The sequence below is a fragment of the Micromonospora sp. NPDC049048 genome, from assembly GCF_043197615.1.
Classification (GTDB): domain Bacteria; phylum Actinomycetota; class Actinomycetes; order Mycobacteriales; family Micromonosporaceae; genus Micromonospora.
The window spans coordinates 1-57,671 of sequence record NZ_JBICTM010000011.1 but is presented as its reverse complement, the minus strand read 5'-3'; the positions used below and the strand labels follow the sequence as shown (position 1 = coordinate 57,671).

Genomic DNA, 57,671 nt, shown 5'->3' with positions numbered 1-57,671 from the left:
GGCGCCGGGCCCGGCCGTCAACGGGTCGTCGGCGGCCACGACCACGGTGACCGGCACCGGCAGCGGCTCCCCCAGCCGGTCCCGCAGGTAACGGTGCGAGCCGACGGCGTCGTGGCGGAAGGCGGCGACCAGTGCCTCGACGTGCCCGGCGTCCAGGCCGTCGAGTTCGGTGAATCCGGTCTGCTCCACCAGCCAGCCCACCACGTCCGCCGGCGCCATCCCGGTGACCTCCGCGATGCTGGCGTCGATCTCCTCCGCCGCGCGCAGCAGCTTGCCGCCGAGGAACAGCCGCTCCGGTGCCCGGCCGGCGGCGGCGAGCAGCCGGGTGACCTCGATGGCCGCCGCCGCGCCGACGCAGTGGCCCCACACCAGCACCGGCCCGCCGCCCAGTTCCCCGATCTCGGCGACCACCCGGCGGGTCAGCTCCGCCAGCTCCAGCAGCGGCTCGGGACGGCTGACGTCGTGCCCGGGCAGCGCCACGGCGTGCACCGCGATCCGGTGCGGGGCCAGCGCCTCGGCCAGCGGCCGGAAGGCGAGCGGGCTGCCCGCCGCGTACGGGAAGCAGACCAGGACCCGGTCGTACGCGCCGTCCGGCGGGGACAGCGGTTGCAGCAGCCGGTCCGGCGGCGCGGCGTCCGCCTCGACGACCCGGGCCAGCGGGCCCAGCGTGGAGGTCGTCATCAGCTGCCGCAGCGTGACCAGGGGCCGCAGCGCGGCGATCACCCGCATCGCGGCGAGCGAGGTGCCGCCCAGGTCGAAGAAGTTGTCCTCCTCGGCGATCCCGGCCACCGGCACGTCGAGCGCCGCCGCCCACGCCTCGGCGATCCGCCGGGCGACGGGCGTGCCCGGCGCGGTCCGCCCGGCCGGCTGCTCCGGCCGCCGCGTCGCCGGGGCGGCCCGGTCGAAGCGGCGCCGAGCCGGCGTGACCCGGGGCTCGGGCAGGCCGGGCCGCAGCCCGGCGTGGGCGCTCTCCGGGTCGGCCGCCAGTTCCGCCAGCACCCGCCGGTACACCTGGCCGATCCCCGCCGCCTGCTCGGGCGTGAAGGCCGCCGAGTGGTAGTGCAGGCTCAGCCGGACCCGGTCGGTGAAGAAGTCCCGCATGAACTCGGCGCGCAGCGCGAACTCCGTCTCCGTGCTCACCCGCACGTCGAGCAGGTCGAAGCCGGGCAGCTCGCGCAGCTGCTTGAGCAGGTAGAAGTGGGTGTAGTTGAAGACCGTCTCGAAGAGCAGGTCGGTGGTGGCGGCGTCCGCCTTCATCTGCGCCATCGGGTAGCGCCGGTGGGGCAGCAGGTCCGCCTCCGCGCGGTACACCGCCCGGACCAGGTCGGCCCAGGAGCCGTCGCCGAGGTCCACCCGCATCGGTACGGTGTTGAGGAAGAGTCCCAGCGCCCCGGTGGCGCCCTCGGCCTCGGGCCGTCCGCTCTGCTCGTACCCGGTGAGCACCTCGGTGTCCCCGGCGAGCGCGCCGACCACCTTGACGTGCGCGGCCAGCAGCACGGTCTTCAGCGGCACCGCCAACCGGTCGGCCACGCGCAGCAGCCGCTCGGAGAGCGCGTCGTCGATCTCCACCTCGTGGAACACCACCGGCCGCTCGGCCGGGACCTCCGGCGGCTGCCACCGGGGCAGCTCGGTCACCCCGCCGGCGGCGAGGACGCCGCGCCAGAAGTCGCGGTCCGCCGCCGACTCCAACGCCCGGCGTTCCAGGCCGATGTAGTCGCGGAAGTGGTTCTCGGCCGGCTCCTCGTCCGGCCGGTCCCCGGCCAGCAGCCGGTAGTAGGTGTCGAAGAGCTGGGTGTGCAGCAGCGTGATGCTCCAGCCGTCCAGCGCCGAGTTGTGCTGACTGACGCTGTAGCGGTACAGCTCGTCGCCGAGGACGTGCACGTGGATGCGGACCAGGCCCGGCTCCTGCCAGCGGAACCGGTACGACTGCTCGCGGGCGTGCCAGTCGGCGTACCAGTGTTCCTGCCCGGCCGGGTCGCGGTCGCGCAGGTCCACCACCCACAGCGGACTCGGCGCGTCGGCGTGCACGAGTTGCAGGTACTCACCGAAGCCGGTCAGGTGGTAGCTGGTCCGGAAGATCGGATGGCGCGCGACGAGGATCCGCACCGCCTCGGCGAAGGTCGCCTCGTCGAACGGCGCGTTGATCAGGAAGCTGATGATGTCGTGGTACTGGGCGGCGCCCCGGGACAGCTCGTTCTCGTAGATCAGCCCCGCCTGGAGCTGCCCGAGCGGGTACGCGTCGACCACCCCGGCGGGCAGCCGGGCCCGGTCTGCCGCGTCGAGCAGGGCGAACGGCGGGTGCGCCACCGCCCGTTGCGCGTCCGGCGGACCGGCCGCGAGCAGCGCGGCGATCGTCGGGTGGCGGAACATCTGCTGGAAGGTGAGCTCCACCCCGGCGGCGTGCGCGCGGGCCAGCACGGTGACGAAGTGGATCGAGTTGCCGCCGATGGCGAAGAAGTTGTCCTCCACGCCGACCCGGTCGACGCCCAGCACGTCGGCCCAGATGTCGGCGAGGATCCGCTCGGGCCCGGTGCGCGGCGCCACGTACGGCCGCTCGGGCGCGGCCGGCTCGGGCAGCGCCCGCCGGTCCAGCTTGCCGCTGCCGGACAGCGGGAACTCCGCCAGCTCGACCACCCGGGCGGGGACGAGGTAGCTCGGCAGCAGGGTGCCCAGGTGGGCGGTGAGCGTCGCCTCGCCCACCGGCTCGTCGGCGACCACGTAGCCAATCAGGTTGCCGTCGCGGGCCACCACCACGGCGTCCTTCACGCCCGGGTGCCCGCGCAGCGCCTCCTCCACCTCGCCCAGCTCGACGCGGTAGCCGCGTACCTTCACCTGGTGGTCGAGGCGGCCGAGGTAGTCGAGCGTGCCGTCGGGAAGCAGCCGGGCCAGGTCACCGGTGCGGTACACCCGCTCCTCGTCGACCTCCGGCGCGGCGACGAAGCGGTCCCGGGTCAGCTCCGGCCGGTTCAGGTAGCCGCGGGCGAGCTGCACCCCGGCGATGCACAGCTCCCCCGGCACCCCCACCGGCTGGGGGCGCAGCCGCTCGTCGAGCACGTACAGGCGGGTGTTGTCCACGGGCCGGCCGATCGGCACCCGCTCCCGGCCCGGCTCGCAGCGGTGATGGGAGACGTCGACGGTGGCCTCGGTGGGCCCGTACAGGTTGACCAGCGTCGCGCCGGGCAGCAGCTCCGCGAGGCGGTCCACCTGCCGGGGGCTCAGCGCCTCGCCGCTGGCGAAGACCTGCCGCAGGCTCGCCAGCCGGCCGGTGTCGACGGTGCCGAGGTAGTCGAGGAAGGCGCCCAGCATCGACGGTACGAAGTGCACGGTGGTGACGCCGTGCGCCTCGACCGCCCCGATGATGGCCTCCGGGTCGCGCTCCGCGCCGGGCGGCAGCAGGCAGACGGAGGCGCCCTCGCGGGCCCACCAGAACAGCTCCCACACCGACACGTCGAAGGTGGTGGGGGTCTTGTGCAGGATCACGTCGGCGAAGCCGATCGGGTACCGCCGCTGCATCCAGGCCAGCCGGTTGGCCAGCGAACGGTGCTCGATCATCGCGCCCTTCGGGGCGCCGGTCGAGCCGGAGGTGTAGATGACGTACGCGAGGTCCCGCCCGTCGCGCGTCACCTCGGGTCCGGGCGATGCGGCGGCGGGTGACGCGGCGGCGGGGACCGGGCCGGTGCTCGGCAGCGGGAGCGCCGGCACACCGTCCGGGACCCGCGCCGGGTCGGCGGCGAGCACCAGGGCCGCGCCGCTGTCCTCCAGCAGGTAGGCGACGCGCGCAGCCGGATAGCCGGGGTCGACCGGCAGGTACGCCCCGCCGGCCCGCAGGGTCGCCAGGATCGCCACCAGCTGTTCGCGGGAGCGGTCGGCGAGCACACCGACGATCGACTCCGCGCCCACCCCGGCGTCGCGCAGCCGCTCGGCGTACGCGGCCACCCGCGCCTCCAGTTCGGCGTACGTCCAACTGCCCGCGCCGGTGCCGACGGCGACGGCGTCCGGCCGGGCGGCGGCCCACCGGGCGACCCACTCGTCCGGCCGGCCGGCCGGGTCCGCCTCGACGCCGGTGTCGTTGACCTCCCGGAGCACCGCCCGGTCGCCGTCGGTCAGCAGGCTCAGCTCCGCCACCGGCGCGTCCGGCTCCGCCAGCGCCCGGCCCAGCAGCAGCGCCAGGTGGGCGCCGAGGCGCTCGACCGTGGCGCGGTCGTAGCGGCGGGCGTCGTGGTGGACCGTCACCTCGGCGGCGCCGAGGGCGAAGAACACCCCGGCCCCGGCCCCGTCGGGCGCACCGCCGCCCACCGCCACGTCGACGAGCGGGTGCGGGCCCGCACCACCGTCCGCCGCCAGTTCCTCGGCCAGCAACTCGACCGGGTAGTCGGCGTGGCGGGCCGCTTCGGGCACCGCCGTGCGCAACTGCCCGACCAGGTCGCGGTAGCTGGTCTCCGCCGCGCAGCGCACCCGCAACGGCAGCGTCCCGGCCAGCTGCCCCGGCTCGCCCGGGCGGCCGATGAGCATGTCGTCGGCGCCGGTGTAGCGGCGCAGCAGGGCGGCGACCGCGGCCGTCAGCAGGACCTGGCGGGCGTCCTCGCCGCCCCGGCCGGCCCGGGCGAGCCGGTCCACCACCGCCTCGTCGAGCGGCACGGTGACAGCGGCCGGCTCGGGCGGGGCGCCGGGCGCCGGCGTGCGGTCGGCGGGGAACCCGACCGGGTCGGCGCCGGAGCCGAGCACGGCACGCCAGTGGCGGGCGTGCTCCGGGCGGCGCGCCGCGGCGATCTTGAGCTGGCCCCGCGTCATCAGCGACTGCATGATCTCTCCGGCTCACAACTCGATGTCGATGGTGGCGGGCGCGGCGGCGGCCACCGGGCGGGCCCCGGTCAGCTCGCCGACCGGCACCCCGGGATCGGCCAGGACGGCGTCGGCGATCTCCAGCCAGAGGTCGGCGAAGGCCCGCACCGTCGCGGGCAGGAACAGCCCGGCGTCGTACGCCCAGTGCACGCGCAGCGAGTCGGCGCGCTCGTAGACCTGCATGTCCAGGTCGAACATGGCCTGGCCGGTGGGCGCGACGGCCAACTCGACCCGCCGCCCCAGGAAGTCGGCCGCCGCCACCTCGGCGTGCTGCATCGCGAACAGCGTGTCGAAGAGCGGATGCCGGTCCTCGTCGCGCACGGGCAGCACCTCGGCGACCAGCGTGTCGAACGGGTAGTCCTGGTGCGCGAAGGCGTCGACCACGTCGTGCGCCACCTCGGTGAGCAACTCCCGGAAGGTGGCCTCCGGTCGGACCCGGTGCCGCAGGCAGACGGTGTTGACGAGCATCCCCATGGTCGCCTCCAGGCCCGGGGCGCCGCGCCCCGCGACCGGGGTGCCCACCGTGACGTCCGTGCCGCCGGTCGCCGAGGCGAGGAAGGTCGCGTAGACGGCGAGCAGGACCTGGAACAGGGTGACCCCCTCGCGCCGCGCCAGGGCCCGCAGCGCGGCGGTCCGCTGCGCCCCCACGTCGAACTCGACGGTGCCGGCCCGGGCCGTCGCCGGCCGGTCGGCCAGCCGCGCCGCGTCGGTGGGCAACCGCAGGGGCGTCGGCGGGTCGGCGAAACGCCGCCGCCAGTAGTCGCCCCCGGGCGGCTGGCCGGTCGTGGCCCACACGGCGAAGTCGGCGTACTGGGCGGGGACCGGCGGGGGTTCGCCGCCGGCGTAGACGGTGTCGACCTCGCGCAGCAGCAACGCCAGGGAGAGGCCGTCGGTGACGATGTGGTGCAGGTCCAGCGCCAGCACCGGGCCGTCGCCGGTACGCCGCAGGCCGGCCCGCAGCAGCGGCGGGGCGGCCAGGTCGAACGGCTCGACCGGGAGCGTCCCGGTGCCCTCGACCTCCGGCAGGTCGAACGGGACGGCCGGCAGCACCCGCTGCACCGGTCGACCCGCCTCGGTGCCGAAGGCGGTGCGGAGGATGTCGTGCCGGGCGATGACGGCGCGGAACGCGTCCGCCAGCCGGGCGCGGTCGACGTCCGCCGGCAGCGGCACCAGCAGCGGCAGGTTGTACGCCACCGAGGCGGGGTCGCGGGACTGGGCGAGGAAGACGCGGCGCTGCTGCGGGGAGAGCGGGTAGGCGTCCGCCGCCTCCGCGCGGGGCAGCGGCACGGCCGCCCGGGCCCGGCCGATCTCCTCGGCGAGGCCTGCCAGCGTCGGGTTGCGCAGCACCGCGACGAGGGAGACGCCCACCCCGAGGGCCCGCTGCGCCTCGACGGCCAGCCCGGTCGCGGCGAGCGAGTCGCCGCCGACGGCGTAGAAGTCGTCGAGCACGCCCAGCTTCGGCACGCCGAGCAGGCGCTCCGCGATCCGTACCAGGACACGCTCGGTCTCGTCGCGCGGCGGCAGGTACGCCCCGAACCGGTCGTCCGGCTCGACGAGGTCGGCGGGGTCGAGGGAGTCGACCTGCACGATGTGCCGGGGCAGGTCGGCGTCGGGCAGTTCCCGGGCGAGCAGGCCGCGCAGGTGCAGCGGATCGAGATAGTCGTCGGCCACCACGTACGCGCAGCCGCCCTTGACGGCCACCTCGCGTACCTGGGGCCAGAGGCGGGTCAGCGTGTCGACGTCTGTCATCACCGCTCCGTCGCGCCGGCGCCGACCAGGGCGCGCACCGTGGGGTGCACGTACAGGTGGCGGGGGGTGAACTCGCCGAGGCCCTGCGCGCGCAGTTCACGCAGCAGCCGCAACGCGAGCAGGGAGTTGCCGCCGAGGTCGAAGAAGTTGTCCTCCGGCCCCACCTCGGCGCCGAGCACCCGCTCCCAGATCTCCCGCATCCGCTCGGCGCGGCTGTCTCCCGCCACCGTGTCGGCGGGCTCCCGCGCCGCGGGCAGGGGCCGGGCGGCCGGCGCGGGCAGGCGGGCGGCGTCGAGCTTGCCGTTGGCGGTGAGCGGCAGCGCCGGCAGCGGCGTCACCGTGGCCGGCACCATGTGCTCGGGCAGGATCCTCGCCGCGCGGCGGCGCAGGTCGGCAGCCGGGCCGGCCCCGTCGGCGAGCACCACGTACGCGTGCAGCCGGACGTCGGCGGCCTCCGCGCCCGTGTCCACGGTGACCGCCACCGCGAGCACGTCCGGGTCGTCGAGCAGCACCTGGCGGATCTCGTCCAGCTCGATCCGGTAGCCACGGATCTTGACCTGGTCGTCGAGCCGGCCCAGGTGCTCCAGCCGCCCGTCCGGGAGCAGCCGGCCCCGGTCGCCGCTGCGGTACATCCGCCCGCCCCGCCAGGGGTCGGGCAGGAAACGCTGGGCGGTCAGCTCGTCGCGGTGCAGGTAGCCGTCGGCCACCCCGGCGCCGCCGACGTGGATCTCCCCGGCGGCGCCGGGCGGCAGCAGCCGCCCCGCCGGGTCGAGCACGTGGACGTACCAGCCGGGCAGCGGGGGCCCCACGGAGCGGGTGCCGGCCAGGGCCAGACCCCGGTCGATGGTCTGCGCGGTGACGTGCACGGTGGTCTCGGTGATGCCGAACATGTTGACCGTCCGGCACTCGTGCTCCGGATACCGGTCGAACCAGCCGGTCAACATGCCGGCGTCCAGCGGCTCGCCGCCGAACACCACCAGGCGCAACCCCAGCCGGTCGGCGGCCCGCCGGTCGGCGTCGACGAGCTGCGCGAACGCCGACGGGGTCTGGTTGAGCACGGTCACCCGCGCCGCGCGCAGCAGCGCGTGGAACTCGGCCGGGTCGCGGACCACCAGGTGCGGGACGACGACCAGGTGCCCGCCGGTGAGCAGGCACCCCCAGATCTCCCAGACCGAGAAGTCGAACGCGCTGGAGTGGAACATCGTCCAGGTGTCCGCCGGGCCGAGCCCGAGGTCGTCCCGGGTCGCCGCGAGCAGGGCCAGCACGTTGCGGTGCGGGACCTGGACCCCCTTCGGCCGGCCGGTGGAGCCGGACGTGTAGATGACGTACGCGGGGTCGTCCGGGCCGACCGTCACGGCCGGGGCACCGGTCACGTCGCCGGTGTCGTCGGCGAGCAGCTCGTCGACCTCCACGCCGTCGGCGCCGACGAGCAGGCTCACCCGGGAGTCCTCGACCGTGTACCGGATGCGCTCGGCCGGGTAGGTGGGGTCGATCGGGACGTAGGCGGCACCGCACCTGAGCACCCCGAGCAGCGCCGCCACCAGGTCCACCGAGCGTTCCAGGCAGACGCCGACCCGCGTGTCCGGGCCGCAGCCCCGCGCCCGCAGGGCCGCCGCGATCCGCCCGGCACGGGCGTCGAGCTGGGCGTACGTGAGCCGGTCGTCCCCGTAGGACACCGCCGGGGCGTCCGGGGTGTCCCGCGCCCAGCCGGCCACCCGGTCGTGGATGCCGCCGGTCGGCTCCGGCAGCTCGACGGCCGCCCCGCCGAGCGCCGCGATCCGGTCCCGTTCGGCGTCGTCGAACAGGTCGCAGTCGGCCAGCGCGCGCTCGCCGTCGGCGAGGAGCTGGTCGAGGACGCGGGTGACGTACCGGGCCACCGTGGCGACCACCTCGGCGGACCACACGCCGGTGCGGAAGTCGCAGGTGACGGTGGTGCCGCGCAGCGTCAGGGTGAGCGGCCACGGCGGCGTCAGGCTGGGCAGGTAGGTGTCGGCGGGGCTGTCGGCGGCCAGCACGCCGACCACGACCTCCGGCGGCCCGGGGGCGGGCAGCGGCGCCGGGTCGGCGGGCCGGGCCGCGAGGTCGCGCAGGCTGCCCTCCACCGCCACGGGCACGACCGCCGGCTCCTCGTCGCGCAGTGTGCCCACCCGCACCCGGCGTACGCCGCCGAAGCGGGCCAGCACCGCGCCGACCGCGCCGGTCAGCGCCAGCCGGTCGGTCCCGGCGGGCACGGCGAAGGCGTACGCCGCGCTGCGGTCGGCGCGGGGGTTCCCGCCCCGCCAGGCGGTGTCCTCCTCGGGCCCCGGATCTTCCCCGGCGACGGTCCCGGCGGACTCCCCGACGAGGGTCCCGGCGGCGGTCCCGGTCCGGTCCCCGGCGGCGCCGGCTGTCGGCTCCGGTCGGCCGACCGGCTCCAGGACGGCACCGGCGGGGCGGTCCCCGCACCCTGCCTCGACGGGCGGCGCGGCCCCGGCCGCCTCGACGGCCAGCTCGCCCAGCGCGCGGCCGGTGAGCGGGCCACGCCGGGCGACGAGCACCAGGTCGGCGCCGCCGTCGTGGCGCAGCAGCACCGCCCGCACCGGCGGACCGTCGGCGGGCAGCGGTCGCGCCAGTTCGGCGGCGCGGCGCGCGGCGGCCGCCGACGCGGGCACCCGGTCCACCCAGAGCCGGGCGGCGTCGAGGCCCCGCCGCGCCAGCGCGGCGGCGAACCGGGCGGCGACCTCGGCGGGGTCGCCGGCGACGGCCACCGCCGCCGCGTGGCAGGAGCGGCCCGGGTCGGACTGCTGTCGGGTGGGCTGTGGACGGCTGCTCATCGGGTGGTGAATCCTCCGTCGACGGTGATGACCGAGCCGGTGACCTGCGACGACTCGTCGGAGGCCAGCCAGAGGGCGGCCTGGGCCACCGAGTCGGGCTCGATCAGGGCGTTCATCGGCTGGGCCTGCACGAACGTCTCCTCGTGCTCGGCGACCGGCACCTCCAGCGACCGGGCGATCTCGGCCAGCATCCGGCCCTCGACGTACGGGTCGTCGCGCACCGAGCCCGGGCACAGGGCGTTGACCCGTACCTTCAGCGGCGCGTAGTCCAGCGCCGCGGCCCGGGTCAGGCCGACCAGTCCGTGCTTGGCGGCGACGTACCCGGCGAAGTGCCGGTAGCCGACCAGGCCGGCGGTCGACGCCACGTTGACGATGCTGCCGGCGCGCTGCCGGCACATCACCGCGCCGACCGCGCTGAGCATCCGCCACGGGCCGGAGAGGTCCACGTCGAGCATGAGCTGCCACTCCGGCTCGCTGATCTCGTGCACCGGCTTGCCGCTCGGCGCCGCGATCCCGGCGTTGTTGACCAGGACGTCGATCCGGCCAAACCGGTCCAGGCAGAGCGCGACGGCGGACCGGACGGCGTCGAGGTCCCGCACGTCGGCCTCGACGGGGTACGCGGCCGCACCCAGCTGCGCGCAGAGCTTGGCGGTGTGCGCGAGCTGGCTGGCCGAGCCGAGCGGGTACGGCACGTCGGGCAGGTCGTGGGCTACGTCCACCAGGACCAGGTCGGCGCCCTGCGCCGCGAACGCGGTCGCGCAGGCCCTGCCCAGCCCCCGGGCGGCGCCCGTGATGATCGCGGTCCGGCCGGCCAGCCGGCCCGGCGTCGGCTCAGGCACCGGCCAGCCTCCGTCGTACCAGCGCCAGCAGCTCGGCAGGGTCGTCGGCGAGGTACATGTGTCCACCGGCGACGGTCAGGGAGGCGAACCCGGCGGAGGTGACCCGGTCCCAGCCGGCCACCTCGGAGTCGGTCACCAGGGTGTCGTCGGCGCCGCGCAGCGCGGTCACCGGCACGTCGAGCCGCTTGTCGCCGCCCGGCCGGTAGCCCTCGTGCAGCGCCACGTCGGCGCGCAGGGTCGGCAGCAGCAGCTCCCGCATGTCGGGGTCGGCCAGCGCCGGGTGCGTGTAGCCGGCGAACTCCTCGACCCGCGCGACGAACTCGTCGTCGGGCAGGTCGGCGGCGGTGCGGTCCCGGCCGGACCACGGGTCGGGCGAGCCGCTGACGAACAGGTGCGCCAGCCGCACCCCGTCCGCCTGGGCCAGCCGGCCCGCCATCTCGTACGCGAGCACCGCGCCCATGCTGTGGCCGAACAGCGCCACCCGGTCGCGGCCGGCGACCAGTTCGAGCACCTCGTCGAGGAGCCCGTCGACGGCCTGGTCCATCCGGCGGTACGGCTCCTCGACGAAGCGCTTCTCCCGGCCCGGCAACTGCACCGGCAGGATCTCCAGGTCGGGCGGTGCGACCCGCTGCCACGGTTGGTACACCGAGGCGCCCGCGCCGGCGTACGGGAAGCAGAGCAGTGACGTGACGGTCAAGACGGCTCCTTGCCGAGGAGGGCGGACCGGACGGCACCGAGCAGTCCGGGATCGGCACGGGCGAGCAGGTCGTGCCCGCCCGGGACGGTGGCGGTGGTGCAGCCGGCGGTGGTGAGGTCGGCCCACGCCGCCGCGCCGACGTCGTCGACGTGCGGGTCGGCGTCGCCGCGGATCGCGGTGACCGGCACGCCGATCGGGCCGGCGTCGCGGTAGCGGTAGCTGCGGCCGAGCTCGAAGTCGGCGCGGGCGGCCGGCAGCGCGGCGGCGGCCAGCTCCGGGTGCGCGGCGACGGCCGCCGGCATCGTGCCCAGCGCGACCAGCTCCGCGAGGAACGTGGCGTCGTCCGCCCCGGAGTGGTCCGGTTCGACTTCGGCGCGGTGCGGGGCGACGGCCGAGGAGACCACCAGCGCGTCGGCCGGCCGGTGCCCGCGCCGCTCCAGCCGGCGGACCAGCTCGAACGCGACGTACGCGCCGAGGCAGTCGCCGTAGACCGCGTAGGGCCGGTCCAGGTGCGGGGCCAGGGCCGCCTCGAGGGCCTGCACCAGCGGCGTCATCCGCCGGGGCGCGGGATCGGCGGCCCGCTCGCGGCGGCCCGGGTACTGCACCGCGTTGACCTCGACGGCGCGCGGCAGCCCCGCCCGCCAGGTCTCGAACGCCCCGGCGTTGCCGCCCGCGTAGGGCAGACAGAACAGGCGCAGGGCGGGCCGGGCGACGGGCGCCCGGACCACCAGCCACGGGTTCTCAGCCATCGCGGGCCACCCGCCGCACCAGGTCGCCGTAACTGCCCAACGCGACGAACTCCGGCAGGGTGATGGTGCTGCCGTGGCGCTGCCGCAGCGCCGTGACCAGGCGCAGGGCGCGCAGCGAGTCGCCGCCCGCGGCGAGGAACTCCGCCCCCTCGCCGCGCGGCGCCACCCCGACGACCTCCTGCCAGAGCGACGCCACGCGCCCCGCCCAGCGCTCCCGGGCGTCGCCGTCGCGCGGGGCGGGGACGACGGCATCGGGCCGCCCGACGGCGGGCAGCGGCGCGGCCGGGTCGGTCGCCAGCAGCCGGCGGTACGCCTCGGCCAGCCGGTCGGCCCGCGCCTCGTCGACGTGCCGGGCGTCGTACTGGAGGGTCAGGGCGAGCTGCCCGGTCGCCGGGTCCACCTCGACGTCGACGGCGAGGCTGAACGCCACGTCCACGGTGATGCCGCGGCTGTCGACGATGCGGCTGCCGCCGCCCCCGCCGTCGTCGCCGCCGTGGAAGTGGGTCCAGTTGAAGAAGTGGTCGAACCGGGGCCCGGCTCCGCCCGCCCGGACGATCTCGGCGAGCGGGAACCGGTGGTGGCCCATCAGCGACCGCTCCGCCTGCCAGGCGTCGACGGCCAGCTCGGTCAGCGACCGGGTGCCCAGCGCGGCGCTCACCGGCAGGGTGTTGAGGAACAGCCCGAGGGTGGCGTCGCTCCCCTCGGCCTCGGGCCGGGCGCCGACGACCAGCCCGGTGACCACCTCGTCGCGGCCGGCGGCCTCCCCGATCACCCGCAGGTGGACCGCCAGCAGCCAGGACTTGGCCGGTACGCCGGCGGCGCGGGCGGCCTCGGTGACGGCGGCGGTGGTGGACGCCTCCAGCGGCACCCGCCGGGTGGTGGTGATGCGTGGCTCGGCCCCGCCGAGCAGCAGCGGCGGCACCGCCCCGGCGCCCTGGAGCCAGAACCGGCGCGACTGCGCGTCCGCCACCGCCTCGCGCTCCGCGGCCACGTACGCGCGGAAGGGCAGCGTCGGCCGGTGCGGCACCGACAGCCCGGCGCGACGCCGGTCGTACGCGGCCAGCAGCTCGCCGAGGAAGAGGTGCAGGCTCCAGCCGTCGAGGATGGCGTGGCACTCCGCCACGATCAGGGTGAAGGTGTCGGCGTCGTCGCGGACGGCGTGCAGCCGCACCAGCGGTGGCCGGTCCCAGTCGAAGGGGCGTACCCGTTCGGCCGCCACCAGTTCGTCGACGCGGGCCCGGCGGGTGGCCTCGTCGGCGTCCGCCAGCTCCGTCACCGGCACCTCGACCGGCACCTCGGCGTGCACCAGTTGCAGCGGCTCGCTGAGGGCGCCGAGGGAGAAGCCGGTACGCAGCACCGGATGGCGCGCGACCAGGTCGGCCAGCGCGGCGTGCAGCGCCTCCGCGTCCAGCGGCGCGTCGACGCGGTGAGCGGTGACGTTGTGGTACATCGCCGGGTCGCCGGTCAGCTCGCAGTGGTAGACCATGCCCTGTTGCAGCGCGGTCATCGGGTACGCGTCCACCAGCCCGGCGGGCAGGCGGTCCCGGTCGACGGCGGCGACCAGGGCGAACGGCTCCGCCAGCCCGTCCGTGCCGGCCTCCGCCGGGGTGCCGGCTTCGGGCCCGGTGAGGGTGATCTCGCCGTGCGCGACGAGTTCCCGGATCGACTGGTGCACGAAGATGTCGCCGAGCCGGAACGACAGGCCGCGCCGGTTCGCGGCGACCTGCATCTGGATGCTGCGGATCGAGTCGCCGCCGAGGGCGAAGAAGCTGTCGGTCACCCCGACCGACGGCGTGCCCAGGACCTCCCGCCACGCCTCGACGAGGATCTCCTCGGCCCGGTTGGCCGGCGCCACGGCCGGCTCCCGCCGGGCACGGTCGACCTGCGGCGCGGGCAGCGCGGCCCGGTCGAGCTTGCCGTTGCGGGTCAGCGGCAGGTCGTCGAGGAGCACCACGGCGGCGGGGACCAGGTGGGCGGGCAGCCGCTGGGCGAGCCACTCGGTCAACCGGGCCTCCAGCGGCCCGGCGGCCGGCGGGTCCGGGACCATCACCGCGGGCCGCGGGTCGGCGGCGTACTCGGGGCGCACGGCGTGCAGGGTGTGCCGGTCGGTGCCGGTGAGCAGGTCGTCCTGGCGGGTGACCACGTCGAACCCGCGGTCCTCGAAGAGGGCGATCAGCTCGTCCAGGCGCCCCTCGGTGTCGGTGCCGACGGCGTCGTGCACCTCCATGGCGACCTGCGCGATGAGCGGCCAGTGCCGCTCCTCGATGCCGGCGAGCACGTCGGCCTCGGCCCGCTGCACGTCGATCTTCAGCAGGTCGATGCGCTCCGGCGCGACCTCGTCGATGACCTCCGACAGCGGGCGCACGTCGACGGTCACCTCGGCGCCGGCGAAGCGTTCGGTCAGCAGCTCGTCGACCCGCTCCAGCAGGGTGTCCCGGTCGGCCCCGCCCTGGTCGCGCTCGTTGGCGAGGAACCGCTTGATCACGGCGACCTCGGCCGCCGGGTCGGCGTACGCGGCCTGGCCGGACATCATCGAGTAGCCCGGGTAGTAGGTGAAGGAGACCTGCCCCGTGGCGGTGGACAGGCCCACCGGGTGCACGGTGGCCGGCACGCCGAACTCCTCGACGTTGCGCCGCAGGGCCGTCACCACCGACGGCACGGGCTCGAACGCGTGGATCGTCGCGTCCGGGCAGACCGCGTGGACGAACAGCGAGAACATGCCGATGTTGGCGCCGACGTCGAAGACCGTCGCGCCCCGGCGCAGCACGATGCCGTCGCGCAGGTAGACCCGCTGCACGAAGATCTCGTCGTGCAGGTAGCGGGTCTCGTGCGGGTTGATCCCGGCGACCCGGTCCAGGTCGACGTCGACGGCCGTCGCGGTCGGACGGACGTAGCCGACGAGGCGGTCGCCGTGCCCGTCGTCGTCGCGGGCCACGACCGCCGCGTCGGCGACCTCCGGGTGCGCGCGCAGCGTCGCGGCCACCTCGCCCGGCTCCACCCGGAACCCGTGGATCTTCACCTGGTCGTCCAGGCGGCCTAGGTAGCTCAGACGCCCCTCAGCGTCGAAGCGCACCCGGTCCCCGGTGCGGTAGATCCGCTCCGTGCGGCCCGACGGCAGGGCGGCCCGGACGAACCGGCGGCCGGTCGTCTCCGGGTCGCCGAGGTAGCCGTCGGCCAGCTGCGGCCCGCTGACGCAGAGCTCGCCGGCCACGCCGGGCGGCACCGGACGCAGCCGCTCGTCGAGGACCCACACGCCGACGCCCGGCAGCGGACGGCCGATGGTCGGCGCCGTGGCGGGCCGGATCTCGGCGGCGGTGGTGTCCACGGTGCACTCGGTCGGGCCGTACAGGTTGACCGCCCGGACGCCGGGCAGTGTGCCGAGGGTGTCCCAGAGGTCCGGCGGGATCGCCTCGCCGCCGACCAGCAGCAGCTCCGGCAGCCGGGTGTCGCCGGCCCCGGCGAGCAGGATGCGCAGCTGGGAGGGGGTCAGGTCGAGCACGTCGACCTGGTTGTCGGCGAGGGCGGCGGCCAGTTCGGCGCCGTCGCGCCGGACGTCCTCCGGCACCAGGTACAGGCTGCGGCCGTGGGCGAGCTGCACGATCTGCTTGACCGAGGCGTCGAAGGTGAGCGGGGCGTTCACCGCCACCCGCAGCCCGGCCCGGCTGCCCGCGTACACGGTCTCCTCCAACGCGTACGCCAGGTGGGCGGCGGCGCCGTGCGGGACCTGGACCGGTCGCGGCGTGCCCGCCGAGCCGGAGGTGAAGATGACGTAGGCGGGATCGGCCGGTCCGGCCGGGGGCACGGCCGCCGTCGCGGCGCCGGCGGCCAGCTCGGCGACGGTGGTGCCGGCGATCCCCGCCGGGCCGCCCGTGCCGACGACGAGCCCGGCGTCGACCGCGCGGACCTGCGCGGCGAGCCGCTGCGCCGGCGCCGCCGGATCCAGCGGTACGTACACCGCGCCGGCGCGCAGCACGCCGAGGAACGCGGCGACGGTGTCCCGGGACCGGGTGGCGAGCACGCCCACCCGCGCGCGGTGCAGCCCCCGCGCGACGAGGCCGGCGGCGACCCGGGCCGCGACGTCGCGCAGCTCGCCGACGGTGTACGTGCCGTCGGCGGCGAGGACCGCCGGGGCGTCCTGGTCGGCGCGGGCGAGCCCGTCGTCGAGCAGCTCGACGATGGTGCGTACGGCGGCGCGGGACGGCTCGCCGGCCGCGTCGGTCAGCCAGCGGGCCTCCCCGTCGCCGGTCAGCACCAGGGGCGTGCCGTCGGTCAGCGCCCCGGGCAGCGTCCCGAGGATCGCCAGCAGGCCCTCCAGCAGCCAGCGGCCCCCGCCGACCCGCAGGGTCACCTCGTCGTCGCCGATGACGGCGGTCAGCTGCGGCCCGGCCGTGGCGGGCGGCGCGGAGACCTCCACGGCGGTGGCGCCCAGACCGGCCAGGGCCGCCGGGTCCCCGGCCGGTACGACGGCGAAGCCGGCGACCGCGTCGGAGTGCTCGCCGACCGGGTCGAGCAGGTGGAACGTCTCCTCGGCGGTGGACTCGGCGGCGCGTACCTCGTCGAGCAGCGCCTTGGGCGCGGCCGGCAGCGGCAGGCCCAGCCGGACCGGCGCGTGGCCGCCCAGCGGGCCGACGACACCGGCCGTCCCGGTGGCCTGCCGCCCGTCGCTCCACCGGGCCAGCACCAGGTCCGCGTCGTCGACCCCGGCGGGCGGTTCGGCCCGGCGGGACAGCGCCAGCGCCCAGGCGGCGAAGAGCAGGTTCGCGACGCCGACGCCGGCCTGCCGGGCGGCGGCGGTCAGCGCCGCGGCGGGCACGCGCGCGCTGCCGACCTCGGCCGGGTCGTCGCCGTGCGGGGTGACCAGCCGCGCGGCCGGCGCGGGCGGTGCCTCGGAGCGGTCGGCCTCCTGCCGCTGCGACAGCTGCCACTCGGTGACGTCGAGGAACTGCAGGGCGTCGGGGTCGTCGGCCAGCCGGCCGTCGGCGTAGGCGCGGGCCAGGTCGGCGAGGACGAGCCGCAGGCTCGCCGGGTCGGCGATCAACGGCGTGGCGGCCAACTCCAGGGCGTCGTCGGTGACGGTCACCGACAGCTCGCCCTGGGCGCCGACGACGACGCCGCGATCGTCGTCGACGTCCTGCAACGGCACCCGCAGCCCGGGGTGGTGCACCAGGGTCAACCGCAGCGCCTCGTGCCGGGCGACCACCGCGTCCAGGGCGGTCTGCAACCGGGCCCGGTCCAGCGGGCGGTCGAGCAGCACCCGGGCGCGGACCAGGTCCTGCGCCCCGGACCAGGCCAGCCGCTGGATCGGGGACAGACGGTAGCCGTTCACACCACGCTCCGGTTGAGGTAGAGGTCGGACATGGCGACCAGGATCTGCCGGTCGCCGCTGAAGGGTTCGCGACCGTGGGTCGCGAGGAAGTTGTCCACCACCAGCACGTCGCCGCGCTGCCAGGGAACCGACACCGCGTGTTCCCGATACAGGTCCCGGATGCCGGCCACCACCTCGTCGGGGATCGGCTCGCCGTCGCCGTAGTAGGCGTTGCGGGGCAGCCCCTCGGGCCCGTACTCGCGCAGCAGTGCGGCCGAGACCTCGGGGGGCATGTTGGAGACGTGGAACAGGTGGGCGTGGTTGAACCAGACGGTCTCGCCGGTGCGCGGGTGGGTCGCCACCGCCTGCCGGCGGGCGCGGGTCCGCAGCCCGTCGCCGTCGAGCCAGGTGTACTCGGTGGCCGAGTCGGCGCAGTACTTCTCCACCTCGGCGCGGTCGGTCGTCTGGAACGCCTCCTGCCAGGGCAGGTCGAGGTGCGGGCCGTAGTTGCGCACGTAGCTGACGCCGTGCCGGAGGAAGCGCTGCCGCACCTCGGCGGGGATGCGCGGGCTCACCACCCGCTCGCTGGCCAGCGGGGTCGCGCCGCCGCTGCCGGTGGCCGGCTGGGCGCACCAGAAGTAGAGGTGGGTGGGCCAGTTGTGCGAGTACGACATCTCGTGGTGCAGCGGGATCCACTGCTCGGCGTTGAACTCGGTGGAGGTGAAGACCTTCTCGGCGACCTCGTGGCGGGGTGCGGCGCGTTCCAGGTAGCCGAGCAGGTCGGGGCTGACCGCGCGGGCGGCGCGGCTGAAGTCGTCGGCCGTGGCCACCTCGAAGCCCCGGAAGAAGACCGCCCCGTGGGCGTCGAGGTCGCGCAGCAGCTCGTCGCGGCGCCCCGCCAGCCAGCCGGCCAGGTCGAGGTCCGGCACGGCGGCCTCCACCATCAGCACGAACGTGCCGTCGACCAGCACCCGGCGGGACACCGGCGAGGTGACCGCGCCGCTGCCCCGTCGGCGCGGCGCCGGCCCGGTCACGACCGCACCCCCGTGGAGGTCACGGTGGCGGCGGTCAGCTCGGGCGCGGCGACCGGGTCGGACATCGCGGTCAGGATGCGCCGGGGCGGGGTGAACGGCTCCCGGGCGTGCGCGGCCAGCATGTTCTCCACCAGCAGCACGTCGCCGCGCCGCCACGCGAAGGAGCGGGTCTCGGCCGCGTACGCGGCGCGCAGCTCGGCCAGCACGTCGTCGCCGATGGGCGTGCCGTCGCCGTACGCGGTCTGGTAGGGCAGGTCCTCCTCGGCCAGGGACGCGCGCAGCCCGGCGCTGACCTCCTCGGGCAGCGAGGTGACGTGGAAGAACAGGGCGTGGTTGAACCAGGTCCGCTCCCCCGTCACCGGGTGCTCCCGGACGGCGGGGCGGACCTGCCGGGTACGCAGCTGCTGCGCGCCGACCCACTCGACGTCGATCAGCGCGCGGGCGCAGTACGCCTCTACCTCGGCCCGGTCGTCGGTCTGGAACGCCGTCTGCCACGGCAGGCTGATCCCCGGCAGGTAGTTGCGCCGGTAGAGCACGCCCCGGCGCTCGAACCCGGCGACGGTCTCCGGGCGCAGCCGGGCGAGCACGCGGCGGCTGTCGGCGAGCGGGGTGCGCCCACCGGCGGCGGGCTCGACCTCACAGTGGAAGACGATCCGCAGCGGCCAGTTCACCGTGTACGACTGCTCGTTGTGCAGCACGATCGGCTGGTCGGCCGGGTGTTCGGTGGAGGTGTACACCCCCTCGGTCACCTCGCTGCGCGGCGAGGAACGCTCGCCGTAGCTGAGCACGTCGTCGGAGAGGGCGGCCATCACGGTGCGGAAGTCGGCCGCGCCGTCCACCGCGAAGCCCCGCAGCAGCACGGCGCCGGCGCGGCGTGCCAACTCGTCCACCGTCGAGCGGTTGGCGGTCAGCCAGGCGGCCAGGTCCACGTCGGGCACGTTGGCCTGGACGAGGGCGGGCAGGGGCCCGCCGGGCCAGTCGGGGCGTACGTCGACCAGGGACCGTTCGCGGCCGCGGCGCGGGATCACCGGCGCGACCGGAGTCTGCTCACTCATCTCTCGTTCCCCCAAGGGTGTGGGCACATCGGGCGAGGCTCCGCCGGGGATCGGCGGCCGCGCCGCGCAGGAATGCGGTGAAGCGGCGGTGCCACGTGGCGACCAGGTCCGCGTCGAAGCGGTCGGTGCGGTAGGTCCAGAGCGCCTCCAGCCCGGCGCGGCGCTCATCGAGCCAGAGGGTCAGGTCGAGCCGGGCGGTGTCGGGGGTCAGTTCCACCCCGACGAACTCGCCACCGGAGGCGTCGACGTGCCGGGCCGCCGGGGCGTTCTGCACGCCGAACGCGACCTGGACCAGCGGGTTGCGGTCCGGCTGCCGGGCCGGGCGGAGCCGTTCGACGACGACGTCGAACGGCACGTCCTGGTGGGCGGCGGCGAAGAGGGTCGCCTGGCGGGCCTCGTCCAGCAGGTCGGCGAAGGACCGGTCGGGGCTGGGCCGCAGGCGCAGGGGCATGGTGTTGACGAAGCAGCCGACGCTCCGCTCGGCGGCCACGCTCGTGCGGCCGGCGAAGGCGACACCGATCAGCAGGTCGGCGCGCCCGCTCTCCGCGGCGACCAGCGCGGCGAAGGCGGCCAGTCCGACCATGTGCAGGCTGGCCCGGCTGGCGCGGGCGAGGTCCCGGATCACGGCGGCGGTGTCGTCGTCGATCCGGGTCCGCAGGGCGGCTCCGGCCGGGGGCCGGTCCGCGCGGGGCGGCGTGGCGGTGGGCGCCGGTGCGGCGGACGGCAGGTCGAGGACCGTCGGCGCGCCGCGCAGCGCGGCGACCACGGCGGCCGCGGCCTGCCGGCCGGCGGGGCCGGCCAGCCAGTCCCGCTGGGCCACGGCGAGTTCCGCCGGGCCGGTCGCCGGACCTTCGGGCCACGGCGGGCCCGCGTCGCCCGCCTCGGCCGCGTAGGCGCGGCCCAGGTCCCGCACGAGGACGCTGAACGACCAGTCGTCGCAGACGATGTGGTGGGCGACCAGGAGCAGCGCCGCCCGCCCGTCGTCGGCGGCGACCAGCCGGGCGCGCAGCAGCGGGCCGGCGGCGAGGTCCATCGGGGTACGCGCCTCGGCGGCGGCGAGCCGGTCGAGCTGCTCGTCCAGCGGCACCCCGGGGCGGGGCGGGGCGACGACCAGCTCGACGCCGAGGTAGTCCCGGACCCGCTGCACCGGGCCGTCCGGGGTGGACGGGAACACGGTGCGCAGTGCCGGATGCCGGGCCACGACGCGACGCAGCGCCCGGTCGAGCGCGTCCGGTGCGGTCCCGGCCGGCAGCCGGACCGCGAACGACACCAGGTAGGAGGTGTCGTCCGGGTTCAGCTGGTGCAGGAACCACAGCCGCCTCTGCGCGGCCGAGAGCGGGGCCGTGTCCACGGGCGCGGCGGATGGCGTACCGCCCGCGTGCGGGTGCCCCGGTCCACCGCCGGGCGCGGTCGTGGTGGTCGGGCCAGCGGCCCGGCGCAGGTCGTCGAGGTGTCCGGCGAGCGCCCGCACCGTGGCGTGCGTGAACAGCGCCGCCGGGCCCACCGGCAGGCCCGTGGCGGCGGCGAGCCGGGTGGCGCAGCGTACGGCCAGGAGGGAGTCGCCGCCGAGGGCGAGGAAGTCGGCGTCCGGCCGGTCCACCGGCAGGCCGAGCACGTCCCGCCAGACGGCGGCGACCGTGGCGGCGGAGCCCGCGAGCGGGTCGGCGTCGCCGTCGATCGTGGCGACGGCGAGCTCCGGCGCGGGTAGCGCCCCCCGGTCGACCTTGCCGTTGGGGGTGGTCGGCAGGCGGTCCAGCCAGACGACGGCGGTTGGCACGAGCGGGGCGGGAACCGTCTCGCGCAGCAGTTCCCGCACGTCGTCGCGGCGCTCGCCGACGAGGTAGCCGACGAGCAGCGGGTCGCCGCTGGGCCCGGTCCGCACCGCGGCGCTCGCCTCGCGGACGCCGGGCAGGGCGGCCAGCCGGGCGGCCACCTCGCCCAGTTCGATGCGGTACCCGCGCAGCTTCACCTGGTCGTCCGTGCGGCCCAGGAAGTGCAGCTGCCCGTCCGGGCGCAGCCGGACCCGGTCGCCGGTGCGGTACATCCGCTCCCCCGGGCGGAACGGGTCGGGCAGGAAGCGCGCCCGGGTCTCCTCCGGCCGGTTGAGGTATCCCCGGGCCAGCCCCGCGCCGGCGAGGTACAGCTCCCCCGGCTCTCCGGGCGGCACCGGCCGGCCGTCGGCGTCGAGCAGGTAGACGCGGGTGTGCGGCAACGGACGACCGATCGGCGGGTCTCCCCCGTCGGCCGGCACCTCCGCCCACGTCGAGTAGGTGGTGTCCTCGGACGGCCCGTAGAGGTTGCAGAGCCGGCGTACGTGCGGCCGGGCGAGCACCCGGGCGGCGAGCGCCGCGGTCAACGGCTCGCCGGCGAGGCAGACGGTCCGGACGCTTTCCGGCAGCGCGCCGGCCGCGAGCAGCTCGCTCATCGCCGACGGCACGGTGTTGACCAGGGCGACGGGGAGCCGGTCGGCGTCCGGCGCGGCCAGCGACAGCGCGTCGCGCACGAGGACCACCCGCCCGCCCGCGCAGAGCGGACCGAAGATCTCGAAGACGGACAGGTCGAAGCAGACGGACGTGGCGGCCAGTACGCCGCCCAGCTCGACGTCCGTGAAGGTCTCGCGGGTCCAGTGCATGAGCACCGAGGCCGAGCGATGCTCGATGGCCACGCCCTTGGGTCGGCCGGTGGAGCCGGAGGTGTAGATGACGTACGCCAGGTCGGACGGGTCGCCGGGAAGTTGGGGCCGGGCCGCCGGCCGGGTGTCGAGGTCGGGGTCGGGGTCGTCGAGACGCAGCGCGGTGTCGCCGAACCGGTCGGCCAGCTCGGCCACGGTCAGCACCAGTCGGGCCCCGGAGTCCCCGGTCATGAAGGCGGTCCGGGCCGCAGGGTAGGCCGGGTCCAGCGGCACGTAGCAGGCACCGGCCTTGAGTACGCCCAGCAGCGCGACCACGAGCCGGGATTCGCGGGGCAGGCAGACGCCGACGCGGTCCCCCCGGCGCACCCCCCGGTCGGCGAGGAGCGCGGCCACCCGGTTGGCCGCCTCGTCCAGCTCGCGGTAGCTGAGCACCTGCCCGTCGCACCACACCGCGTCGGCGTCCGGAGTCCGGTCGACCTGGGCCTCGACCATCCGGTGCAGCGTGTCGACGGCGGCCGTCCGGGCGTGGCGGCGGGACGGGGTGGAACGACGGACCGGCCCGGCGGAGCGCGCGGGTGCGCTCACCGTGAACCGCGATTTGGCATGGCGTGTCCCACCGAGCACTCCCCCCACCACGAACAGTGACCGACCGTACGCCCCGTGCCAGGTCGACGACCGGGAGCATGACGCATTGTGACGATGAGCCACCAAGCCATCGCTCTCCGCAGAGAGAGTCCACGAGCGCCGATCACACTGCCAAGACGTCTCTCAGATTCCGGGACGCGGGTGGCGCCTTCGTGGAATCCCAGATCCGGCCGTTCCCGGGCATGATCGGACCGCCATCGGGGGCGCCACCACGGCAGACTGTCCGGCGCGCGGCCGACCGCGTCGATCCGGCCGCCCGGCCACTGTCAGGTATCGGCCACCTTCGGGCAGGTCGGGGACGGCCGACGCGGCCCCGGTCCGCCGCCCGCGCCGGCCGCGCCGGCCGCGCGCCGCCCGCTGTCGGAGGTGCCGGTCGGCTTCAACGCGCCAACCGCCCGCCCCACCGCCCCAGAAGGCACACCCCGCGCACAGCCATTCCACGCATGGGACGACCACCGTCCGATTTTCACGCCAGCGGTGAATGGGTTCCGGTGCCGCCGCGATCGGCATTCCAGGCGCGCGCGGCCCGACTCGTCGCCGCCCGCACAACGGGGTCCGGCGGGCATGGCGGAACCGGCCACGACCGGCGCGGCCGACGGGACGACGAATTCCGCGCACCGCCGCCCAGCAGCGGTGCGGCGCGTGCGACACCGACCTGACCGGCGAGGGGAATGGCGGGGACGGCGTCGCGGGGCGCGTCACCCCGACACCGTGGCGCATTGACGTCCGCCGTTACCTTATTTCCGGGCGGCCGGCGCACCGGTCCATTCCCGGCACACGCGCCGACCGGCGTCCCACTGACGCCGGAACCGGTGCGCCACGGCGAGCGGGCCCGGCAGCCACGCCAGTGGGCAGGGTCGGTCAGCCGCCCCGACTGATCCGCAGGGTCAACACGTCCGTACGGACCGTGATGTGGCCGTGGAAGAGCGCCACGTCCCGGGCGCTGTAGCCGATCTGGGTGGCGCTGATCAGCGGATGCCCGGCCGACACCCCGAGCCGGGCAGTCGCCACCTCGTCGGCGAGCACGGCGGCGAACTCGATCTCGGCCCGACGCACCGGCATGCCGGTCGCGCTGGCCAGGAACTCGAACATGTCCAGGTCGATGCTGACCAGGCCGGACGGGTCCAGGTCGTGCCCGGCGACGTGCAGCGGCAGGTGGTCGCAGATCCACACCGCCGGGACCTCGTCGACGGCGAAGAGCCGGTCGACCCTCCACACCGGATCGCCCGGGGCCAGGCCGAGCACCTCGGCGCAGTCGGCCGGGCAGGTGGCCCGGCTGACCTTGGCGTCGGTGAGGGCGGGACGGTGACCGGAGGCGGTGATCCGGTCCCGCAGGGCGGTGACGTCGCCGAGCGACACCGGCACCCGGCCGGACGGCTCGTGCACGAACGTGCCGATGCCCCAGGTGCGCTTCACCACGCCCTCGGCGGCGAGCTGGCCGAGGACCTCGCGGACGGTGGCCCGGCTGACCTCCAGCAGATCGGCCAGCTCACGCTCGTTGGGCAGCTTGTCCCCGGGCCGGAACTCGCTGCCGATCAGCTCCATCAGCCGACTCTGTGCGGTCTGGAGCGCGGTCTCACGCCGAGCCATCCACCTTCACCTCTTCGCTCCGCGCCGCGCCGCTGCGGCGGTACGGAGTGTAGTAGTAGTCGTCGCGCGGGCCAGGGCGAGAGGGGCGGTGCACTCCCCTCCGCGCCGCCGGCCCGGCGGCCCGGGAGCCGCGGTCCCCGCCCAGGTCACCAGACCTGTTCGAGCACCCGGATGGTGTTGCCCCCGATGACCTTGGCGATCTCGTCGTCGGAGTAGTCGTGCTTGACCAGCCAGCCGACGATGTTGCCGAACGCCTCGCCCGGGTTCTCCACGCCCGCCACGTACTCCACCCGGGGGTGCTCCGGCCGGTTTCCGGCGTCGTGCGCGTAGTTGCCGGCGTACGTGTTGTGCACCCCGACGTGGTCGCCGAACATGGTGTCCGGGCCGAACGTGACGTGGTCGATCCCGACCAGGTCGACGCAGTACCGGAAGTGGTCCATGACCGACTCGATCGAGTGGTGCTTGTGCGCCTCGGAGAGGGTGGTGTGCGGCGCGGCCTCGATGCCGATCACCCCGCCCCGCTCGGCGCAGGCCCGGATCACCTCGTCCGGCTTCATCCGGGAGGTGTCCCAGACCGCGCGGGCACCGGCGTGGGTGATGAGGACCGGCACCCGGCTGGCCTCGATCACGTCGAGGCAGGTCTGGTCGCCGGAGTGCGAGATGTCGATGGCGATGCCGAGCTTGTTCATCCGGTCCACCGCGCGCCGACCGAAGTGGGTCAGCCCGCCGTCGTGCCTCTCGGAGAGGCCGCCGCCGAGCATGTTCGCCTGGCTGTACGCGATGCCGAGCTGCCGGACGCCGAAGCCGTACAGGATGTCGATCCGGTCCAGCTCGTTCTCGATCGGGCTGCTGCACTCCAGGCCGGCGACCAGGGCCAGTCGGCCGTCCCGCTTGGCCGCGTGGATGTCGGCCAGCGAGGTCGCCAGGAACACGTGGTCCTGCTTGTAGAGGTCACTCAGCCGCATGCCGAGGGCGTAGACCAGGTCGTTCCACTTCCAGCCGTTCTCGCTGGTGACGCAGGACGCCCCGGCCATGAAGTTGTCGAACACGGCGGTCAGCCCGGACCGGGCCAGCCCTTCGTAACCCGTACGCTGGCGGGCGGTGCGGTTGTAGGCGCGCAGCTCACGGACGTCCTCGGGAAGGACGACCGGGTGCTCGTGCAGCGAGACGGCGATCTGCTCGGTCAGCAGCCGGGTGACCCGCTGCCGCTGCGCGTCGGTCAGGCCGAGGTCGTGCTCCGGCACCCGGCCGATCTCCTCGGCCAGGGCGAACACCCGGTAGTCCGAGTGCGGCTCCAGGTACGAGTACGACCGGTGTCCCTGGTACCGCGGTGCGGGGTTCTGCAGCAAGGCTCACTCACTCCTCAGTGGAACGGCGTCGGGCGCGTCACGCGGCCAACGGGTAGTGACAGGCGACCGGGTGTTCCGCGCCCGCCAGCGGTGGTTCGGTGGTGGCGCAGGCGTCCGTGGCCTGCCAGCAGCGGGTGCGGAACCGGCAGCCGGACGGCGGGTCGACCGGGCTCGGCGGGTCGCCGGCGAGCAGGATCCGCTTCCGCTCGACCCGCCGGGCCGGCTCCGGCACCGGGACCGCCGACAGCAGCGCCTTCGTGTACGGGTGGCGGGGCTGGTCGTACAGCGGCGCGCCGGGACCGGTCTCGACCAGCTTGCCGAGGTACATGACCGCGACCCGGTCGGAGATGTGCCGCACCACCGACAGGTCGTGGGCGATGAAGACGTACGCCACGCCCAGCTCCTCCTGGAGCCGCTCCAGCAGGTTGACCACCTGGGCCTGGACGGAGACGTCGAGGGCGGAGACCGGTTCGTCGCAGACGATCACGTCGGGTTGCAGGGCGAGCGCCCGGGCGATGCCGATCCGCTGGCGCTGACCGCCGGAGAACTGGTGCGGGTAGCGGTCCAGGTGCAGGCTGGCGTCCAGGCCGACCAGGTCGAGCAGCTCCCGGATCCGGTCCAACCGGCGGGCCTTGGGCAGCACGTCGGGGTGGATCTCGTACGGCTGGAGCAGGATCTCCCGGACGGTGCGGCGCGGGTTGAGCGACGTGTACGGGTCCTGGAGCACGATCTGGATCCGGCGGCGCAGCGCGCGCAGCTCCCGGCCCCGGGCCTGGTGCACCACCGCGTCGCCGAAGCGCACCTCGCCGGCGGTGGGCCGCTCCAGCCCGACCAGCATCCGGGCCAGCGTGCTCTTGCCGCAGCCGGACTCGCCGACCACACCGAGGGTCTCCCCCCGGCGCAGGTCGAAGGAGACCCCGTCGACGGCCTTGACCACGCCGCCGCTGCGCAGCGGCACCCGGCCCTTGACCGGGAAGTGCTTGACCAGGTTGTCGACCCGGAGCACGACGTCATCGCTGGGTGGCATGCAGCACCTCCGCGTGGTGGTGGCAGGCGCTGGCGCGGCCGGCGGACAGCGGTTCCAGCGCGGGCCGCGCCGTCCGGCACTCGTCGGTGACCCGGTGGCAGCGCAGGTGGAAGGGGCAGCCGGCGGGCAGCCGGGCGGGGTTGGGCGGGGCGCCCGGGATGGCGTAGAGCTGCTCGTCGCGGCGGTCCACCCGGGGCATCGAGGCGAGCAGCCCCTCGGTGTACGGGTGGGCCGGGCCGTCGAAGATCTGCTCGACGGTGCCCCGCTCGACGATCCGCCCCGCGTACATCACGGCCACGTCGTCGGCCACCTCGGCCACCACACCCAGGTCGTGGGTGATCAGCAGCAGACCCATCCCGCTGTCCCGCTGGATCTCCGCGATCAGCTCCATGACCTGTGCCTGGACGGTCACGTCCAGGGCGGTGGTGGGCTCGTCGGCGATCAGCAGGTCCGGTTCCAGCGAGATGGCCAACGCGATCATGATGCGCTGGCGCATACCGCCGGAGAACTGGTGCGGGTAGTCGCGGATCCGGTCCTTGGCGGCCGGGATGCGGACCCGGTCGACCAGTTCGATGGCCCGGCGGCGGGCGTCGGCCCTGGACATGCCCCGGCGGACCCGGAGCACCTCCTCGATCTGGTGTCCGACGGTGAAGACCGGGTTGAGCGCCGCCATCGCGTCCTGGAAGACCATGCCGATCTCTTCGCCGCTGATCCGCTCGCGCTGCCTGCGGGGCAGGGTGAGCAGCTCCCGGCCGCGCAGCTGGACCGAGCCAGTGATCTTGGCTGGCGGCGTCTCGAGGATGCCCATCACCGCCTGCGCGGTGACGCTCTTGCCGGAGCCGGACTCGCCGAGGATGGCCAGCGTCTGTCCGGAGTCGACCTGGAGCGACACCCCGTTGACCGCGTTGACCGGCCCGCTCGGGCCGGGGAACGCGACCCGCAGGTCGGCGATCTCCAACAGGGTCATCGCAACACTCCGGCTCTGCCGAGGAAGTCCCGGACCACCCGCTGGAACTTCTCCGGCTCCTCCAACTGCGGCGAGTGGCCGGACTCCTCGAAGACGACCAGCTCGCTGTTCGGGATCAGGTCCGCGATGACCTGCGACGCCTGCACCGGGGTACGCCAGTCGTGCCGGCCCACGGTGATCAGGGTCGGACAGGTGATCGAGGGCAGCTTCGGCTTGAGGTCGTACGTGGGCATGTTCTGCCCGAAGGCCGCGTTGTGGGTCCGGTAGTGGAACCGGGTGGCGGCCAGCTTCGCCTCGTCCTTGGCCGGGTCGTGCTGGTGGTCGTAGAGCGGCAGGATCGCCCGCCAGTACTCGCGCAGCTGCTCGTTGCTCTCGAACCGGCCGGTGCCGATCCGGTCGATGACCCACTCCGGAATCACCGAGCGGTCGGTGTTGCGGGCCCGCTCGACCGCCAGGTAGTCGTAGGCGGTGTCCGCCGCGGTGTCCCGCAGCACCAGCGCGGAGACCCGGTCCGGGTGGGCGACGGCGTATTCCAGGGAGATGAACCCGCCGTACGAGCCGCCGGCCATCACGATCTTCTCGTAGCCGAAGTGCTCCCGGATCGCGTCCACGTCGGCCACCCACTGCTCGTGGGTGAACGGCTCGTCGTCACTGGACTCGCCGGAGCCCCGGGCGTCGAAGACGATGACCCGCATCCGGTCGGAGAACGGACCGAACGAGCGCTTCGGCTCGTTGCGCGAGCCCAGGCCGGGCGCGCCGTGATGCACGATCATCGCCGGCGCGTCGGTCGGGCCGAACGCCTCGACGACCAGTTCGGCTCCGTTGATTCTCATCGGACCCCCTCGATCACGTTGGATGCCAGGTCGCGCGGGTAGCCGGTGAGCCGGCGCGGGCCGGCCTCCTGCACCAGGACCGTGTCGGAAATGCGGTAGCCGGCGTGGCCGGGCACGTAGACGCCGGGCTCGCTGGAGAGCAGCATCCCGGGGGCGAGCACGGTGTCGTCGCCGTCCTCGACCCAGGGCGCCTCGTGGTTCTGCAAGCCGATGCCGTGCCCCTGCCGGTGCCGGATGTGGTCGCCCAGCCCGTGCCCACGCAGCACGTCCAGGCAGATCTTGTTGACCTCGGCGCAGGTCCGCCCGGCGACCATCGCCTGGGTGCCCACCTCCTGCGCCTCCCGGTCGGCCTCGTAGTAGCGCACCTGCTCGGCGGTGGGCTCACCGATGATGAAGGTGCGTTCGCTCTCCACGAACCGGCTGGCCACCGCCGCGCCGAGGGAGAGGATCAGGGTGTCGCCCGGCTGGATCCGCCGGCGGGTCGGCAGGCCGTGCGGCAGGGCCGAGTTCGGGCCGGCGTAGACCAAGCCGCCGGCCAGCTTCGTGGTGTAGACGACCAGGTCGTACTCGGCGTACATCCGGTCGGTGCCGTACCCGATCACGTGCCGGGCGATCTCGTCCTCGCGCGGCAGCGGTCCCCCGCTGACCAGCGCCTCCTCGATCAGCGCCCGGCCGGCGCCGAGCATCTCGTCGCAGATCCGCGCGGCGGCCTCGTGGAACGGAATCTCCTCGGGGAACTTGCGCAGCCGCAGCTTCGCCACCGCGTCGGTGGTCTCCAGGGTCGCCCCGGCGATGGCCCGGGACAGCGCCCGGAACGCGCCGACCGACACCCCGGCGCCCACCCCGATCCGGCGGACCGCGCCGCCGGGGCGGGACAGTGCCGAGGCGAGCGTCTGCTCGGCGGTGACCACGCCCGGGAACTCGAAGTAGCTGACAAGCGGGATGGTCACGCCCTGCTGGGCGGCGTACTCCTCGTCGAGACGCGGGATGACCAGCAGCGGTTCTCCCTTGCGCGGCATCCAGAGGTACACCGGACGCTCGGTGGCGATGTAGAAGAAGCCGCTCAGGAAGGCGACGTCCGCCGGGGACGTGGCCAGGAAGCCGTCCAGGCCGCGCTCGTCGAGCGTCTCGTTGAGCCGGGTCCGGACGCTGGTGTAGAAGCTTTCGGGCAGTCGCATGGTCAGCCTCCGTTGCGGCGGGGGTCACGGGTGTCGTTGAACCGCGTTCCGGCGAGGGTCGCCGCGAGCACCAGCAGCAGGATCGCCAGCGACGGGAAGAGGGTCTGCCACCAGGCGATCGCGATCGTGCCGCTGCGCTGGGCGTTGAGCAGGATGCGGCCCCAGGACCAGGCGTCCGGGTCGCCGAGGCCGAGGAAGCTCAGGCCGGCTTCGGAGATCACCGCGCGGGAGGCGGTGAGCAGCACGCTGACGATCATCAGCGAGACGACCGCGGGCAGGATCTCCCGGGTGACGATCCGCCAGCCGGTGGCACCGAGCACCCGGGCCCCGTCGATGTAGGGCATCGCGCTGATCACCAGGCCCTGGGACCGGATCAACCGGGCCACCTCGGGCCAGGCGAAGAAGCCGATGATCAGCGTCAGGGTCCCGACGCTGGGGTTGACCACCGCGGCCAACATGATCATCAGCGGCAGGGTGGGCAGCGCCAGCATCACGTCGGTGATCACCGTGGCGACCGCGTCGATCGGCCGGAAGTAGGCCGCGGCCAGGCCGATCGCGGTACCCAGCACGATCGCGATCAACGACGCCGCCAGGCCGATCACCAGACTGGTCCGGGTGCCCCAGACCACCTGGGCGAAGATGTCCTGCCCGAGGTCGTCGGTGCCGAACCAGTGCGCGCCGGACGGGGACTGCAACACGTCCGGGCCGGCGCCGCTGGGCTCGTCGGCGATCAGCGGCGCGAACAGCGCCATCAACACCATCACGACCAGCACCAGCACCGACAGCGCCGCGGTGGGCTGCCGCAGGTAGGCGTACCAGGAGGACCGCGTGGTCGCGGCCGGGGCGACCGGCGGAATCGCCTGCTCGGTCAGCACGGGGGCGCTCACGGCACCCTCCCTTCAGTGGTGGCGGTGAACGGGTCCGGGCGGCGCGCCCCGGCCGGGGCGCTCGCGGTGTCTGCCGTGTTCGCGACTGCGGGGCTCCGCTCCGCCGCGCTCCTCGCGCTCACGGTGATGTCTGTGTTCGCGACTGCGGGGCTCTGCTCCGCTGCGCTCCTCGCGCTCACGGGCGTCACAGCCGGATCCGGGGGTTGAGGACCGCGTAGAGCATGTCGGTCAGCGCGTTGGCGAAGACCACGGTGACGGCGAGCATGATGAACGCGCCCTGGATCACCGGGTAGTCCTGCTGGCCGACCGCCTCGTAGATCAGTCGCCCGACGCCGGGGTAGGCGAAGACGGTCTCGGTGAGCACCGCGCCGCCGACCAGGGTGCCCAACTGCAGACCCATCAGGGTCAGCGCGGGCAGGATCGCGTTACGCAGACCGTGCTTCCAGACCCGGCGCCGCGCCGACAGGCCACGGGCCTGGGCGGCCCGGATGTAGTCCTCACCGAGGACCTCGATCATGTTGGTCCGCAGGGTCAACGCGTACGGGCCGAGCTGCACCAGAACCAGTGACAGCACCGGCAGCACCAGGTGGTGGGCCAGGCTCAGGTAGGCCGCCGCGCCCTGGGTGTCCGGGTCGATCGCCCCACCGATCGGGAACCAGCCGAGGTTGGCCCCGAAGAAGACCAGCAGCAGGATGGCGACACTCGGCACGAAGAGCGCGTTCGCGCTGATGCCGAAACCCTGGAGCATGCGGTCCATCAGCTTGCCGCGGTGCACCGCGGCGGTCACACCGACCGGGATACCGACGGCGATGGTCAGCACGAACGCCGCGCCGGCGAGCAGCAGCGTCCAGGGCAGCCGGTCGACGATGATGTCGGTTACCGGCTGGATCTGCCGGAAGGAGATGCCCAGGTTGCCCTGGAGCAACTCCCGCAGGTACGACACGTACTGCTCCCACAACGGCCGGTCCAGGCCGTACGTCTTGAGCAGTGCCGCCTGCATCTCCGGCGTCATGTCCCCTTCGACCATGAGGGTCGTGGGGTCCCCCGGCAGAAGCCGGAGCAGGAAGAAGGTCGAAGTGATCGCGATCCACACGGTCAGGACGGCCTTCAGTGCTCGGCTGAGCATGAAACGCAACACGGGGGACCCCTCCTTTCCCTCAGGTTCGGGTTACTTGACCGGAGTGACCTGGGCCAGCGAGTACGCGGTGACCATGCCGAGCAGGTCCGACGGCGACGGAACGAAGCCGGTGAACTTGCTGGCGTTGTAGGCGAACTGGAAGTTCTCCACGTACAGCGGGGTCAGGTACGCCTGCTCGTGCACGACCTTGTCAAGGTTCTTGATCTTGGTCTTGAACGCCTCCGGGTCGGTGGTGCCGGCCGCGTCGTTGATCAGCGCGTCGATCTCGTCCGACTCGAGCAGGTTGTAGTTGATGCCACCCGGGTTGCTGGACAGGTAGGTGCTGCGCAGCTGGTCCATCGGGTTGTCGAAGACACCCCACTGCGAGGCGTCGATGTCGTACTCGCCGTTCTTGGTGCGGGTGAGGAAGGTGTTCCGCTCCACGCACTCGTTCTCCAGCTTGATGCCGGCCTGGGCCGCGCTCTCGCGGAAGAGCTGCACCACGCGGGTGATGTTCGCGTTGGACTGGTCGCACGCCACGCCGAGGTTCAGGTTGTCGAAGAAGCCGTCGTTGTTGGCGTCCTTGTAGCCGGCCGCGCTCAGCTTGGCCTTCGCGCCCGCCGGGTCGAACGGGTACGGCTGGATCTCGGTGTTGTCGTACTCGGAGAAGATCGGCGAGATCGGACCGGCCATCTGCTGGCCGTCACCCTGGAGCACGGCCGAGATGATCGACTTGGTGTCGATCGACATCGACAGCGCCTGCCGGACCTCCTGCTTGGCCAGGTCCTTGTTCTTCATGTTGTAGGTCAGGTGCGCGAAGCCCAGCGCGCCGACCTTCTCCAGCTTGATCTTCTCGTCGTTCTCGAAGGTCTTCGCCGCCGAGACCGGCACCGGGGTGCCCATCATGTCGATGTCGCCGTTGCGCAGCGCCAGCATCATGGTGTTCACGTCCGGGTAGACGCGGTACTCAACCTGGCTGACCGCCGCCTTGCCCCCGGGCGCGAGCGGGTAGTTCTCGTTGCGCTTCATGACGTAGCGCTGGCCCTTGGTGATGCTCTCGAGCACGAACGGGCCGGCCCCGACCCAGTTCGAGTCGTTGGCGAACTTCGACAGGTCGCCGGCCGGCTCGAAGATGTGCTTGGGCACGATCGACATCCAGAAGCCGACGCCCTCGGCGAACGGCGCGTACGGCTGGGACAGCTTGAACTTCACCGTGGTCGCGTCCGGCGCCTCGATCGACTCGACCCAGGTCAGCTTGGCCGCGACGTTGCCCAGCTTGTACTTCATGATCATTTCGGCGCTGAACTTGACGTCCTCGGCGACCACCGGCTTGCCGTCGGTCCACTTGAAGTCGTCCCGCAGCGTGAACACGGCGGTCTTTCCGCCGTCCTCGTACTCGTACTTCTCGGCCAGCTCCGGCGCCTTCTTGGCGTTCTCGTCGATCCGCAGCAGGTGCGGGTACATCGCGTTGAGGATCCAGGAGTCGGTCTTGCTGAGCGACTGGAGCGGGTTGAAGTTGGAGACGTCGGTGGTGGTGCCGATGCGCAGCACCGAGGTGTCACCGGACGTGTTGCCGGAGGACGAGTTGCCCTCGTTGAGGCCGCAGCCGGCCAGGCTGATCGCAGCCACCGCGCCGATCGCGGCGGCGATCCGCCAGCGGCCGGGGCGGCGGGTGTTGTACGTGCTCACCAAACCTCCTGAAGAACCCGAATGATGTTGCCGCCGATGACCTTGGCGATCTCGTCGTCGGAGTAGTCGTGCTTGACCAGCCAGCCGACGATGTTGCTGAAGCACTCCGCTGGGTTCTCCATGCCGGAGACGTAAGGCACGCGGGGGTGGTCCACCACGCCGTGCGCCTGTCCGATCGCCAGGTGCTGGGTGAAACTGTCGTGCAGCCCGACGTGGTCACCGAAGTTGGTGTCGGGGCCGAAAGCGACGTGGTCGATGCCGACCAGGTCGACGCAGTAGGTGAAGTGGTCCATCACCGACTCGATCGAGTGGTGCGGATGGTCGGCCGACAGGGTGGTGTGCGGGGCGGCCTCGATGCCGATCACGCCGCCGCGCTCGGCGCAGGCGCGGATCACCTCGTCCGACTTCATCCGCGGCGTGTTCCACACCGCCCGCGCCCCCGCGTGGGTGATGAAGACCGGCACCCGGCTCGCCTCGACGACCTCCAGCGACGTCCGGTCACCGGAGTGCGACACGTCGATGGCGATGCCCAGCTTGTTCATCCGGTCCACCGCCCGCCGGCCGAAGTGGGTCAGCCCACCGTCGGCCCGCTCGGACAGGCCGCTGCCGAGCATGTTCGCCTGGCTGTAGGCGATGCCCATCTGCCGGACGCCGAAGCCGTACAGGATGTCGATCCGGTCCAGCTCGTTCTCGATCATCGTGGCGGCTTCCAGGCCGGCGACCAGCGCGAGCCGCCCCTCCCGCTTGGCCGCGAAGATCTGCTCCAGGGTGGTCGCCACCACCACGTAGTCCTGCTTCGCGACGTCGGCGAAGCGCAGGCCGATGTCGTAGATGACGTCGTCCCACTTCCAGGCGTGCTCGCTCGTGACGCAGCCCGTGCCGTTCATGAAGTTGTCGAACACGGCGGTCATCCCGGAGCGGGCGAGCCCTTCGAAGCCGAAGGAGTTGCGGCCGGTCCGGTTGTAGTCGCGCAGCTGCGAGACGTCCGCCGGGAGGATCTTCGGGTGTTCGTGCAGCGAGATGGCCACGTGTTCGCGCAGCAGCCGGGAGACCCGGCCGCGCTGCTCGTCGGTCAGGCCGAGGTCGTGCTCGGGTACCCGGCCGAGCTGCGGTGCCAGCTCGAAGACCTTGTAGTCGACCCGGGGCTCCAGGTAGTCGAACGAGCGGTATCCGTCGTAGCGGGGAGAAAGTTCCTGCACGTGCCAGCTCACCTCGCAGCTCAGAGGTATGAGGATGGAGGTCTGACCTCCTGCCTCGCACAGTAGGGCGAGGTGAACCTCCGTGGGAATCCCCCGTGACCCGACCGTTACCCGCACTCCCCCGTTCGGCCGACGCCGACAGGCGACAGCCGGGTGGCCAGACCGGCCCTCACCAGCCAAGACGCGCCCCGGCGCCCCACCCGAGAACCCCTACCTGCCCACACGCACTCCGCACGCGCAGGCCAGCCACCGGCGATCAGGACGCGAGTCAAGATCTTCCTCAGTCTTGGAGGAAAGCGCTTACCATGACCTACGGAATAGATGCGGATGGATCAGCAGGGCACGCCGAGACAGCCCGACCACGCCATCCGCCACCGGACAGCTCTCCGAAGGAGCCCGATGACACCCACCACCAGACCCCTCCACCGCCGGCGGCTCCCGCTGGTGGCCACGGCCGTCCTGGCGCTCGTCGGCGCCGCCGTGGCCGTCGCCCCCCGGCCCGCCGCGGCGGCCACGGTCGACCCCGGCGCCAGCTACGTCCTCGTCAACCGGCACAGCGGCAAGGCCATGGACCTGTGGGGCTGGTCCACCGCCGACGGCGCGCCCGTCAACCAGTACGCCCGCAACGACCTGGCCGTGCAGCAGTGGCGCTTCGTCGACGTGGGCGGCGGCTACCACCAGATCCGCTCGATGCACAGCGGCAAGGTCCTGGAGCTGCCCAACGCCGAGGACGGGGTCCAACTCGTCCAGAACACCGCCGCCAGCGGCAACACCCGTCAGCACTTCCGGCTCGCCGACTCCGCCGGCGGGTACGTCCGCCTCGTGAACCGGCACTCGAACAAGGCCCTCGACGTGTGGCAGTGGTCCACCGCGGACGGCGCGATGATCTCGCAGTACCAGGATCTCGACGGCGCCAACCAGCAGTGGCAGCTGATCACGGTCGGCTCCGGGGGCACCGGCTGCGGCAGCGGCGCGTTCCAGGCCGAGGCGGTGCTCAGCGGCGGCACGTGGACCGCCCGCAACGGCGGCACCACGGTGTACACCGGCAGCGACATGCGCGCCGCCGTCCAGGCCGCCGTGAACAGCCTCAGCGCCGGGCGCACCAGCAAGCAACGGGTCGTCGTACGGGGCTCCGGCTCGATGAGCGCCGGGTCGCGGATCTCCCTGCCGAGCTACACCGCGATCGACGTGTGCGGCACCATCAACGTCACCGGCTCGGGCAGCGGCGACCAGGCGCCGATCTACTCCCGCGGCACCAGCCACGTCGAGGTCGGGCACCTCACCGTCACCGGGACGCCGCTCTACGGGATCTTCCTGCGCAACGTCACGGACGTCGTCCTCGGCCGGATCGACATGCGGCTCGGCGGCGGGCTCGGGATCCGGATCGACAACCGCGGGGACACCAGCCAGTGGACCCGCAACGTCCGGATCGACACCGCGTACGTCTCCGGCGCCAGCTCCCACGCGGTCGAGACGTACGGCGTGGACGGGCTGACCATCGGCACCGTGACGGCGCGCAACGTGGGCGAGTCGGGCCTGCTGCTCAACCAGACCGTCAACGCCACGGTCACCACCGTCGACGCCGAGAACGCCGGCGCCGGCACCGGGTACGCGGCCTTTCGGATGGCCAACCGCAACGGGCGCATCGGCTCCGGCTACCCGACCAACGTCCGGGTGGGCACCGTCCGGGCGCGCGGCGGCGGCCGGGGGATCTTCTGCGTCTCCGAGTCCGGCGGTGCCGCCATCGACCGGGTGGACATCGCCGACACCGGCAACAACGCGATCCTGATCGAGAACTGCCAGAACGTGGACATCGCGGCCGGCGGGGGCACGGTCAGCGGCGGCGGCGAGGTGCGACTGGCCGAGCGCAGCGAGTTCCCCGGCAACCGAGACATCGCCCTGCGCAACTTCACGCTGGTGAACAGCCGGATCGTGGAGAACCCCTGCGCGGACAACCTGACCATCAGCAACGTGCGCCTGAGCAACTCGACGATCACCCGCTGCTGACCGGGCCGGCCCCGGCACGGCCCGGCGGGAGACGTCCGGCAGTCCGTACGGTGTCACCCCGGCGCGCTGGAACCCGGCGCCGGATGGTCGAACGGGGCGCGGCCGCCGCGAGGGCGGGCGCGCCCCGTCCTACCGTCCGGACGGGTCCGACCCCGAGGGGGGCGGGGCCGCCTCCGCCCGGACGGAGATCAGGTTCGGTCAGCCCGCGACGGAGCGGAAGACCGGGTAGTAGCCGCCGGACTGGCCGGCCGCGGTCGGGTGGTACGAGATGCCGAGGCTGGCGAAGTTGAGGGCGTGCAGCCACTTCGTGCCGGAGCTGCACAGCTGGTGCCCGACGAACTGCGAGCGCACGTCGGCGAACTTGAAGCCGGCGGCCACGGCGGCGGTGCGGGTGAGGTCGTCGACCAGGTTGATGCCCTCGTTGATCTTCGCCCGGGAGGTGGCGCTCAGCCCGATGCAGGTGGTGCCGAGCTGGTAGAAGACCGGGTACCCGACGACGACCACGCGGGCGTTCGGGGCCCGGGTCTTGATTCCGTTGTAGACGTTGCGCAGCAGGCCGGGCAGCTGCGCGCGGGCCTTGTCCTCGGCGGCCTGGACGGCCGCGACGCACTGGGTCGTGCCCTGGAGCACGCAGGTGGACATGATGCTGGCGAACCCGACGTCGTTGCCGCCGACGGTGACGCTGACCAGGGTGGTGGTCGAGCTGAGCGCCGACAGCTGCGTGTTGATCACGCTGGTGGTGGTGGCGCCGGAGCAGGCGACCGACACGTACGACGCCGGCTTGATGTTGGCGGCGTAGAGGGCCGGGTAGGCGTTGGTGCTGCGCTGGCAGGAGCCGCTCTCGCTGGTGTAGCTGCCGGCGCCCACACCGGAGGCGTACGAGTCGCCGAGAGCCACGTAGCGGTCGGCGGCGGCGGCCTGGGCGGGGGCTGCCATGGTGAGGCTGACGCCGAGAGCCGTGGCCAGGCTCAGGGCGAGGGAAACGAGACGGGTTCTCCGCACGTCGCACTCCGGGGGTTGAGGGAACGAGTGCGAGATTGATATCACCGAATATTTAGGAATGAAAGATCTCGCCGGGAAATTTAGGGGTGCCGGTAAAGACCTACCGGTTCCGCGTGCCGGGACCTACGGCCGGCAGGGGTCGCGCAGCACCGTACCGGGGTCCCGGCCGCACGGATGCCGCGCGGCGCGCGGTCCGCCGGACGCGACCCCGGTCGGGGCGTACGCGGACGGGCGCGACGTCAGCGCGACGCCCCGCAGGCCCCCGTGGCCGTCGCCACGAACACCGTCTGCACCTGCTCGTCGGCGGCGAGGCCGGGCACCGCGTGCGCCCGTACGTCGACGAAGCCCGCCCGGCCAAACGCGGCCCGCCACCCGGCCACGTCGAGCAACGGGGACGCCGGCACCCGCGGCTCGTCGTCCTCGTGCCGCCACCACCCCTCGGCCAGGCCGAAGGTCAACGTGTTGTAGTCGAGGCGGCTGGTCATCTCGTTGACCACCAGGACGCCGCCCGGCTTGAGCAACGCGTGGCAGTGCCGCAGCGCGGCGGAGATCCGCAGCGTGGCGTGCAGGACGTTGCTGGCCAGGACCACCTGCATGGAGCCGGGTTCGAAGCCCTGGTCCTCGGGCGCACCCTCCACGTTGTACCGGGCGAAGTCCACGTACGGTCGGTCGGCGCCGAAGCGCCGCCGCCCCAGCCGCAGGAACGCGGGCCCCACGTCGGTGTAGAAGTACCGCAGCCGCTCCGCCCGTTCCGCGAGGGCGTCCAGCACCGGCCCGGTGGTGCCGCCGGTCCCCGCGCCCACCTCCAGGACCTGCGCGAAGGAGCGGGGATAGCGCCGGAGGAACTGCCGGACCTGCTGCTGCACGAGCGCGGCGCAGAGCCGGTTGTAGAAGTCGAGCTGGACGTTGTCCCGGTAGATCCCGGAGACCAGCTCGTCCGAGCCGCCCGGGAAGAGCACCTCGTTCGCCGGCCGGTCGCCCCGCACCACCCCTACCAGCCCCGTCTGGCAGGCGACCAGCAGGGGCACGTACCCGGCGATGTCCGGGTACTCCCGGCGCAACGCCGTCGCCGCCGCGTCGGTCACGTCGTCCTCGGCGAGCCCGGCCGCCTCGACGACACGGTGCGTCACGGCGAGCCGGTCGCCCTGCCGGCGCAGCAGGTCGGCGCGTTCCAGCAGGTCCAGCAGGGCGTCACCGAGCGGCTCGTAGCCGGCGGCCACCGCCAACCGGGCCAGGATCTCGTCCCGACCGGCGGCGGCGCCGGGGGCGGGGAGCACGCCCGCGGCGGCCAGCCGGGCCGCCAGCAACCGCCGCCCGAAGTCCGTCACCGCCTCGAAGGAGATGCGGAACCGCGCGTAGCGTTCCTGGTCCACGTCCACGAGCGGCTGCGGCGCCGCCTCGACGTCCGGTGCGGTCACGATGTGCCCTCCATGGTGCTGGTCCGGCGGTGCCGGTCAGGTCGGGTGCGCGGCCAGGGACGCCACGGCACGGGTTGTGGTCGGCCGGTCGACGAGCTGCGCGGCGAGGTCCGCGAGCAGCTCCGCCCGCCCCGGCACGAGATAGAAGTGGTCGCCGGGGAACGCCCGCAGCCGGAAGCCGCCGGTGGTCAGCTCCGCCCAGGCGGAGACCGACTCCCGGTCGCAGGCCGGGTCCCCGGTGCCGAGGTACGCGGTGATCGGTGCGGACACCGTCCGCGCGGCGCGCGGCAGGTGGTCGTGGATCAGCCGCAGGTCCGCCCGGAGCGCCGGCACGACCAGCCCCCGCAGCTTCGGCGAGCGGAAGACCAGCGCATCCACCTCGCCCAGCGCGGCGATACGGGCGAGGAACTCCTCGTCGTCGAAGTCGTCGGGGTGCTGGTCGAGGCGGGTGACGTGCGGGGCGCCGTGCCCGGAGACGAACAGGATCCTCGGCACGACGCCGAGCCGGTCCTCCAGCCGGGCGGCCACCTCGTAGGCGACCGACGCGCCCATGCTGTGGCCGAACAGGGCCAGGGGGCGGTCCAGGTACGGAGTGAGTGATTCGGTGACCCGGTCGGCGAGCACGTCCATCCGGTCGACGCACGGCTCACCGAGCCGGTCCTGCCGGCCCGGGTAGCGGACGGCGAGCAGGTCGACGGAGTCCGGCAGCCCGGCCGCCCAGGGCTGGAAGAAGCCGGCCGAACCGCCGGCGTGCGGCAGGCACACCAGCCGCAGCCCCGCGTGCGCGCCGCCCCGGAACACCCGCAGCCACGGATCGCCGCCGGAGGGGTGGCGCAGGGACATCTGGGATCTTCCTCTGTCGCGGCGGTCAGTCCGACATCGCCACCAGCACCCGGCGGTCACCCGTGTACGGGCGCCGGCCGTGCGCGGTGAGCACGTTGTCGATCAGCAGCAGGTCGCCGACCCGCCAGTCGACGTCGATCGCGGCCGCCAGGCCCCGGTCGCGGATCTGGGTGATGTACTCGTCGGGGATCGGCGAGCCGTCGGCGAAGGTCACCGACTGGGGCAGCTCGTCCGGCCCCATCACCTGGGTCATCACCTTGGCGATGTCGTCGTCGAGGCCGGCCGGGTGCCACTGGTCCGCCTGGTTGAACCACACCTCGGCCCCGGTGACCGGGTGCCGTAGCGTGGCCGGCCGGAGCTGGATCACCCGCAGCCCGTCGGCGGTCCACTCCCATGTCGCGCCGGCGCCGGCGAGGAACTCCTCGACCTCGTCGCGGCTGTCGGTCTCGAACGTCTCCCGCCAGCTCTTGCCCAGCCCCATCCCGTCGTGCAGGTTCTGCTGGTAGCGCAGCCCGCCGGCGAAGTCGGCGCGCAGCTGCGGGTCCAGCGAGTCGAGCCACAGCTCGGCGTCGACGACCGGGGTGGCGCCGCCGGTCTCGGCGGCGATCTGGCAGAAGAAGAGCAGCCGGGCCGGCCACTGGGCCGCGTACGACAGCTCGTTGTGCATCGAGATGGTGTACCGGGCCGGGTACTCGGTGGACGTGTAGACGTTGCGACCCACCTTGGTGCGCGGCGAGTTGCCGTGCACGTACGCCAGTCGCCTCGGCAGCAGCAGGTCCATCACCGGGTCCAGGGTCTCCGGCCGCACCCCGAAGCCACGGAAGACGAGCGCCTTCTCGGCCGTGAGCACCTGCGCCAGGTCCAGCTCGCGCAGGTGGCCGACCAGGCCCTCGGCGGTCGGCGCGCAGCCGGCGCTCTCCGGGGTGATCTCCAACGGCTTCCAGCTCGCGTGCTCGGTCATTCCAGGGACTCCTCACCGTCTGAGGCTCTGCGATCCGCTCCAGGCTCCGCAGCGCCGCTATATTTCGGCCATATCGCCGGCTAACCGGCCAGTCCGGCTCATCCGGACCGCGCCGCGCCCGCCGCCGGCTCGGCCTCGCCCCGCTTCACCTCGCCGCGTTCGGCGTCGGCCTCCTCGGCCTCGACCCGTGCAGCCTCGCCCCGCTCAGCGTCGGCGCGTTCGGCTGCCGCACGCTCGGCGTCGGCCCGCTCCTCCTCGGCGCGGGCGCGACCGCCGAAGGCGAGCACCGCGAGGACCGCGATCACCCCCATCGACCCGCCGACGATCAGAATGGCCGTCGTGATGCTCGTCGAGTCGAGCAGGAAGCCCGCGAACAGCGCCCCCAGCGAGTTGGCTCCCGAGGTGAGCAGCATGACGATCGAACCGGCCCGGCCGCGCAGGTGGTCGGGTGCGCTCTGGAGCACGTACAGCATCCCGGCCACGTTGCCGATGCCGGCGGCATAGTGGATCAGTGCGAAGATCGCGCCGAGGACGACCAGCCCCGGAGCCACCGCGATCAGCGGCATCAGCACCGCCCAGGCGATGTTGACCCCCATGATGATCCGGCGGATCCCCCACCGGCTCAGGAAGAAGTTGCTGGTCATCGCGCCGGCCATGCCGAGGACGCTGTTCACCACCAGCAGCATCCCGACCGTGGGCGGCGACCCGCCCTGGTTCTTCACGATCACCACGAGGCCCAGGCCCAGCACCTGGAACAGGATGTTGCTCGCCGCGTAGAGGCCGAGGGCGCGGCGCAGGTAGAGCTGGCCCCAGACGAAGGTGAACCCCTCCCTCATCCGGGCCAGCAGGCCACCCGGCTCGTCCGCGCGGGCCTTCGGCGCCTGGAGGTCCCGCCGGATGAACAGCAGGGTGACCAGCGAGATCAGGTGCACCAGCACGGCGAAGCCGAACGGGGCCCAGCGGGTCACCGTGTAGAGCAGGGTGCCGGCCGGCTGGCCGAGGATGCTGGCCGCGTTGGCCCGCGACTCGTTGGCCGCCGTCGCGGCGCCGTAGCGGTCGGCCGACACGACGTTGAACACCGCGGCGCGTTCGGCCAGGGCGTAGCAGATGCCCAGGCTGGCCTCCACGAACGCGACCACCATCAGGTGCGGCAACCAGACCGCGTCCCGGGCGACGGCGACCGCGACGCTGCCGATCGCGACGATCCGCCCCACGTTGCAGAGCACCATGGTCCGGCGGCGGTCCCAGCGGTCCACCAGCGCGCCGGCCGGCAACTGGGTGACCAGGTTGGGCAGCAGCGCGGCGAAGGTCACCAGGCTGGCCGCGGTGGCCGATCCGGTGGACCAGAAGACCAGCAGGGTGTAGCTGATGGAGGTGGCCCGGGAGCCCAGCGCGGAGACCCCGGAGCCGATCCAGAGCAGCAGGAAGTCGCGGTTGCCGGTCAGGCGGCCCGGCTGCCGGGACGTGGCCGCCGGACGCCCGACCGCGCTCACGACGGCTGCCCGACGGGGGTCGCCCGGCACCAGTCGAGCACGGCCATCGCGCTGTAGAGCTTGTTCTCCGCCTGCTGGAAGGCGATGCTGGCCGGCCCGTCGAGGACCTCGGCGGTCACCTCCTCCCCCCGGTGCGCCGGGAGGTCGTGCATGAAGACCGCGTGCGGGCTGCGCCGCCACAGTTCCCGGTCCACCTGGAACGGGGCGAAGTGCGTACGCCAGTCGGGGTCGGGCTTGCTGGTGCCGGTGGTCTGCCAGCGGGTGGTGTAGATGACGTCCAGGTCGCCCGGCAGGTCGTCCATGTGGTGCCGTTCGACGAGGTGGGCGCCGCACCGCTGCGCCTGCTCCCGCGCGAGGGCCGCGATCCCGGCCGGCAGGCCGTACCCCGCCGGGGTGCGGAGTTCCAGCTCGACGCCGGGGAAGCGGGTCAGCGCCAGGGCCAGGGCCGTCGCGGTGTTGTTCGCCTCGCCCAGGTAGAGCAGCCGCAGGTGCTCGATGCGGCCGAAGCGCCGCAGCAGGGTGGTCAGGTCGGCCAGCGCCTGCGTGGGGTGCTCCTCGGCGCTCATCGCGTTGACCACCGCCATCCGGTGCTGCCGCGACCAGTCGCGCATCTCCTGCGGGTCGGCGGCGGTCCGCGCCACCAGCACGTCGAGCATGCCCGACAGCACCCGCCCGGTGTCCGCACTGGACTCGCCGGTGTTGACCTGGAGGTCGTTCGGCCCGTACTGGATGGTCTTCGCCCCGAGCCGCAGCGCGGCGACGGTGAACGCGGTCCGCGTCCGGGTCGACGTCTTCACGAAGTACGTGCCGACCACCCGGTCGGCCAGCGAGGCGGCGGCCTCGCCGGCGGCGAACCTCGCCCCCCGCGCCACGATCGAGTAGAGGTCGTCGTCGGTCAGGTCGCGGATCGACACCAGGTGCCGCACCTGCCGCGCCGGTGCATCGGTGACCGCCGCGGGGACGCTCGGTACGGTCGTCATCACATTTCCTCCGTGAGTGCGGTGTCGGACGCCAGCAGCGACACGACCTCGTGGCCCTGGTCGCCGTTGGTCAGCAGCACCAGGCCGGAGCCGTCGGGCACCCGGCCGGCGGTGAGCGCGTGGTAGCCGGCGATGCGGCCCCGGTGGGTGAACTCCACCCGCGCTCCGGCGGGCCCCTCGACGCGGTCCACCATGCAGCCGAGGCCGAAGATCCCGCCCGGTCCGGCCGTCAGCTGCGCCACCGCCAACTCCTGGCTCAGCAGGGCCGGGCCGCCCCGGTACGCGATGTGGATCTCCCGTACGAGCTGGGCCAGGTCGGTCGCGGTGCTCCACAGCCCGGCGGCTGCCAGGTCGGCACGCACCTGCCAGCCGCCCGGTAGCGGCTCGCCCCGCTCGTCGTGCCCGACGGCCACCGGCCGGCCGGACCTCTCGGGGAAGCTCTGGTCGAAGCTGCTGCCCGTCATCCCCACCGGCCCGAACACCAGCTCGGCCATCAGGTCGGCAAAGGGTGTCGCGGTGACGTCCTCCATGAGCTGCTGCACCACCACGAAGTGGCTGTTGCGCTCCACCGCGACCGGGTCGGGCGCGTCGAGCGCCCGGACCGGGCCGGTGGGCACGCCCTGCCCGCGCAGCACGTCCGACAGGGTCGGTACGGGGCCGCCGCGCCGATGTCCGGTGCTGCCCGTCGCGGTCAGCCCGGCGACGTGGCACAGCAGCTGCCGCAGGCTGACCGGCCGGTCGGCGGGCAGCTGCCAGCTCTTCAGGTACGCGTTGACGTCGGTGTCGAGCTGGAGCTGTCCCCGACCGACCAGGACCAGCGCGCCGACCGCGGTGACGAGCTTGCTCACGGAGCCGACCTGGAAGACGGTCGCCGGGGTCACCGGCGCGTCGTCGCCGGCCGTGCGGTGCCCGAGGGCGCGGACCTCCACCACCTCGCCGCCGGCGAGCAGGGCCAGCGACGCGCCGGGCACCCGGTGGGCGGCGAGCAGCGGCTCGACGGGCGGCAGCACCGCGGCCGTCCGCGCCGCGCCCGGGCGCGGGGTCGGATCCGTCGGGCCGGCGGCCGCCGCCGGCGTGGCCGGGGCGAGCGAGGCGGCCAGCTCGGCCAGGGTCCGGTCGGCCATCGCCGCACGCAGGGTCAGCGCGACACCGGCCTGCCGGGCCGCCGTGACCACCGGCACCACCAGCAGCGAGTGCCCGCCGAGGGCGAAAAACCGGTCGTGCCGGTCCACCCGGTCGATCTCCAGGACCCGGGCCCAGATGTCGGCGATCAGCTCCTCCAGCCCGGGGCGGGGCGGGGTGTGCCCGACCGTCCCGGCCGGGTCCACCGGGGGCAGCGCCCGGCGGTCGACCTTGCCGTTGGCGTTGAGCGGGATGGCCGGCACCGGGACGAAGACGCTCGGGACCAGTTGGCTCGGCAGCCACCGGGCGCAGTGCGCGGCCAGGTCCGGCGCGTCACCGACGTGGTAGGCCACCAGCCGGGGCCCGCCGGCGGCCGTCGAGTCGACGGTCACGACCGCGTCCCGTACGCCCGGATGCGCGACCAGCACCGCCTGGACCTCGCCGGGCTCCACCCGGTGGCCGCGGATCTTCACCTGGTCGTCGACCCGGCCGAGCAGGTCCAGCTGCCCGTCGGGCAGCCAGCGGCCGAGGTCGCCGGTGCGGTACAGCCGCCCGCCGTGGCCGTCGAACGGGTCGGGCACGAACCGGTCGGCGGTCAGCTCCGGCCGGCCGGCGTAGCCGCGGGCGAGGCCCGGGCCGCCGAGGTGGACGTGGCCGACCACGCCCACCGGCACCGGTTGCAGGTCGGCGTCGAGCACGTACGTGCGCATCCCGCCCAGCGGCCGGCCGATCGGGGCCACGTCGCCCGGCAGCGGCCCGGTGACCGGGTACCGGCTGACGGCCACGGTCGCCTCCGTCGGCCCGTACTCGTTGAGCAGCACGGTGTCCGGCGCGAGGGCGTGCCAGCGGTCGCAGACCTGCCGGGTGAGCGCCTCACCGCCCAGGACCAGCAGCGGCGTCAGGGCCGCCGCCTGCGCCGCGTCGAGCTGGCGGGTCAACAGGTCGAGGTGGCCGGGGGTCAGCTTGACGAAGCTGAACGGGCCGGCCTCGGCCAGTCTCGGGCCCAGCTCGTCGAGGCCGGCGTCGGGCGGCAGCAGCCACAGCCGCTGCCCGGTGGCCAGCGGCGCCCAGATGCTGGTCACCACCATGTCGTACGCGACCGACGAGAAGAGCGCGGCGCCGCCGGTGCGGTCGGCGACCAGTTCTCCGGCCGCCCAGCCGAGGTAGTTGGCGAGGCTGCGGTGGCTGATCTGCACCCCGTTCGGCCGGCCGGTGGAGCCGGAGGTGAAGATGACGTACGCGAGGTGGTCCGGGTCGGGCACGCCGGCCGGCGCCTCGGCGGGCAGCGCGGCGATCCGCCCGGCGTCGCGGTCGAGCAGCACCAGCTCCACGCCGGTCTGGCCCGACGTCGGCACCGGGCTGGCGGAGGATCCGGTGAACCGGTCGGCGTGCCCGGAGGAGGTCACCACCACCGTCGCCCCGGCGTCGGCGAGCATCGCGGCGACCCGCTCGGCCGGGTGCGCCGGGTCGATCGGCAGGTACGCGCCGCCGGCCCGCCACACTCCGAGCAGGGTGGCGACGAGGTCGACGCCCCGCTCCAGCAGCACCCCGACGACCCGCTCCGGGCCGACCCCCATCCCGCGCAGGTGGTGGCCGATCCGGTTGGCCGCCGCGTCCAGCCGCGCGTAGGTCGTACCGTCGACGGCCTCCGCGTCGGGGGTCGCCGCGGCCCACGCCGCCACCCGCTGCGGCACCAGGTCCGTGCCGGGCGGCGCGGTCGAGGCGTTCCAGCCCACGAGCACGTCGTGCCGTTCCCCGGCGGGCAGGTACGCCTGCCGGGGGTCGCCGTCGGGGTCGGCCACCATGGCCTCCAGCACCAGCCGGTACATGCCGGCCAGCCGCACCGCGTCCGCCCGGCCCATGGCGTGGCTGTCGGTGCTCAGCTCGATCCGGCCGGCGCCCGCGGCGACGGCCAGCGCGAACTCCGAGGTGCTCGCGCCGATGCGCGCCACGGGCGCGGTACGTCCGCCGGCCACCTCCGTGAAGTCGAGGTAGCTGAAGTAGACGTCGGTGAGGCGGGCGCCGGAGCCGGGGGTGCGGATGGCCGGTGCCGGGTAGCGCCGGTGCGGCCACAGGTCGGCCTCGCGGGCGTGCACCCGCTGCACGAGGTCCCGCCAGCTCGTCGCCCGCCGGTCGTGCGGGAACGGCAGGGTGTTCAGCGACATCGCGTAGACCCGCTCGCTGCCCACCACGTCGGGGCGGGTGTTGCAGACCAGTCCGCTGTAGAAGGTCGGCTCGTCGGTGAGCTGGCTGAGCACCTTCAGGTGCGCGGCGTGCAGCACCGCCTTGAGCGACACCCGGGCCGCCGAGGCCAGGGCCCGCAGTCGCGGCTCCAGGTCCGCGTAGGACACCACCTCGGTGTACGGCTCCAGCTCGGCCGGCGTCGTCGGCGCCCACGCGGCGGGGAGCCGGAACCTCGGGTGCCGCTCGACCACGTCCTGCCAGTACCGGCGGTCGGCCTCGGAGGCCAGGGCGCGCAGCTCGCCGGCGACGAAGTCGGCGAACCGTACGCCGGGCGGCGTGTGGTCGGAGTCGTCTCCGGCGGTGCCCGAGCGCCGCGCGTGGTAGCGGTCGAGGATCTCCATCACCAGGGCGTGCAGGCTCCAGCCCTCGATGATCACGTGGCAGATGGTGAGCACCAGCCGCCAGCTCCGGTCGGTCTCCAGACACACGGTGAACCGCAGCAGCGGCGCCCGCTCGACGTCGAACAGCTCCTGGTACTCCTCGCCGACGAGCTGGCGCACCCGGGCCAGCCGCTCCGCCTCGGCAAGCCCGCGCAGGTCGCGCGTGCCGACCGGGACGCGCACCGCGCGGTGCACGAGCTGCATGGGCACCGAGTAGCCGGCCGTGTCCACCGAGGTACGCAGCACGTCGTGGCGGGCCACCACCTCGTCGACGGCGGCGCGCAGCGTCGCCAGGTCGAACGGCTCGTCGTCGGGGACGAGGAACGAGGCGACGTTGTGGTAGTGGTTCTGGCCGTTGTCGGCCAGCATCTCCAGCAGCATCCCCAGCTGCACCCGCGACAGCGGGTACGCGTCGTCCAGCCCGGCCGGCAGCAGCGGCAGGTCGGCGGGGGCGACCAGCTCGAAGGGTTCGACGGGGCGGGCGGCCGGCTCCGGCGCGTCCCGGCTCGCCAGCACCTCGCACAGCGCCCGCACGCTCGGGTGCCGGAAGATGTCCGCGACCGTCACGTCCAGCCCGGCCGCGCGCATCGTGCCGGCCAGCACCAGCGCCGTGATGGAGTGCCCGCCGAGGTCGAAGAAGCCGTCGACGACGCTGACCGCCGGCAGGCCCAGCACCTCGGCCCAGGTGGCGGCCACCCGCTCCTCCAGCGGCCCCGCCGGGGCGACGAAGTCCCGACCCGCCAGCGTCGCGCCGGTGGGCGCGGGCAGTGCCCGCCGGTCGAGCTTGCCGCTGTTGTTGCGCGGCAACTGCTCGAGCAGCACGAACGCCGACGGGACCATGTACTCCGGCAGGGCGCGCGCCAGCGAGGCACGCAGCGCGGCGGCCTCCGGCGCGGGCCCGTCGCCGGCCACCAGGTACGCGGTCAGCCGGGGGTCGGCCGGGTCGTCCGCGCGGAGCACGACGACCGCCTCCGCGACACCGGGCAGCGCGGTCAGCGCCGCCTCGATCTCGCCCGGCTCGATCCGGTAGCCCCGCAGCTTCACCTGGTCGTCGAGGCGGCCGAGGAACTCCACGCTGCCGTCGGGCAGCCGGGTCGCCAGGTCGCCGGTGCGGTACATCCGGCTGCCCGGCGGACCGTACGGGTCCGGCAGGAAGCGCCGGGCGGTCAGCTCGGGCTGGTTGAGGTAGCCGCGGGCCACCCCGTGCCCGGCCAGGTACACCTCGCCGGGCACCCCGATGGGGGCCGGGTGGCCGTACTGGTCGAGCACGTACATCCGCACGCCGGACAGCGGGCGGCCGATCCGGCTGCCCACGCCGGGCGCGAGGTCGGCCCGGGTGATCCGGTGGTAGGTGGAGTAGACGGTGGTCTCGGTGATCCCGTACATGTTGACCAGCGCCGTACGGGCCAGCCCGAGGCGGGACGCCCACGGCGCGAGGTCGGCGAAGTCGAGCTTCTCCCCCGCGACGACCACCGCGCGCAGCGACAGCTCCCGGATCCCGGGGGCGTCCTCGGCGGCGAGCCGGACGAGCCCGCGCAGCGCCGTCGGGGTCTGCGCCAGCATGGTGACCCGCTGGCGCACCAGCAGCTCCAGCAGGTCCTGCGGCACCCGGGCCACCTCGCGGGGCACCAGCACCAGCCGGCTGCCGTGCAGCAGCGCGCCCCACAGCTCCCAGACGGAGACGTCGAAGGCGTACGAGTGGAACAGCGCCCACACGTCGGTCTCGTCCACCGCGTAGTGCTCCTGCGCGGCGTCGAGCAGGCGCAGCACGTTGGCGTCGCTCACGCAGACGCCCTTGGGCCGGCCGGTGGAGCCGGAGGTGTAGATGACGTAGAGGAGGTCGTCCGGGTCGCGGGCGACGCCCGGATCGGTCTCCGGCCGCCCGGCCAGGTCGTCCGCGTCCAACAGGACCCGCCGCCCGTCGAAGCCGGCGAGCAGGTCGGCCTGCGCGGAGGTGGTCACCACGGTCCGCGCCCCGGCGTCGGCCAGCATGTAGCCGATCCGCTCGGCGGGCTGGGCCGGGTCCAGCGGCAGGTACGCCGCCCCCGCCTTCAGCACGCCGAGCAGCGCGGGCACCAGGTCGGCGTCGCGGTCGAGGCAGACCCCGACGACGGTCTCCCGGCCGGCACCGGCCGCGCGCAGGTGGTGCGCCAGCCGGTTGGCGGCGGCGTCGACCTGGGCGTACGTCAGCTCGACGGCGCCGGCCACCACCGCCACGGCCTGCGGGTCGCGGGCCAGCTGGGCCTGGAACAGCTCGACCACGGTGCCGGTGACCGGCTCGTCGGCGCTCACGTCGGTGACGCCGAGCAGGCGGTCCCGCTCGCCCCCGGGCACGCAGACGGCCTGGCAGTCGCCGTCGGGGTCGGCGACCATCGCCTCCAGCACCGCCCGGTACATGCCGGCGATCCGGTCCAGGTTGGCCTGGCTGACCAGCCCCGCCCGGGCGGTGAGCGCGTAGCGGCCCCGCTGCGCGAAGCAGGACAGGTCGAACTCGGTGGCGCCCTCGCCGGCGTTGCCGGTGACCACCGGCCCGGTCCCGTCGCCGCCGTGCGTCGCGCGGCTGAAGTCCTGGTAGTTGAACAGGACGTGCAGCAGCCGGTGGCCGGCCTCGCGCTGCATCTCCGCCAGCGGGAACCGCCGGTGCGGCCAGAGCGCGACCTCCCGGTCGAAGACGGCGGTGACGAGGTCCCGCCAGCTGCGGGCGGACCGGTCGTACGGGAACGGCACGGTGTTGAGGTACATGCCCTGCACCTCGTCGGCGCCGAGCACCTCGGGCCGGGCGTCGCAGACGAGGCCGGCGTGGAAGCCCGGCTCGCCGGTGAGCTGGGCGAGCACCTTCAGGTGCGCGGCGTGCAGCACCGCCTTCACCGACACGTCGGCGTCGCGGGCCAGGGCGCGCAGCGCCTCGTCCAGGTCGCTGAAGTCGACCGTGGCGTCGACCATGTCGTCCTGCGCGTCCGGCTCGCCCCAGCCGGCGGGCAGGGCGAACGGGGCGCGCCCGTCCCACACCGAGCGCCAGTGCTCCCGGTCGGCGGTCGACTCCAGCGCGGCGAGCTCGGCGGCGATGAAGTCGGCGTAGCGCACCGCGGGCGGGGGCACCGGGCGTGGGGTGCGGCCGCCGGCCAGCTCGGCGTAGGCGTCGAGCACCTCGGTGACCAGTCGCGCGCTGCTCCAGCCCTCGGTGACCACGTGGCTGATGGTGAAGGTGAACCACCAGCTCTCGTCGCTGTCCACGTGCGCGGTGACGCGCAGCAGCGGCGCGGTGGCGACGTCGAACGGGCGGGCCCGCTCGGCGGCGATGAACTCCGCGAAGAGCGCGGCGTGCCGCTCGGCCGGCACGCCCCGGCCGTCCTCGACGCGCACGTCGGGTTCGGCGTCGGCGTGCACGAGCTGCATCGGCACCGAGTAGCCGACCAGGTCGAACGACGTACGCAGGATCTCGTGCCGGGCCACCACGGTCCGCACCGCGCCGCGCAGCGCCCCGGCGTCGAACGGCCGCCCGTCGCGGACCTGGTGGGCCAGGACGCTGTGGTAGACGGCGCGGTCGCCGCTGACGGCCGACTCCATCAGCATGCCGAGCTGGGTGCGCGACGCCGGGTACGCGTCGACGAGGCCGCCGGGCAGCCTGGCCCGGTCGGCGGCGCCGATCAGCGCGTACGGCGCGACCGGGCGGAACTCGTCGGTGTCGGCGTCGCCCAGCGCGGCGGCCAGCCGGCGTACGGTGCGGTGGGCGAAGACGTCCCGCACGCTCGTGCGGTACCCGGCGGCGCGCAACGTGCCGACGAGGGTGACCGCGAGCATCGAGTCGCCGCCGAGGTCGAAGAAGCTGTCGGTCACGCCGACGCGGGCCACGCCGAGCACGCGCGCCCAGATCCCGGCGATCTCCTCCTCCACGTCGCCGGTCGGGGCCTGGTAGTCCCCGGCGGCGTACGCGCCGGTGTCCGGGGCCGGGAGCTGCCGCCGGTCGACCTTGCCGTTCGGGTCCTTCGGGACGGCGTCGAGGGTGACGTAGGCGGCCGGCACCATCGCCTCCGGCAGCGCGGCGAGCAGCCGCTCCCGCAGCCGGGCCGGGGTCGGCGCGTCGCCGGGGGCCGGCAGCACGTACCCGACGAGGGTGCGGCGGCCGTCGTGCTCGCGGACGGCGGCGACCGCGTCGGCCACGCCGGGGCAGCCGCGCAGGGCCGTCTCGATCTCCCCCAGTTCGATGCGTACGCCGTGCAGCTTCACCTGCGAGTCGAGCCGTCCCAGGAAGTCGACGGTGCCGTCGGGCCGCCACGCCGCCGCGTCGCCGGTGCGGTACAGCCGCGCTCCGGGCGGGCCGTACGGGTCCGGCACGAACCGCTCGGCGGTCAGTCCGGGCCGCCCCAGGTAGCCCCGGGCCAGCCCCGTCCCGCCGATGCACAGCTCGCCGGGCACGCCCAGCGGCACGAGGTCCAGCCGCTGGTCGAGCACGTACAGCCGCAGGTTCGGGTGCGGGGTGCCGAGCGGCACCCGGGACAGCCCGGCCAGGGCGTCGGCGGTGCACGCCCAACTGCTCACGTCGACGGTGGCCTCGGCCGGCCCGTACGTGTTGTGCAGCTCGCAGCCGGGCAGCGCGGCCAGGAACGCCCGCGCCACGTCGACGGCGATCTCCTCGCCGCCGACCGCCACCGACCGCAGCGACCGGCACCCGGCCAGGCCCTCGGCGAGCAGCGCCGGCAGCATCGACGGCACGAAGTGGACGGTCGTGACGCCCTCGCGGGTCATCAGCTCGCACAGGTACGCGGGGTCGCGGTGCCCGCCGGGGCGGGCCACCACGATCCGGGCCCCCGCCGACAGGGCCGCGTAGACCTCGGCCGGCGAGACGTCGAAGCCGATCTCGGTCTTCTGGAGCACGACGGCGTCGGCGTCCAGCCGGTAGACCCGCGCGCCGACGTGGTCGGTGCGGTTGACCAGCGCCCGGTGCGACAGCAGGGATCCCTTGGGCCGGCCGGTGGAGCCGGAGGTGTAGATGACGACGCTGCCGTTGTCGGGGTCGGTGAGCGGCTCCGGGTCGGTCGGCGGGTGGTCGGCCCAGGCGTCCGGCTCGTCGAGCAGCACCACGGTGGCGTCGACCGGCGGCAGTTGCGCCCGCAGCTCGGCGGTGGTCAGCAGCACCGGGGCCGCCGCGTCGGCGAGCATGAACGCCAACCGCTCCGCCGGGTACGACGGATCCAACGGCAGGTACACCCCACCCGCCTTGTGCACCGCCAGCATCCCCACGACCTGCTCCACCGACCGGTGCGCACACACCCCGACCAGGACCTCCGGCCCCACCCCCAGCTCCCGCAGGTGGTGCGCCAACCGGTTCGCCCGGCCGTTGAGCTGCCCGTACGAGAACGACACGCCCTCGGCCGTGATCGCCACCGCGTCGGGCCGCCGCGCGGCCTGCGCCTCGAACGCCGCCGGCACGTACCCGCCGACCTCGACCGTGCGGCCCGGGGTGAACCGGGTGAGTTCCGCCCGCTCCCCCGCCGGCAGGCGCGGCGCCGCCGCGTCCCCGTCCGGGTCGACCGCCATCGCCGTGAGCACCTCGCGGAACATCGCCCCGATCCGCACCAGGGCGGCCGGGTCGGCGCTGCGGCTGTCGCTGACCAGGCGGATGGTCCCGCCGCCCGCGCCGACCGACAGGCCGAACTCGGTGGCCCCGGGCCCGCCGACCTCGACGAGGTCGCTGCCGGCGCCGGGCGCCTCGACCGTCCCGCCGCCGTCCTGCCGGCTCTCGACGTAGCCGAAGACGACGTCGATCGGCCGGGACCCGGCACCGGTCAGCCGCGCCACGGCCGGCAGCGGGTAGCGCCGGTGCGGCCACAGCTCCACCTCGCGGTCGAACACCGACCGCACCAGCTCCCGCCAGGTGCCCGCCGCGCGGGCGTGCGGGAACGGCAACACGTTGATGTACATGCCGTGCACCCGCTCGGCGCCCCGCACCTCCGGGCGCGCGTCGCACACCAGTCCGGTGTAGAACGCGGGCTCGGTGGTGAGCTGGCTCATCACCTTCAGGTGCGCGGCGTGCAGCACCGCCTTGACCGACGTGCCGGTGTCGCTGGCGAGGTGGCGCAGGGCCGCGTCCAGGTCGTGCACGTCCACGGTGTACCGGCAGACCGTCGCGGCGGACCGGTCGCCGAAGGAGTCCGGGAGGGTCAGCTTCGGCCGGCCGGTCACCACCGCCCGCCAGTGCGCGGCGGTCTCCGGCGAACGCAGCGCCGCCAGCTCGCCGGCGACGTGGTCGGCGTACCGGACGGCGGGCGGCTCGCCCTGCTCCGGCCGCTCGCCGCGGCTGCGCCGGGCGTACTCGCCGAGCAGCTCGGCGAGCAGGGCGTTGAGGTCCCAGCCGCCGGTGACCAGGTGGCTCACCGCGAGGGTCAGCCACCAGGCCCCGGCGGCGTCGGCGTGCGCGGCGACGCGCAGCAGCGGGGCGTCCGAGTCCAGGTCGAAGGGGGTACGCCGCTCCGCCGCAAGGTGCGCGGAGTGACCGGCGGCCGGGTGCACGGCGACCGGTACGGCGACGCTCGCCCGCACCAGCTGCATCGGCACCGAGTAGCCGGTCAGGTCGACCGAGGTGCGCAGCGTCTCGTGGCGGGCCACCAGCGCGTCGACGGTCGCCTGGAGCGCGGCGGCGGCGAACGGGCGCCCGTCGTCGACCCGGATCGACTGCACGACGTGGTACAGCGACCGCTCCGGGTCCTTCTGGATCTCCACGGCCATGCCGACCTGCGCCTGCGTCGCCGGGTACGCGTCGACCAGCCCGGCCGGCAGCTTGGCCCGGTCGGCGGCCTCGATCAGCGCGTACGGCTCGACGGGGCGAAAGGCCCCCTCCTTGGCGGTGTCGGCCTCGGCGAGGGCGGTGACCAGGCGGCGGATCGTGCGGTGCGCGAAGATGTCCCGCACGGTGACGTCGTGGCCGGCGGCGCGCAGCGACCCGACCAGGGTCACCGCCGTCATCGAGTCGCCGCCCAGGTCGAAGAAGCTCTCGGTGACGCTGACCCGGTCGAGGTCGAGCACCCACGACCAGACGCCGGCCATCGCCGACTCCACCGGGCCGTTCGGCCGCTCGTAGCGGCCCCGGGCGTAGGACCTGGCGTCCGGCGCCGGCAGTTGCCGCCGGTCGACCTTGCCGTGCGGGTCCACGGGCACGGCGTCGACGGTGACGTAGGCGGCCGGGACCATCGCCTCCGGCAGCTCGGTGAGCAGTCGTTCCCGCAGCTCGCCGGGGCTGGGCGCGGAGCCGTCGTCGGTGACGAGGTAGCCGACGAGCGTGCGCCGGCCGTCCTGCTCGCGGACGGCGGCGACCGCGTCGGTCACCCCGGGGCAGGCCCGCAGGGCCGTCTCGATCTCCCCCAGTTCGATCCGTACGCCGTGCAGCTTGACCTGCGAGTCGATGCGGCCCAGGAAGTCGACGGTGCCGTCCGGACGCCACGCCGCCGCGTCCCCGGTGCGGTACAGCCGCGCCCCGGGCGGGCCGTACGGGTCCGGCACGAACCGCTGCGCGGTCGCCACGGGCGCGCCGAGGTAGCCCCGGGCCAGTCCCGTCCCGCCGATGCACAGCTCGCCGCGCACCCCGACCGGCACCGGTTGCAGGTGCTCGTCGAGCACCCGGACGGTGAGGTTGGTGAACGGGGTGCCGAGCGGCACCCGGGTCAGCCCGGCCAGGGCGTCGGCGGTGCAGAGCCAGCTCGTGACGTCCACGGTGGTCTCGGCGGGCCCGTACGTGTTGTGCAGCTCGCAGCCGGGCAGCGCGGCCAGGAACGCCCGCGCCACGTCGACGGCGATCTCCTCGCCGCCGACGGCCACCGACCGCAGCGACCGGCAGCCGCCGATGCCCTCGGCGAGCAGCGCCGACAGCATGCTCGGCACCAGCTCGACGGCGGTGACGCCCTCGCGGACGATCAGCTCCCGCAGGTACGCGGGGTCGCGGTGCCCGCCGGGGCGGGCCACCACGATCCGGGCCCCCGCCGACAGGGCCGCGTAGACCTCGGCCGGCGAGACGTCGAAGCCGATCTCGGTCTTCTGGAGCAGCACCGCCTGCTCGTCGAGGCGGTTGATCCGCCGGCCGGCGTGCGCCGAGCGGTTGACCAGGGCCCGGTGCGGCACGAGGACGCCCTTGGGCTGGCCCGTCGAGCCGGAGGTGTAGATGACGTAGCAGCCGCTGTCCGCCTGGGTGGCCGGCTCGGGGTCGGTGTCCGGCTGGCCCGCCCACTCGTGCGGGGCGTCCAGCAGCAGGGTGACCGCCTCGGCCGCCGCAAGCTGACCGCGCAGCTCGGCGGTGGTCAGCAGCACCGGGGCCGCCGCGTCGGCGAGCATGAACGCCAACCGCTCCGCCGGGTACGACGGATCCAACGGCAGGTACACCCCACCCGCCTTGTGCACCGCCAGCATCCCCACGACCTGCTCCACCGACCGGTGCGCACACACCCCGACCAGCATGTCCGGCCCCACCCCCAGCTCCCGCAGGTGGTGCGCCAACCGGTTCGCCCGGGCGTTGAGGTCGCGGTAGCTGACCCGGGTGCCTTCGCAGGTGAGGGCGACGGCGTCCGGCCGCCGCGCGGCCTGCGCCTCGAACGCCGCCGGGGCGTACCCGCCGACCTCGGCGGTGTCGCCGGACGACCAGCGTCCGATCTCGTCGCGCTCCGTCGCCGGCAGCCGGACGGCGATCGCGTCGCCGTCGGGGTCGGCCACCATGGCCGTCAGCACCTCGCGGAACATCGCCCCCACCCGGGCCAGTGCGGCGGGGCCGAAGGCGCGGCTGTCGCCGACCAGGTCGAGGAAGCCGCCGGCGGCGGTCACCTGGAGGGCGAACTCGGTGCCGCCCTCCCCGGCGATGGCCTCGAAGTCGACGGACTCGTCGGCGACCGCCCCGGCGCGGCGGAACTCGGTGTAGTCGAAGACGACGTCGATCGGGCGGGACCCGGCACCGGCCATCCGCTGCACGGCCGGCAGCGGGTAGCGCCGGTGCGGCCACAGCTCCACCTCGCGGTCGAACACCGACCGCACCAGCTCCCGCCAGGTGCCCGCGCCCCGGGCGTACGCGAACGGCAGCACGTTGATGTACATGCCGTGCACCCGCTCGGCGCCCCGCACCTCCGGGCGCGCGTCGCACACCAGGCCCGTGTAGAACCGCCCCTGGTCGGTGAGCTGGCTCATCACCTTCAGGTGCGCGGCGTGCAGCACCGACTTGGGCGACACGTCGAGGGTCGACGCGAGTGCGCGCAGCTTCGGCTCCAGGTCCTGGTAGCTGACCCGGGTACGCAGGCTCTCCCGCGGCCCGTCCGTGCGGCCCCAGCCGTCCGGCGGGGTGAAGCCGGCGTAGGTGTCGACGACGCCCCGCCAGTACGCCTCGTCCTCGCCGCCCTTGAGCGCGGCCAGTTCGGCGGCGACGAAGTCGGCGTAGCGGACGGCGCTCGGCTCCGGCGACTCGGGCACCATGCCGGCGCTGCGCCGCTCGTAGCAGCCGATCAGCTCGACCAGCAGGGTGTTCAGGTCCCAGCCGCCGGTGACCAGGTGGCTGACGGCGACGGTGAGCCACCAGCCCCGCTCGTCGGTGCGGTGCGCGGCGACGCGCAGCAGCGGCGCCGGCTGGTCCAGCTCGAAGGGGCGGGCCCGCTCCGCGTCCACGTACGCCCGCAGCCGCGCCTCGACGTCGTCGCCGGTCAGCTCCGTCACCCGTACGTCGACGGGTGCCTCGGCGTGCACGAGCTGCATGGGCACCGAGAAACCGGTCAGGTCGAACGAGGTGCGCAGCGTCTCGTGCCGGCCGACCACGTCCCGTACGGCGGCCCGCAGCGCGTCGGCCGAGAACGGCCGGCCACTGTGCACCCGGAAGCAGCGGACGATGTGGTAGAGCGACTTGCCGGGGTCCTTCTGGATCTCCACGGCCATGCCTACCTGCGCCTGCACGGCCGGGTAGGCGTCCACGAGGCCGGCGGGCAGGGCGGCCCGGTCGGCGGCGGTCAGCAGGGCGAAGGGCGCGACGGCCTGGAAGGCCGGGGCCGCCGGGGCGGCGTCCTTGGCGGAGAGGTGCCCGGCCAGGGCGGCGACCGTGCGGTGCACGAAGACATCCCGGACGGCCACCCCGAAGCCGGCCGCCCGCAGCGCGCCGACCAGCGCGACGGCGCGCAGCGAGTCGCCGCCCAGGTCGAAGAAGCTGTCCTGGGTGCTGACCTGCTCCAGGTTGAGCACCTGGCCCCAGATGCCGGCCAGCTGCGCCTCCAGTTCGGTGGCGGGGGCGACGTGGGCGCGCTCGACGGGCACGGCGGCGTCCCAGAGGGCGGCCCGGTCGACCTTGCCGTTGGCGTTGAGCGGGATCGCCTCCACGGCGACGAACTCGGCCGGGATCATGTACTCCGGCAGGTGCTCGGCGCACCGCTGCCGGATCCGGTCGAGCAGGCCCGGGGTCGCCGGCGCGGCCGGGCGGTAGAACGCGACCAGCCGGGCGTCGCCCTCGGCGGCCGAGCCGGAGACCAGGGCGACCGCGTCGGCCACCCCGTCGGTGCCCGCCAGGACCGCCTCGATCTCGCCGAGTTCGATCCGGTAGCCGCGGATCTTCACCTGGTGGTCGACGCGCCCGACGAACTCCACCGCCCCGTCGGGCAGCCGCCGCACCAGGTCACCGGTCCGGTACATCCGCGCCCCGGCGGCGGTTCCGGGCTCGGCGACGGTGCCGGCTGCGGCTGCGGCAAAGGGGTCCGGCAGGAACCGCTCCGCCGTCAGCGCCGGCTGACCCGCATAACCGCGGGCCACACCCACACCACCCACGTACAACTCACCGACCACACCCACCGGCGACAACTGCAGGTCCCGGTTCAACACGTACATCGTCATCCCCGGCAACGCCCGACCGATCGGCACCACCGGACCCGCCTGCTCGGTCTCCACCGGGAAGATGCACGTACCCACACTCGCCTCGGTCGGTCCGTACTCGTTGACCAACCCACCCGGACCCAGAAGCGTCAGCCACCGGTTCGCCAACGCCGCCGGCAACGCCTCACCCGCAACCACCACCACCGA

At 74.3% G+C, this 57,671-nt stretch carries 28 protein-coding genes (1 of these 28 running past the window's edge); 1 reads left to right on the top strand and 27 read right to left on the bottom strand.

The genetic code is table 11. The annotated features are described in order from the left end of the window. The 20 genes from ACGFIG_RS28380 to ACGFIG_RS28285 all read right to left on the bottom strand — a co-directional run. Nucleotides 1-4,803: the 5' portion of an amino acid adenylation domain-containing protein gene (locus tag ACGFIG_RS28380; RefSeq protein ID WP_393008032.1), read on the bottom strand. 186 nt of this gene lie to the left of the window's left edge; the window shows 4,803 of its 4,989 coding nt (coding positions 1-4,803); it begins with the start codon at nucleotides 4,801-4,803; its stop codon lies off the left edge, out of view. Nucleotides 4,804-4,815: 12 nt separating this feature from the next. Next, on the bottom strand, nucleotides 4,816-6,591 hold the full coding sequence (locus ACGFIG_RS28375; protein WP_393008030.1) for a condensation domain-containing protein: 1,776 nt from the start codon (nucleotides 6,589-6,591) through the stop codon (nucleotides 4,816-4,818). Continuing rightward, the gene (locus ACGFIG_RS28370) at nucleotides 6,591-9,404 is read right to left on the bottom strand and encodes an amino acid adenylation domain-containing protein (RefSeq protein ID WP_393008028.1); all 2,814 of its coding nucleotides are present in this window, start codon (nucleotides 9,402-9,404) and stop codon (nucleotides 6,591-6,593) included. The genes ACGFIG_RS28375 and ACGFIG_RS28370 overlap by 1 nt, the downstream gene beginning before the upstream one ends. Continuing rightward, nucleotides 9,401-10,243, bottom strand: coding sequence for an SDR family oxidoreductase (locus tag ACGFIG_RS28365; protein WP_393008026.1), 843 nt, complete (start codon nucleotides 10,241-10,243; stop codon nucleotides 9,401-9,403). Before ACGFIG_RS28365 ends, ACGFIG_RS28370 begins: the two co-directional genes overlap by 4 nt. Beyond that, nucleotides 10,236-10,940: a thioesterase II family protein gene (locus ACGFIG_RS28360; protein WP_393008024.1), complete on the bottom strand. Its 705-nt coding sequence runs from the start codon at nucleotides 10,938-10,940 to the stop codon at nucleotides 10,236-10,238. The genes ACGFIG_RS28365 and ACGFIG_RS28360 overlap by 8 nt, the downstream gene beginning before the upstream one ends. Beyond that, nucleotides 10,937-11,689, bottom strand: coding sequence for a thioesterase II family protein (locus ACGFIG_RS28355; protein ID WP_393008022.1), 753 nt, complete (start codon nucleotides 11,687-11,689; stop codon nucleotides 10,937-10,939). Before ACGFIG_RS28355 ends, ACGFIG_RS28360 begins: the two co-directional genes overlap by 4 nt. Further along, nucleotides 11,682-17,015, bottom strand: coding sequence for an amino acid adenylation domain-containing protein (locus ACGFIG_RS28350; protein WP_393008020.1), 5,334 nt, complete (start codon nucleotides 17,013-17,015; stop codon nucleotides 11,682-11,684). Before ACGFIG_RS28350 ends, ACGFIG_RS28355 begins: the two co-directional genes overlap by 8 nt. Next, entirely contained in the window at nucleotides 17,012-18,028 is a 1,017-nt protein-coding gene (locus ACGFIG_RS28345; protein ID WP_393008018.1) for a TauD/TfdA family dioxygenase, read from the bottom strand. The genes ACGFIG_RS28350 and ACGFIG_RS28345 overlap by 4 nt, the downstream gene beginning before the upstream one ends. Beyond that, nucleotides 18,025-19,083 carry a TauD/TfdA family dioxygenase gene (locus ACGFIG_RS28340; protein WP_393008016.1) on the bottom strand — a complete coding sequence of 353 codons (1,059 nt, stop codon included), beginning with the start codon at nucleotides 19,081-19,083 and terminating at the stop codon, nucleotides 18,025-18,027. Before ACGFIG_RS28340 ends, ACGFIG_RS28345 begins: the two co-directional genes overlap by 4 nt. Next, entirely contained in the window at nucleotides 19,076-22,300 is a 3,225-nt protein-coding gene (locus tag ACGFIG_RS28335; RefSeq protein ID WP_393008014.1) for an amino acid adenylation domain-containing protein, read from the bottom strand. Before ACGFIG_RS28335 ends, ACGFIG_RS28340 begins: the two co-directional genes overlap by 8 nt. A 921-nt stretch (nucleotides 22,301-23,221) precedes the next feature. Further along, nucleotides 23,222-23,950: a GntR family transcriptional regulator gene (locus tag ACGFIG_RS28330; RefSeq protein WP_393008012.1), complete on the bottom strand. Its 729-nt coding sequence runs from the start codon at nucleotides 23,948-23,950 to the stop codon at nucleotides 23,222-23,224. A 146-nt stretch (nucleotides 23,951-24,096) separates the two neighbouring features. Then, nucleotides 24,097-25,299, bottom strand: coding sequence for a dipeptidase (locus ACGFIG_RS28325; protein WP_393008010.1), 1,203 nt, complete (start codon nucleotides 25,297-25,299; stop codon nucleotides 24,097-24,099). Nucleotides 25,300-25,336: 37 nt separating this feature from the next. Beyond that, nucleotides 25,337-26,326 (bottom strand): ABC transporter ATP-binding protein, encoded by a 990-nt coding sequence (locus tag ACGFIG_RS28320; protein WP_393008008.1) that lies wholly within the window; start codon nucleotides 26,324-26,326, stop codon nucleotides 25,337-25,339. Then, on the bottom strand, nucleotides 26,310-27,293 hold the full coding sequence (locus ACGFIG_RS28315) for an ABC transporter ATP-binding protein (protein ID WP_393008006.1): 984 nt from the start codon (nucleotides 27,291-27,293) through the stop codon (nucleotides 26,310-26,312). Before ACGFIG_RS28315 ends, ACGFIG_RS28320 begins: the two co-directional genes overlap by 17 nt. After that, nucleotides 27,290-28,126, bottom strand: coding sequence for an alpha/beta fold hydrolase (locus ACGFIG_RS28310; protein ID WP_393008004.1), 837 nt, complete (start codon nucleotides 28,124-28,126; stop codon nucleotides 27,290-27,292). The genes ACGFIG_RS28315 and ACGFIG_RS28310 overlap by 4 nt, the downstream gene beginning before the upstream one ends. Beyond that, nucleotides 28,123-29,304 carry a M24 family metallopeptidase gene (locus ACGFIG_RS28305; protein ID WP_393008001.1) on the bottom strand — a complete coding sequence of 394 codons (1,182 nt, stop codon included), beginning with the start codon at nucleotides 29,302-29,304 and terminating at the stop codon, nucleotides 28,123-28,125. Before ACGFIG_RS28305 ends, ACGFIG_RS28310 begins: the two co-directional genes overlap by 4 nt. A gap of 2 nt (nucleotides 29,305-29,306) precedes the next feature. Beyond that, nucleotides 29,307-30,191: an ABC transporter permease gene (locus tag ACGFIG_RS28300; protein ID WP_357565194.1), complete on the bottom strand. Its 885-nt coding sequence runs from the start codon at nucleotides 30,189-30,191 to the stop codon at nucleotides 29,307-29,309. A gap of 184 nt (nucleotides 30,192-30,375) precedes the next feature. Beyond that, on the bottom strand, nucleotides 30,376-31,329 hold the full coding sequence (locus tag ACGFIG_RS28295; RefSeq protein WP_393007999.1) for an ABC transporter permease: 954 nt from the start codon (nucleotides 31,327-31,329) through the stop codon (nucleotides 30,376-30,378). A 30-nt stretch (nucleotides 31,330-31,359) separates the two neighbouring features. Further along, entirely contained in the window at nucleotides 31,360-32,997 is a 1,638-nt protein-coding gene (locus ACGFIG_RS28290; protein ID WP_393007997.1) for an ABC transporter substrate-binding protein, read from the bottom strand. Continuing rightward, nucleotides 32,994-34,208 carry a dipeptidase gene (locus ACGFIG_RS28285; RefSeq protein WP_393007995.1) on the bottom strand — a complete coding sequence of 405 codons (1,215 nt, stop codon included), beginning with the start codon at nucleotides 34,206-34,208 and terminating at the stop codon, nucleotides 32,994-32,996. Before ACGFIG_RS28285 ends, ACGFIG_RS28290 begins: the two co-directional genes overlap by 4 nt. Before the next feature lie 387 nt (nucleotides 34,209-34,595). Here ACGFIG_RS28285 and ACGFIG_RS28280 point away from each other — a divergent pair, with 387 nt between their 5' ends. Then, complete coding sequence (locus ACGFIG_RS28280; protein ID WP_393007993.1) at nucleotides 34,596-36,203, top strand: RICIN domain-containing protein; 1,608 nt, start codon at nucleotides 34,596-34,598, stop codon at nucleotides 36,201-36,203. A gap of 198 nt (nucleotides 36,204-36,401) precedes the next feature. On the opposite strand, the gene ACGFIG_RS28275 is transcribed toward ACGFIG_RS28280, so the two are convergent. The 7 genes from ACGFIG_RS28275 to ACGFIG_RS28245 all read right to left on the bottom strand — a co-directional run bounded on the left by ACGFIG_RS28275 (nucleotide 36,402) and on the right by ACGFIG_RS28245 (nucleotide 57,662). Next, nucleotides 36,402-37,205 carry an SGNH/GDSL hydrolase family protein gene (locus ACGFIG_RS28275; protein ID WP_393007991.1) on the bottom strand — a complete coding sequence of 268 codons (804 nt, stop codon included), beginning with the start codon at nucleotides 37,203-37,205 and terminating at the stop codon, nucleotides 36,402-36,404. A 239-nt stretch (nucleotides 37,206-37,444) separates the two neighbouring features. Further along, nucleotides 37,445-38,623: a class I SAM-dependent methyltransferase gene (locus ACGFIG_RS28270; RefSeq protein ID WP_393007989.1), complete on the bottom strand. Its 1,179-nt coding sequence runs from the start codon at nucleotides 38,621-38,623 to the stop codon at nucleotides 37,445-37,447. A gap of 36 nt (nucleotides 38,624-38,659) precedes the next feature. Beyond that, the gene (locus tag ACGFIG_RS28265; RefSeq protein ID WP_393007987.1) at nucleotides 38,660-39,466 is read right to left on the bottom strand and encodes a thioesterase II family protein; all 807 of its coding nucleotides are present in this window, start codon (nucleotides 39,464-39,466) and stop codon (nucleotides 38,660-38,662) included. Nucleotides 39,467-39,491: 25 nt separating this feature from the next. After that, nucleotides 39,492-40,427, bottom strand: a complete 936-nt coding sequence (locus tag ACGFIG_RS28260) for a TauD/TfdA family dioxygenase (RefSeq protein WP_393007985.1) — start codon at nucleotides 40,425-40,427, stop codon at nucleotides 39,492-39,494. A 98-nt stretch (nucleotides 40,428-40,525) separates the two neighbouring features. Further along, complete coding sequence (locus ACGFIG_RS28255) at nucleotides 40,526-41,920, bottom strand: MFS transporter (RefSeq protein ID WP_393007983.1); 1,395 nt, start codon at nucleotides 41,918-41,920, stop codon at nucleotides 40,526-40,528. Continuing rightward, entirely contained in the window at nucleotides 41,917-42,900 is a 984-nt protein-coding gene (locus ACGFIG_RS28250) for an ornithine carbamoyltransferase (protein ID WP_393007981.1), read from the bottom strand. Before ACGFIG_RS28250 ends, ACGFIG_RS28255 begins: the two co-directional genes overlap by 4 nt. After that, the gene (locus tag ACGFIG_RS28245; RefSeq protein ID WP_393007979.1) at nucleotides 42,900-57,662 is read right to left on the bottom strand and encodes an amino acid adenylation domain-containing protein; all 14,763 of its coding nucleotides are present in this window, start codon (nucleotides 57,660-57,662) and stop codon (nucleotides 42,900-42,902) included. Before ACGFIG_RS28245 ends, ACGFIG_RS28250 begins: the two co-directional genes overlap by 1 nt. Between the last annotated feature and the right edge of the window lie 9 nt (nucleotides 57,663-57,671).

Excerpts from the sequence above, each read along its gene's own strand:
- ACGFIG_RS28305 (WP_393008001.1), bottom strand. The coding sequence starts at position 29,304 with ATGCGACTGCCCGAAAGCTTCTACACCAGCGTCCGGACCCGGCTCAAC.
- ACGFIG_RS28260 (WP_393007985.1), bottom strand. The coding sequence starts at position 40,427 with ATGACCGAGCACGCGAGCTGGAAGCCGTTGGAGATCACCCCGGAGAGC.
- ACGFIG_RS28320 (WP_393008008.1), bottom strand. The coding sequence starts at position 26,326 with ATGCCACCCAGCGATGACGTCGTGCTCCGGGTCGACAACCTGGTCAAG.
- ACGFIG_RS28265 (WP_393007987.1), bottom strand. The coding sequence starts at position 39,466 with ATGTCCCTGCGCCACCCCTCCGGCGGCGATCCGTGGCTGCGGGTGTTC.
- ACGFIG_RS28370 (WP_393008028.1), bottom strand. The coding sequence starts at position 9,404 with ATGAGCAGCCGTCCACAGCCCACCCGACAGCAGTCCGACCCGGGCCGC.
- ACGFIG_RS28310 (WP_393008004.1), bottom strand. The coding sequence starts at position 28,126 with ATGAGAATCAACGGAGCCGAACTGGTCGTCGAGGCGTTCGGCCCGACC.
- ACGFIG_RS28250 (WP_393007981.1), bottom strand. The coding sequence starts at position 42,900 with ATGACGACCGTACCGAGCGTCCCCGCGGCGGTCACCGATGCACCGGCG.
- ACGFIG_RS28340 (WP_393008016.1), bottom strand. The coding sequence starts at position 19,083 with ATGAGTGAGCAGACTCCGGTCGCGCCGGTGATCCCGCGCCGCGGCCGC.
- ACGFIG_RS28280 (WP_393007993.1), top strand. The coding sequence starts at position 34,596 with ATGACACCCACCACCAGACCCCTCCACCGCCGGCGGCTCCCGCTGGTG.
- ACGFIG_RS28330 (WP_393008012.1), bottom strand. The coding sequence starts at position 23,950 with ATGGCTCGGCGTGAGACCGCGCTCCAGACCGCACAGAGTCGGCTGATG.
- ACGFIG_RS28355 (WP_393008022.1), bottom strand. The coding sequence starts at position 11,689 with ATGGCTGAGAACCCGTGGCTGGTGGTCCGGGCGCCCGTCGCCCGGCCC.
- ACGFIG_RS28375 (WP_393008030.1), bottom strand. The coding sequence starts at position 6,591 with ATGACAGACGTCGACACGCTGACCCGCCTCTGGCCCCAGGTACGCGAG.
- ACGFIG_RS28315 (WP_393008006.1), bottom strand. The coding sequence starts at position 27,293 with ATGACCCTGTTGGAGATCGCCGACCTGCGGGTCGCGTTCCCCGGCCCG.